This is a genomic window from Kitasatospora sp. NPDC056184, from assembly GCF_042268405.1.
Classification (GTDB): domain Bacteria; phylum Actinomycetota; class Actinomycetes; order Streptomycetales; family Streptomycetaceae; genus Kitasatospora.
This window is the reverse complement of sequence record NZ_JBHJUI010000015.1, coordinates 15170-70079: the sequence shown is the minus strand read 5'-3', so window position 1 is coordinate 70079 and position 54910 is coordinate 15170. Positions and strand designations below refer to the sequence as shown.

The following is a 54910-nucleotide window of genomic DNA, read 5'->3' as shown; positions in this document are numbered from 1 at the left end:
CGCTCCCCTGCGGGCCGTACTCCGCGCGAAGTTGGTGCGTCATGCCTCCCATCGTCGCCCCGGAGGCACCCGAACGCTACTCGCCGCCCTCCCGGCCGGCCCGGGACCCGGTCCGCACCGGGGCGGCGACCACGGAGCCGATCCGGTTGCGGCGCCCGGCCGAGCTCTCGGCGGTCAGCCGGATCGCGGTCAGGCCGCCCGGGATCTCCTCCGGCACCGGGATCTCGCAGGACGAGCCGGGGATCGGCACCCGGCCCAGGTGCTTGGCCAGCAGGCCGCCGACCGTCTCGACGTCCTCGTCCTCCAGCTCGATCCCGAACAGCTCGCCGAGGTCCTCGACCAGCAGCCGGGCGGTGATCCGGTAGGAACCGTCCCCGAGGTCCTCCACCGGGGGGATCTCCCGGTCGTACTCGTCGGTGATCTCGCCGACGATCTCCTCCAGGATGTCCTCGATGGTGACCAGGCCGGCCGTGCCGCCGTACTCGTCGATCACGATCGCGACGTGGGAGCGCATCTGCTGCATCTCGCGCAGCAGGTCGGCGGCCGGCTTGGAGTCCGGGACGAACACCGCCGGGCGCAGCACGGCGCCGACCTCGTCGGACTCCGAGTCCCGGTTGATGTGGGTGCGGCGCACCAGGTCCTTGAGGTAGACGATGCCGACCACGTCGTCCTCGTTGTCGCCGACCACCGGGATCCGCGAGAAGCCCGAGCGCAGCGCCAGGGTCAGCGCCTGCCGCACGGTCTTGTGCCGCTCGATCATCACCAGGTCGGTGCGCGGCACCATCACCTCGCGGACGATGGTGTCGCCCAGCTCGAAGACCGAGTGCACCATCCGGCGCTCCTCGTCCTCGATGACGTCGTTCTTCTCCGCCAGGTCGACCAGGGCCCGCAGCTCCGCCTCGGAGGCGAACGGGCCCTCCTTGTAGCCCTTGCCGGGCGTCAGGGCGTTGCCGAGCAGGATCAGCAGCCGCGGGATCGGGCCGAGGATCCGGGCCAGCGGCAGCAGCACGAAGGAGGCCGCGGTCGCGGTGGTCAGCGGGTGCTGGCGGCCGATCGTGCGCGGCGAGACGCCCACCGCCACGAAGGACACCAGCACCATCACGCCGAACGCCAGCAGCACGGCCTGCCAGGTCGTGTCGATGGTGCGCACGCACACCACGGTGACCAGGACCGCCGCCGCCATCTCGCTGGCGACCCGGATCAGGGTGGCCAGGTTGAGGTACCGGATCGGGTCGGTGGCCAGCGCCAGCAGCCGGGCCGAGCCCTTGCGCCCGGAGCGCACGGCCTCCTCCGCCCGGAACCGGGAGACCCGGGAGATGCCCGCCTCGGCGCACGCGGCCAGCCAGCCGAGCACGACCAGCAGTACGGCACCGAGGATGAAACTCGTACTCTCACCACTCACAGGGGTTCGGGCTCCGCGCTCAGTGGGTGGTGGGGGCCGGCGAGATGCCGCCGAGGCCCCGCTCGGCCCGCCAGCCGTCGAGGATCGCCTTCTGGAGGCCGAACATCTCGGCCTCCTCGTCCGGCTCCTCGTGGTCGTAGCCGAGCACGTGCAGCACGCCGTGCACGGTGAGCAGCTGCAGCTCCTCGTCCATCGAGTGCTTCGACGGGGCCGCCTTGCCCTGCTGCTCGGCGACCTCGGGGCAGAGCACGATGTCGCCGAGCAGGCCCTGCGGGAGCTCCTCGCCCTCCTTGCCGGGGCGCAGCTCGTCCATCGGGAAGGACATCACGTCCGTCGGGCCCGGGAGGTCCATCCACTGGATGTGCAGCTCCTCCATCGCCGCTCCGTCCACCAGGATCACGGACAGTTCGGACTGCGGGTGGATCCGCATCTTGTCCAGTGCGTAGCGGGCGACGTCGAGGATGGACTCCTCGTCGGCGTCCCAACCGGACTCGTTGGCGATGTCGATCGACATGAGGGGCTGGTTACTCAGCTTTCGGTGCGATGGGACTGTCGGGGTGCGCGCGAGCCGCGCCGCTGGGCGGGCTTGACCGGGAGCCGGCGCTCCTCGGTCTCCTGGGCCTCCTGGCGGGCGTCCCAGCGCTCGTACGCGTCCACGATCCGGCCGACCAGCTTGTGGCGGACCACGTCGGTGCTGGTGAGGACGGAGAAGTGGATGTCGGGCACGTCGACCAGGATCTCCTGGACGACCTTGAGGCCGCTGCGGGTGCCGCCCGGGAGGTCGATCTGGCTGGTGTCGCCGGTGACCACCACCCGGGAGTTGAACCCGAGGCGGGTGAGGAACATCTTCATCTGCTCGGGCGAGGTGTTCTGGGCCTCGTCGAGGATGATGAAGGCGTCGTTGAGGGTGCGGCCGCGCATGTAGGCGAGCGGCGCGACCTCGATGGTCCCGGCGGCCATCAGGCGCGGGATGGAGTCCGGGTCCATCATGTCGTGCAGGGCGTCGTACAGCGGGCGCAGGTACGGGTCGATCTTCTCGTAGAGGGTGCCGGGCAGGAAGCCCAGCCGCTCCCCCGCCTCGACGGCCGGGCGGGTCAGGATGATCCGGTTGACCTCCTTGGCCTGCAGGGCCTGGACGGCCTTGGCCATCGCCAGGTAGGTCTTGCCGGTGCCGGCCGGGCCGAGGCCGAAGACGATCGTGTGCTTGTCGATCGCGTCGACGTAGCGCTGCTGGTTGAGGGTCTTGGGGCGGATGGTCCGGCCCCGGTTGGACAGGATGTTCGCGGTGAACACCTGCGACGGCGCCGGGCTGTCGGGGTCCTCCGCGGCACCGCGGAGCATGGCGATGGAGCGCTCCACGGCGTCCTCCGTCAGGGGTTGGCCGGTGCGCAGCACCAGCATCATCTCGCTGAACAGCTGCTTGACGAGGGCCACCTCGGCGCGCGCGCCGGTCGCGGTCACCTCGTTGCCGCGGACGTGGATGTCGGCGGCGGGGAAGCCCTCCTCGATCACCCGCAGCAGCGAGTCGGCGGTGCCGAGCAGGGTGACCATCGGATGCTTCTCGGGGATGACGATCCGGGCGCTGACGCGGCCGTCGTCGGCCGGTTCGGGGCGCGGCTGTCCGTTGGTACGGGTCTGCGATGTGTCACTCATAGGTCGGCGCTGGGGCCTGCCTCATCCCATCCGTGTCTCGTGGTGCCGCTGGTCTCTCCGGGGCACCAGGGTACGCCGCGCACGTGATCGACGCGGCGGGCGGCGGGGCCGCACCCGACGATGCTGCGGCAGATCGCCCGGGTGGCGCGAACGGTTTTCCGCGCCGTGCGCGCACCGGCCCGCGCGGGTGCGGGCCGGGTCACGCGCGCCGGGGCGGTACTGGTACCCGGGCGAGGTCCTCGGCAAGCACGATCGGGCCGTCGAAGTGCTTGCGGGCGTCCGCGAGGTGCTGGCCGAGGTCCGGGTAGCGCTGCGAGAAGTGGGTCAGCACCAGGCTGCGGGCGCCCGCCTCGGCGGCGACCTTGCCGGCCTGCCCGGCGGTGAGGTGGCCGTGGTCCTCGGCGAGCCGGGCGTCGGCGTCGGTGAAGGTGGCCTCGACGACCAGCAGGTCGGCGCGCTCGGCGAGCTCGTGCACGCCCTCGCAGAGCCGGGTGTCCATGACGAAGGCGAACCGCTGGCCGGGCCTCGGCTCGCTCACCTCGTCCAGGGTGACCCGCCGGCCGGCCGCCTCGATCGCGCCGTGCCGCTGGAGCCGGCCGACGTCCGGGCCGCGGATGCCCAGGGAGGCCAGCCGTTCGGGCACCAGCCGGCGGCCGTCCGGCTCGCTCAGCCGGTAGCCGAAGGACTCGACGGGGTGCGAGAGCCGGACGGCCTCCAGCGCGAAGCGGGCGCCGGGCGCCGGCAGCGGGCCGGGCTCCTCGATCGGACGGGGCCGCAGCACGGCCGTCTCGTGGTAGGCGGAGGCGTGGCGCAGCCGCTCGAAGTACACCTCGCCGGAGGCCGGGAAGTAGACGTCCACCGGGTGCGGGACCCGGTCGAGGTTGATCCGCTGGATCACCCCGGCGAGGCCCAGGCTGTGGTCGCCGTGGAAGTGCGTGACGGCGATCCGGGTGAGCTGGGTGGCCGAGACCCCGGCGCGCAGCATCTGCCGCTGGGTGCCCTCGCCGGGGTCGAACAGCAGGCCCTCGCCGTCCCAGCGGAGCAGGTAGCCGTTGTGGTTGCGGTGCCGGGTCGGGACCTGGCTGGCGGTGCCGAGGACGACGAGTTCGCGCTGCGACACCCGGCTAGACCATGCGCTCGGTCATCGGCTTGCCGCCGAGCACGTGGACGTGGGCGTGGAAGACCGTCTGCCCGGCGCCGGCGCCGGTGTTGAAGATCAGCCGGTAGTCGGCGAGGCCCTCGTCGGCGGCGACCCGGCCGGCCTCGGCGAGCAGCTCGCCGGCGGTCTCCGGCTCCTCGGCGGCCAGCGCGGCGGCGTTCGGGTAGTGGGCGTGCGGGATCACCAGGACGTGCACCGGGGCCTTCGGGGCGATGTCGCGGAAGGCGAGCACCCGCTCGGTCTTGCGCACCACGGTGGCCGGGATCTCGCCCGCCACGATCTTGCAGAACAGGCAGTCGGGCTGCGGCTCGCCGGCCATCGGGTTCTCCTCGCGGGTGCTGGTGCTGAGCGGGTCGGTGCGTACGGCGGCATGCTAGGCCCTCTCTTTCGGGTCACGCCAGGCGGGCGTGACCCGAAGGAGAGAACCTGCCCGGGCGCCGCCGGGGCCGGCCCGCCCTAGCGGCGCCCGGGCAGCGGCGGCGGGGTCTTCGCCGGCCGCTCGGCGAGCGCCGCCAGCGCCAGCCGGACCCCCTCGGCGAGCTGCGGGTCCTCCCCCGCCCCCCACGCGTGCGGCGGGAACGGCACCTCGACGTCCGGGTCCACGCCGTGGTTCTCCAGGCCCCAGCCGACCCGCTCCGACCAGAACGCGTACTTCGGCTGGGTCACCAGGGTGCCGTCGACCAGCGAGTACCGGCTGTCGATGCCGATCACCCCGCCCCAGGTGCGGGTGCCGACCACCGGGCCGATGCCGAGCGCCTGGATGGCGGCGTTGACGATGTCGCCGTCCGAGCCGGAGTACTCGTCGGCCAGGGCGACGACCGGCCCGCGCGGCGCGTCCTCGGGGTACGGCGCCGGACTGGCGATGTCCCGGGCGACGCCCCAGCCGACGATCCGCCGGGACAGCTTCTCGATCACCAGCTGCGAGGTGTGCCCGCCCCGGTTGCCCCGGATGTCGACGATCACGCCCTCCCGGGCCATCTCCGAGCGCAGGTCGCGGTGGATCTGCGCCCAGCCGGTGGTCTGCATGTCCGGGATGTGCAGGTAGCCGAGCCGGCCCTCGGACAGCTCGCGCACGGCGGCGCGCCGGCCGGCCACCCAGTCGTGGTAGCGCAGCGCCTCGTCGTCGGCGAGCGGGACGACCACCGGGTGGCGCCGGTCGGTGCCGTCCTTGCCGGCCACGGTCAGCTCCACCGGCTGCCCGGCGGTGCCCGCGAGCAGCGGCGCCGGGCCGGTCACCGGGTCCACCGGGCGGCCGTTGACCGCCAGGACGGCGTCCCCCGGGCGGATCGCCGCGCCCGGGGCGGCCAGCGGCGAGTGCGCCCGCGGGTCCGAGGACTCGCCGGGCAGGATCCGGGCGATCCGCCACACCTCGCCGTCCCGGACCAGGTCGGCGCCGAGCAGGCCCTGCCGGCGGGCCGGCTCGGTGTGCCGGCCGTGCGGCACCACGTAGGCGTGCGAGGTGCCCAGCTCGCCGTGCACCTCCCAGAGCAGGTCCACCAGGTCGTCGTGCGAGCCGAGCCGCTCCACCAGCGGGCGGTAGCGGGCCAGCACCCCGGCCCAGTCCACCCCGGAGAGCTCCGGGTGCCAGAAGTTGTCCCGCATCAGGCGGCCGTTCTCGTCGTACATCTGCCGCCACTCGGCCGCCGGGTCGACGGTCACCCGCAGCCGGTCCAGGTCGACGTCGACCTCCTCGTCGTCGCCGGACGCCTTGTGGTCGGCGGGCAGGATCCGCAGCTCCCCCTCGTCCAGCACGGCCAGCCGGGTGCCGTCGCCGCTCACCGCGAACCCGTCCAGGCCGTCGACCAGCTGCTCGGCCCGGCGCTTGCGGAAGTCGAAGCGCTCCAGGGCGGGCCGCGGGCGCTCGTCCTCCAGCGAGGCCGCCTCGTCGCCCAGCTCGCCGACCAGCGGGACGCGCGTCCACAGCACGCCGTCCTTGGCGGCCCGCAGGGCGCCGAACCGGCCGCCCTCCACCGGGAACGGCACGATCCGGTCGGCGATGCCGTCCAGGTCGACCCTGGTCACCGGCGGCGCGTCGGCCCCGCCCTCCTCGCCGTCCGCCCGCTTGCCCCTGGGCTCGTCGTCCTCGCCGCCGGCCGGCCGCCCGGCCCGGCTCGGCCCGAACGGGTTCGGCGTGTCGGCGGCCAGCGTGATCAGGTACGGGCGGCAGCCGTTGGGGAACGACAGGTCGAAGACGTGCGAGTCGTACACCGGGTCGAAGTTGCGCACCGAGAGGAACGCCAGGTGCCGGCCGTCCGCGGTGAACGCCGGCGAGGTGTCGATGAACCGCTGCGGGGTCGCCTCGGAGACCGTCCTGGTGGCCAGGTTGGCCAGCACGATCTGGCGCAGCGACCACGGCCCGAGGGCCGGCTGCGACCAGGCCAGCCACGCCGAGTCCGGGCTGAACGCCAGCCCGCTGACCTCGCCGTCGGTGCTGTGCGCCAACTCGTGCACGGCCCCGTCGGCCAGCGCGACCAGCAGCACCCGGCCGTCGTGCGAGCCGACCGCCAGCTGCTTGCCGTCCGGCGACACCAGCAGGGCGCGGACCCGCCCCAGCCGCCCGGCGGCCAGCCGGCGGCGCTCGGTGCCGAGCACGGCGGGCGCGTACTCGATCGCGTCGTCGCCCTCGGCGTCGGTCACCCAGACCACGCCCTGCGCGCCGTCCTCGCCCGCCGGGCCCGGCACCACCCGGGCGAGGCGGCCGCGCACGCCCGGCGTCTCGTCCAGCACCCGGGCCGGGCCCTCCCGGTGGGTGAGCCAGTGCACGGTGCCGCGCACCACCACCGCGCCGGCCCGGCCGGTGCGGTCCGGGGCGGCGCCCTCCAGCCAGTACGCGGCGGACACCGGGCGGGGGCGGCGGCCGGTGCGCGGACCGGCCGGCCGGACGTCGAGGCGGCGCGGGCCGGCGCCGGCCAGGTCCTCCAGCAGCCACAGGTCGCCGGCGCTGTGCCAGACCGTCCGGGTGCCGTCGGTGGTGGCGTCGCGGGCGTAGAAGCCCTCCGGGGAGGTGCCGTGGCGGCGCAGGTCGGAGCCGTCCGGGAGGCTGGAGTACAGCGCGCCGACGCCCTCGTGGTCGGAGAGGAACGCGATCCGCTCCCCCACCCACAGCGGCGACTCGATGTTGCCGTCCAGCTCCTCGTGGACGCGCTCGAAGCGCTCGGCGCCGATCCACAGCTTGCCGGCCCGCCCGCCCCGGTACCGCTTCCACCAGGCCGGCTCGACGCCGAACGCCGAGACCAGCAGCGCCCGGTCGCCGCCCGGTTCGAAGGCCAGCCCGCCGACCGGCCCGTAGGGCAGCCGCACCGGCTCGCCGCCGTCCAGCGGCACGGCGTGCGCCCAGGTGCGGCGCAGCGAGGCCTGCCCGGCGGCGGTGGTGGCGATCGGCCGGCCGTCCGCCGTCCAGCCGCGCAGCTGGGTCTGGGCGTCGCCCCAGTGGGTGAGCCGGCGGGACGGGCCGCCGTCCACCGGTGCGAGGTGCACCTCGGGGGCGCCGTCCCGGGTGGAGGTGAACGCGACGTACCGGCCGTCCGGGGAGAACCAGGGGCGGCGGACCGGGACGTGGTCGGCCGTCAGCCGCCAGGCCCGGCCGCCGTCCAGCGGGGCGAGCCACACGTCGTTCTCGGCCACGAAGGTGACCAGGTCGCCGTGCAGGTGCGGGTGGCGCAGATAGGCGCCCACGGGAGTGCTCTCGGGTTCGCTCACACCCGTCACCCTAGGCAGCGGTCCGGGCCGCGCGCCCGGACTTCGCCGACCGCGAACCCCCGAGGGGGACGCCCTCCCGCGCTACGACCAGCGGCCGGTGCGGCCCAGCAGCAGCGCGCCCGCCGCCACCCCGGCGGTCGAGGTGCGCAGCACGGACGGGCCGAGCCGGTACGGCTTCGCGCCGGCCTCGGCGAAGGCGGCCAGCTCCTCCGGGGAGACCCCGCCCTCGGGGCCGACCACCAGCACCAGGTCCCCGCCGTCCGGCAGCGCCGCCCCGGCCAGCGGCGCGGCGCCCTCCTCGTGCAGCACGGCCGCGAAGGCGGCGCCGGCCAGCACCGGGGCCAGCTGCCGGGTCGTCACCAGGTCGCGGACCTCGGGGAAGCGCAGCCGGCGGGACTGCTTGCCGGCCTCCCGCGCGGTGGCCCGCCACTTGGCGAGCGCCTTGGCGCCGCGCTCGCCCTTCCACTGGGTGATGCAGCGCGAGGCCGCCCAGGGGATCACCACGTCCACGCCGACCTCGGTCATGGTCTCCACGGCCAGTTCGCCCCGGTCGCCCTTGGGCAGCGCCTGGACGACGACGATCCGCGGCGCCGGCTGCGGCTCGCGGCGCACCGCCGCCACCGTCACCTCGACCGCGTCCTTGCCGTGCACCGCCGCGACGGTGCCGTCCACGCCGAGGCCGAGACCGTCCGCCAGGGTGACCGCCTCGCCCGGCTCCAGCCGCTTCACGGCGGCCGCGTGCCGGCCCTCCGGCCCGTCCAGCCGCACCAGCGCGCCGGGCGCGGCGGCGGCGATCCGCTCGGTGTCGACGACGAACACGGGCGCGGTCATGCGGGGAACCTCCGGAGTGGGAACGGGAACGGGAACGCGAAAGGGGTGCCGAGGAAGCCTCGGCACCCCCGCGCGGGACGGCTACCGGCCGTTGAAGGCGTCCTTCAGCCGGGAGAACAGCCCCTGCTGCCCGGGCGCGAACTGGCCGGACGGCCGCTCCTCGCCGCGCAGCACCGCCAGGCGGCGCAGCAGGTCCTCCTGCTCGGCGTCGAGCTTGGTGGGCGTCTGCACCTCGACATGCACTATCAGGTCGCCCCGGCCGCCGCCGCGCAGGTGGGTGATGCCCCGGCCGTGCAGCGGGATGGACTGGCCGGACTGGGTGCCGGGCCGGATGTCGACCTCCTCCACCCCGTCCAGGGTCTGCAGCGGCACCTGGGTGCCGAGCGAGGCCGCCGTCATCGGGATGGTGACGGTGCAGTGCAGGTCGTCGCCGCGCCGCTGGAACACCGCGTGGGTGGTCTCGGCGATCTCGACGTACAGGTCGCCGGCCGGGCCGCCGCCGGGGCCGACCTCGCCCTCGCCGGCCAGCTGGATCCGGGTGCCGTTGTCGACACCGGCGGGGATCTTGACGGTCAGGGTGCGGCGGGCGCGGACCCGGCCGTCGCCGGCGCACTCCGGGCACGGGGTCGGCACGACGGTGCCGAAGCCCTGGCACTGCGGGCAGGGGCGGGAGGTCATGACCTGGCCCAGGAAGGACCGGGTGACCTGGGAGACCTCGCCCTTGCCGCGGCACATGTCACAGGTCTGCGCGGAGGTGCCGGGCGCGGCCCCCTCGCCGCTGCAGGTGGTGCAGGTGACGGCGGTGTCGACCTGGAGTTCCTTGGTGGTGCCGAACGCGGCCTCCTCCAGGGTGATCTCCAGGCGGATCATGGCGTCCTGGCCGCGCCGGGTCCGCGAGCGCGGGCCGCGCTGGCCGGAGGCGGCGCCGAAGAAGGCGTCCATGATGTCGGAGAAGCCGAAGCCGGCCGCGCCCGCGCCGAAGCCTCCCGCCCCGCCGCCGCCGTTGGGCGAGAGCGGGTCGCCGCCGAGGTCGTAGACCTGGCGCTTCTGCGGGTCGGAGAGCACCTCGTACGCGGCGTTGATCTCCTTGAACCGCTCCTGCGTCTTCGGGTCCGGGTTGACGTCCGGGTGCAGTTCGCGCGCCAGGCGCCGGAACGCCTTCTTGATCTCGTCCTGCCCCGCATCCCGTCGGACGCCGAGTACCGCGTAGTAGTCCGTGGCCACCAAATGCTCCGCTTGTTCCGCCTGTAAGAGTGCTTGCGACTTCGGGCACCCTCGGATCTGAGGGTGCTCGTTCCTACGACTCGGCCAGGATCTGGCCCACGTACCGTGCCACCGCTCGCACCGCCCCCATTGTGCCCGGATAGTCCATCCGGGTCGGACCGATCACACCCAGTTTGGCCACGCTTTCGTCGCCCGAACCGTAACCGACCGAGACGACCGACGTGGAATTCAGCCCCTCGTAGGCGTTCTCGCGGCCGATCCGGACCGTCATCCCGGCGTCCGCGGTCTCACCCAGGAGGCGGAGCAGGACGACCTGCTCCTCCAGCGCTTCGAGCACCGGCTGGATGGTCAGCGGGAAGTCGTGGCCGAAACGGGTCAGGTTGGCCGTGCCGGCCAGCATGATCCGCTCCTCGCTCTGCTCGGCGAGCGTCTCGAAGAGCGTCGCCAGCACGGTCGTCACGGTCGGCCGGTCGGCCGCCTCGAACAGCGAGGGCAGCTCGTCCAGCAGCCCGGGGACGTCCGGGAGCCGCTGGCCGGCGGCCCGGGCGTTGACCCGGGCCCGCAGGTCCGCCAGCAGGGTCTCGCCGACCGTGCCGGGGCAGTCCACCAGCCGCTGCTCGACCCGGCCGGTGTTGGTGATCAGCACCAGCATCACCTTCGCCGGGGCCAGCGCGACCAGCTCGATGTGCCGCACCGTGGAGCGGCTCAGCGAGGGGTACTGCACCACCGCGACCTGGCGGGTCAGCTGGGCCAGCAGCCGCACCGTGCGGGCGACCACGTCGTCGAGGTCCACCGCGCCGTCCAGGAAGTGCCGGATCGCCCGCCGCTCGGGCGCGCTCATCGGCTTGACCTCGGCCAGCTTGTCGACGAACAGCCGGTAGCCCTTGTCGGTGGGGATGCGCCCGGCGCTGGTGTGCGGCTGGTGGATGTAGCCCTCCTCCTCCAGCGCCGCCATGTCGTTGCGGACGGTCGCCGGGGAGACCCCGAGGTTGTGCCGGTCCACCAGGGCCTTGGAGCCGACCGGCTCCTCCGTCCCCACGTAGTCCTGGACGATCGCGCGAAGCACCGCGAGCTTGCGGTCGTCGAGCTGGCGGACCTCACCGGCCATGGGGCACGCACCTCCGTCTTCACGCGTTGTCCGTTGTGACACGCCGTTGTGGCATGTGTCCGCATTTCGAGCCCGTCGGGCCGGCCCCGAGGGGCCCGGCCTTGGCACTCTGAACGCCGGAGTGCCAGAACCGTACCTGCCAGTGTAAGGCCCGGGTCCGACGGCAGGAACGGCCCGGCCGGGGTGATCCTGCCCGCAGTTCGCGGCGCGCGGATGATGCCGGGGGCCCGCCCGGGTGGCAGCATCGAAAGCGGACGGCGAACGGAGGAGCAGCGATGTCGACCTCGGGCCCGCACACCCGTTTCGCCCCCGACCGCGGCCTGACCGGCCGGATGGTGGGGACGATGTTCCTGATCGGACTGCTGTACGTCGGATTCACCGGGCTGCTGATCGCCCTGCTGCGCGGCGCCTGGCCGATCATCGTCCTGATCTCCGGCGGCCTGTTCGTCGCCCAGTTCTGGTTCAGCGACAAGATCACCGAGCGGGCCATGGGCGCCCACCCGGTCACCCCGGAGCAGTACCCGCAGCTGCACGGCGCCGTCGACCGGCTCTGCGCACTCGCCGACATGCCCAAGCCCCGGGTCGCCGTCGCCCGCAACGACATGCCGAACGCCTTCGCCACCGGCCGCAACCCGCAGAAGGCCGTGGTCTGCGTCACCACCGGCCTGCTGCGCCGGCTGGAGCCGGAGGAGCTGGAGGGCGTGCTCGCCCACGAGCTGTCGCACGTCGCCCACCGGGACGTCGCCGTGATGACGGTGGCCGGCTTCCTCGGCGTGCTGGCCGGCGCGATGACCAGGATCGCCGTGTACGGCGGCTTCATGGGCGGCGGGCGCAACAGCAACGACCCCAACGCGGCGATCGTCGCGCTGGTCGTCCCGCTGGTGTCGATCGCCGTCTACGCGATCAGCTTCCTGCTGACCCGGCTGCTCTCCCGCTACCGGGAGCTGGCCGCCGACCGGGCCGCCGCCCAGCTCACCGGCCGGCCCAGCGCGCTGGCCTCGGCGCTCACCAAGGTGACCGGCCAGATCGCCGCCATCCCGACCAAGGACCTGCGCCAGGCCCAGGCCTACAACGCCTTCTACTTCGCCCCCGCGCTGAGCGCCCGCGAGGCCGCCACCCAGCTGTTCTCCACCCACCCGACGCTGGAGCAGCGGCTGGCCCAGCTCGCGAAGATCTCCGCGCGGCTCGGCCGGTGACCCGTTGACCCTCCTCCCGGAAGGACCGCCGTGGGAATCCTGGACGCGCTGTTCGGCCGCAGCAGGCCCGTCAAGCCCGACCTCGACCAGCTGTTCGGGGTGCCGTCCGCCGCGCTGACGCTGGAGGCCGGGGCGGGCTTCCGGCCCACCGGGCTCGGCTCGGTCTGCTTCGCCTCGGTCGAGGGCGGGGCCTTCGACGAGGTCGAGCGGCAGGTCCGGGCGCTGCTCGACGCCGACACCGGGAGCGGCGGCGTCCCCGTCGAGGCGTCCAAGGACGACTACGGCTACTCCTGGCTGCTCGCCCGGCACGCCCCCGAGGAGCTGCCGGAGCTCGTCAACGACCTGCACGCGGTCAACAGCGAGCTGGAGGCGAACGGCTTCGGGCCGCAGCTGCTCTGCTCGCTGGTCGGCTTCCGCGACGCCGCGGGGCGGCGGCCGCTGGCCCTGGTCTACCTCTACAAGCGCGGCACCTTCTACCCGTTCGCGCCGCTGCCGGGCGGCGGGGAGAAGCGCGACAGCCCGCTGGAGCTGGAGGTCAACGCCATGCTCGGCAACGACCTGCGGCTGGAGAAGGACCTCACCCGCTGGTTCCCGGTCTGGGGCGCCCCGGGGCTGTGAGCCGCCCTCCCGGCGCCCGGAAATCCGGTGGCCGCCGCTCCCCCGCGCGCCTAGGGTCCGACCATGATCGACTGGACCTCCCTCGAAACCGCCGACCCGACCCCCGAGACCCTCGCCGCCGTGAGCGCCGCCCTGCGCTCCCCCGACCCGCACGTGCGCGACAGCCTCGCCTACGAGCAGCTGTGCCGCTGGGTGCCCCTGCTCACGCCGGAGCAGCGCCTGGCCCTCGGCGACGAGATGGCCGAGCGGCTGTCCGACCCCGAGATCCAGGCCCGCACCTTCGCCCCGCTGATCCTCGCCGACCTCGCCGACCTCGGCGCCCACCGCCCCGCCTGGCTGGACGCCTTCGCCCGCTGGTACCTCGCCGAGAGCGACCTGCGCGGCTTCGATCCCGGACTCGGCTGGCTGCACGCCGTCGCGCACGGCGCCGACTACCTGGCCGCCCTCGGACGCGGACCGCTGCTCGCCGACCCCGCGCCGCTGCTGGAGCTGGTCGCCGCCCGGCTGCTCGCCCCCACCGACCACGTCCTGGACGCGCTGGAGGACGACCGGCTCGGCCGCGCCCTCGCCCAGATCCTCACCCGCCCCGAGCTGACCGAGCGGCAGGCGCTCGGCTGGCTCGACGTGATCGCCGCCCAGCCGCCGCGCCGCCCCTCGGCGACCACCGGCGCCGTGCCCGCGGTCGTCTCCAACACCCTGCGCACGCTGCGGATGCTGTACGTGCTCGCCGACCGGGGCGTGCGGATGGAGCGCGGCGGCGACCCGGTGCCGCTGCCGCACTCGGCCGCGCTGCGCGAACGGATCGCCGGGATCCTGGTGGTGAACTCGCCGTTCACCGGCTGACGCCTCGTAGACTCCGGGGAATGCGCAGCCGCCAGTACGGACCCGACCTGACCCCGCCGTGGAAGAAGACGTCGCCCGCCCCGGAGGTGCCCGCCGAGCGGGACCTGGTGGTCGAGGAGGCGGCGAGCGGCTTCTGCGGGGCGGTGGTGCGCTGCGAGAAGACCGCGGAGGGCTTCACCGTCACCCTGGAGGACCGGTTCGGCAAGCACCGGGTCTTCCCGATGGTCCCGCGCGGCTTCCTGCTGGAGGGCCGGGTGGTCACCCTGGTCCGGCCCGCCGGCCCGGCCCCCTCGCGCGCCCCCGGCCGCACCGCCTCCGGCTCGGTCGCCGTCCCCGGCGCCCGCGCCCGGGTGGCCCGGGAGTCGCGGATCTACGTCGAGGGCCGGCACGACGCCGAGCTGGTGGAGCGGGTCTGGGGCGACGACCTGCGGATCGAGGGCGTGGTCGTCGAGTACCTGGAGGGCGTCGACGACCTGCCCGCGATCGTCGCCGACTTCGCCCCCGGCCCGGGCCGGCGCCTCGGCGTCCTGGTCGACCACCTGCTGCCCGGCACCAAGGAGCACCGCATCGCCGCCCGGGTCACCGGCCCGCACGTGCTCGTCGTCGGCCACCCCTACATCGACGTCTGGCAGGCCGTGAAGCCCTCCTCCGTCGGCATCCCCGCCTGGCCCGCCGTCCCCCGCGGCGAGGACTTCAAGCTCGGCACCTGCCGCCGCCTGCGCTGGCCCGAGGACACCCCCGCCGCGTGGAAGCGGATCCTCGCCACGGTGAACTCCTACAGGGACCTGGAGCCCGAACTGCTGGGCCGCGTCGAGGAGCTGATCGACTTCGTCACCCTCCCGGATCAGGAGTAGGTCCGGAAGTCCGACGTGTCGAGGACGACCCCGACCAGGTCGACCGGCACGGGCTCGCCGAACTTGGTGGTCCGCTCGACCGCGTAGTCCGGCAGCCCCGAGGCCGCCGCCGGGTTCGGCTCGGTCAGCAGCACGCAGACACCCTTGATCGGATCGACGATCAGGTAGGCGGGAACGGCGCCCTCCGCGTAGAGCTCCCGCTTGGTCCGGTAGTCACGCAGCACGCTGGTCTTCGACACCACCTCGACCACCAGCGTCACGGCCGGCGCGGAGAGCAGCCGTCCGGGGCCCTCGGCGGCTCCGCGCTCGATCACCACCAGATCCGGCTGGGGCTCGCTGCCGTCCGCGGGGAACGCCACGTCCTGGGTCTGGAGCCGGTGCCAGCGGGTGCGGGGGATCTGGTCGACGATCGACTCGACGATGAGGTTGTGGGCCAGGTCCGGCCCCGCCATCATCACGATTTCCCCCCTGATGAGTTCGGCCTTGCAGCCTTCCGGGACCTCCAGGGCTTCGAAGATCCCCGTCATCCGGTCATCGATGGCGGTCATGGCGCGCTCCCTCCGACGGCTGACACCACGGTAACGACACTCAGTCCACCAGGTCACGCACCACCGCGTCGGCCAGCAGGCGGCCCTGGAGGGTGAGGGCGGCGCGGCCCTGCTCGTAGGGGGCGGGGGCGAGGAGGCCGTCGGCGAGGGCGCGGGCGGCGGCCGCGCGGCCGGTGTCGGCGAGGAGGCCGAGCGGGATCCCCTCGGCGAGGCGCAGTTCGAGCAGGATGCGCTCGACGCGGCGGTCCTCGGCGGTGAGGCGCTCGCGGCCCTGGGCGGGGGTGCGCCCCTCGGCGAGGGCCCGGGCGTAGGCGGCGGGGTGCTTGGCGTTCCACCAGCGCACGCCGCCGACGTGGCTGTGCGCGCCGGGGCCGGCGCCCCACCAGTCGCCGCCGGTCCAGTACAGCTCGTTGTGGCGGCAGCGGCCCTCGGGGGTGGTGGACCAGTTGGAGACCTCGTACCAGGAGTAGCCGGCGGCGGCCAGCGCCTCCTCGGCGATCAGGTAGCGGTCGGCGTGCACGTCGTCGTCGATCATCGGCAGCTCGCCGCGCCCGACCCGGGCGGCCAGCCGGGTGCCCTCCTCGACGATCAGCGAGTAGGCGGAGACGTGGTCGGGGCCGGCGCCGATCGCGGCGGCCAGGGAGGCCCGCCAGTCGTCGTCGGACTCGCCGGGGGTGCCGTAGATGAGGTCGAGGTTGACGTGCTCGAAGCCGGCCGCGCGGGCCTCGGCGACGCAGGCCTCGGGGCGGCCGGGGGTGTGGTGGCGGTCGAGCAGCTTCAGCACGTGCGGGCGGGCCGACTGCATGCCGAAGGAGATCCGGTTGTAGCCGCCCTCGCGCAGTTCCGCCAGGTACGCCGGGTCCACCGACTCCGGGTTGGCCTCGGTGGTGACCTCGGCGCCGTCGGCGATCCCGAACTCGTCGCGGATCGCGGCGAGCATCCGCACCAGGTCGCGGGCCGGCAGCAGGGTCGGGGTGCCGCCGCCCAGGAAGACGGTGCTCACCGGCGGCGCGTCCGCGCCGAGGACCCGCCGGGCGAGGCGGATCTCGGCGACCACGTTGTCCGCGTAGGTCTCCTGGGAGGCGACGGTGCCCGAGGAGCGCAGCTCGGTGGCGGTGTAGGTGTTGAAGTCGCAGTAGCCGCAGCGGCTCGCGCAGTAGGGCACGTGCAGGTAGAAGCCGAACGGCCGCGAGCCCAGCCCGTCGAGGGCGTGCGCGGGCAGGGAACCGTCGGACGGCACCGGTTCGCCGTCGGGAAGTGCGGAGGGCATGACCCCATTGTCCCGTACGGCCGGGGCCATCCGTCCCGTACAGCCCTCCGGGCCGTACGGGACGGGCGGGTCAGGCCTCGTTGGCGCCCGTGTACATCGCGGTGACCGCCTCGGCGTAGGTCCGCTCCACCACCGGGCGCTTGATCTTCAGGCTCGGGGTGAGCTCGCCGTGCTCGACGTCCAGGTCGCGCGGCAGCAGGTGGAACTTCTTGATCGTCTGCCAGCGCTGCAGCCGGCCGTTGAGCCGCTGCACGAAGCCGTCGATCAGCTCGTGGGTCCGCGGGTCGGCGACCACCTCGGCGTAGGACGCGCCGGCCAGGCCGTGCTCGGCGGCCCACGGCATGATCACCGCCTCGTCCAGGCCGATCAGCGCGGTGCAGTAGTTGCGGCCGTTGCCGATCACCAGGATGTTGCTGACGAACGGGCAGACCGCCTTGAACTTGCCCTCCACCTCGCTCGGCGCGACGTACTTGCCGCCGGAGGTCTTGAACAGGTCCTTCTTGCGGTCGGTGATCCGCAGGAAGCCGTCCGGGGACAGCTCGCCGATGTCCTCGGTGTGGAACCAGCCGTCCGCCTCCAGCACCTCGGCGGTCTTCTCCGGCAGGTTGTGGTAGCCGCGCATGACGCCGGGGCCGCGCAGCAGGATCTCGCCGTCCTCGGCGATCCGCACCTCGGTGCCCGGCAGCGGACGGCCCACCGTGCCCACCCGGATGTCCTCGGCCCGGTTGACGCAGGAGCCGGCGCTGGTCTCGGAGAGCCCGTAACCCTCCAGGATCGGCACCCCGGCGCCGACGAAGAAGTAGCCGATCTCCGGGGCCAGCGCGGCGCTGCCGGACACCGCCCCGCGCAGCCGGCCGCCGAACGCGGTCCGGATCTTCGCGTACACCAGCCTGTCGGCGAGCGCGTGCTTCATCCGCAGCACCGCCGGGGCGCTGCCCGCGCCGGTCGCCACCCGGGTCTCCTGGACCGCGCGGGCGTAGTCGCGGGCGGTGCGCGCCGCCCACAGGAAGATCTTGTACTTGGCGCCGCCCTCGGCGCGGGCCTTGCCGGCGATGCCGTTGTAGACCTTCTCGAAGATCCGCGGCGCCGAGGCCATGATGGTCGGCCGGATCACCGGGAGGTTGTGGATGATCCGGTCCACCCGGCCGTCCAGCGCCATCACGTGCCCGGTCGCGATCTGCCCCGAGATCAGCGTCTTGCCGAACACGTGCGACAGCGGCAGCCACATGAACTGCACGTCGTCGGCGGCCAGCAGCCCGCTCGCCTCCTGCGCCCGCCCCTCGTAGGCCCAGCAGTCGTGCACCAGCCGCACGCCCTTGGGGCGGCCGGTGGTGCCGGAGGTGTAGATGAGGGTGGCCAGCTGCTCCTTGTCGAGCGCGGCGACCGCCTTCTCGACCGCGTCCGGGTGCGCGGCCAGGTGCTCGGCGCCGAGCCGCTCCAGCTCGGCGAGGGTGATCACGCGCAGCCGGCCGGCCTGCGGGGGCCCGTCCGGCGCGTCGAACAGGATCACCGTCTCCAGCCCGGGCAGCCGGTCCAGCTCGGCGACCACCTTGTCCAGCTGGGCGGCGTTCTCGGCGAACAGGGCCCGGGAGCCGGAGTCGGAGAGGATGAACGCCGTCTCGTCGGCGTTGGTGCTCGGGTAGACGGCCGTGGTGGCCGCGCCCGCGCACATGTTGCCGAGGTCGGCGAGGATCCACTCCAGCCGGGTGGAGGAGGCCAGCGCCACCCGGTCCTCCGCCTCGATGCCCAGCGACAGCAGGCCGGCCGCCACCGCGTGCACCCGGGCCGCGGTCTGCGCCCAGGTCATCGACCGCCACTGCTCGGCGCCGGGGGTGCTGTCCGCCGCGTGCTCGTCCACCGGGACGGGGAAGCGGTAGGCCTCGCCGCCCGGGGTCAGCGCGACCCGTTCCTGGAACAGGTGGGCGACGGAAGCGGGACGCCCGGCGACGATGTCGGGACGGCCGGAGTCGATCAGGGACTGCGCGGAACTCAACGAGGACCTCCGGGGGCGGGTGGCCGTCTGGAAGAGGTGGCGTCCGTGGGGGCGGCCGCCGGCCCCCGGACAACCGGAACCAATACCGGCGAGTAACAAGAGGGCTGTCAGCAGCCTAGGGGGAAACCGGTCATTCCGTAAGGGGGCGGGCCGAGCCGGCATCCTCCCGGACCGCCGGTGCACGGCACCACCGGACCGCGCGGAACGTTCGGCAAAGGGCTGGACAAAGATCCGGCTCGCTTGCCCGGAATCTCCTGTACCGGCCTCCCGAACAACGAGAATTGGGATGCCAATGCCGCCGCCGACGACAAGAGTGAGCCAGTGCTGATCAGACTGCTCAGGGCGTACCTGCGCCCTTACACCCGACCGATCATCCTGCTGGTGCTCCTCCAGCTGGTCTCCACCCTCGGGCTGCTCTACCTGCCCACACTCAACGCCGACATCATCGACAGCGGAGTGATCAAGGGGGACACCGGCTACATCCTGCGCGTGGGCGCGGTGATGATCGGCGTCACCCTCCTGCAGACCCTCTGCTCCATCTGCGCCGTCTACTACGGCGCGCGCACCGCCATGGCGGTGGGCCGCGACATCCGGGCCGCCGTCTTCGACCGGGTCCAGGGCTTCTCCGCCCGCGAGGTCGGCCAGTTCGGCGCCCCCTCCCTCATCACCCGCACCACCAACGACGTCCAGCAGGTCCAGATGCTGGTCCTGATGTCGTTCACCCTGATGGTCGCCGCACCGATCATGTGCGTCGGCGGCATCATCATGGCCCTCAACCAGGACGTGCCGCTCTCCGCACTGCTGCTGGCCGTCGTCCCCGTGCTCGGCCTCGTCGTCGCCCTCCTGGTCCGCCAGCTGCGCCCGCGCTTCCGCAGCATGCAGGAGAAGATCGACACCGTGAACCGGATCCTGCGCGAGCAGATCACCGGCATCCGGGTCATCCGCGCCTTCGTCAAGGACGACCACGAGCAGAACCGGTTCGCCGGCGCCAACGGCGACCTCACCGGCGTCTCGCTGCAGGTCGGCAAGCTGATGGCCTACCTGTTCCCGAGCGTCATGCTCGTCGTCAACGTCTCCAGCGTCGCCGTCCTGTGGTTCGGCGCCCACCGGATCGACAGCGGCGACATGGAGATCGGCGCCCTGACCGCGTTCCTCTCCTACCTGCTGCAGATCCTCATGAGCGTCATGATGGCCACCTTCATGTTCATGATGGTGCCGCGCGCCGAGGTCTGCGCCGAACGCATCCAGGAGGTGCTCGACACCTCCTCCAGCGTCGTGCCGCCCGCCGCCCCGATCACCGAGGTGCTGCGCCGCGGCCACCTCGAACTGCGCGACGTCGACTTCCGCTACCCCGGCGCCGAGGCCTCCGTGCTGCGCGGCATCGGCATCACCGCCCGCCCCGGCGAGACCACCGCCGTCATCGGCTCCACCGGCAGCGGCAAGTCCACCCTGCTCGGGCTCGTCCCCCGGCTCTTCGACACCACCTCCGGCCAGGTGCTGCTCGGCGGCGTCGACGTCCGCGAACTCGACCCCGCCGCGCTGTCCGACAGCGTCGGCCTCGTCCCGCAGAAGCCCTACCTGTTCACCGGCACCGTCGCCAGCAACCTGCGCTACGGCCGGCCCGACGCCACCGACGAGGAACTCTGGCACGCCCTGGAGATCGCCCAGGCCAAGGACTTCGTCGAACAGCTCCCCGAAGGCCTCGACGCGCCCATCTCCCAGGGCGGCGCCAACGTCTCCGGCGGCCAGCGCCAGCGCCTGGCCATCGCCCGCACCCTGGTGCGCCGGCCCGACGTCTACCTCTTCGACGACTCCTTCTCGGCGCTCGACTACGCCACCGACGCCAAGCTGCGCAAGGCGCTCGCCCGCGAGACCTCCGAGGCCACCGTGGTGATCGTCGCCCAGCGCGTCTCCACCATCCGCGACGCCGACCGGATCATCGTCCTGGACGAGGGCGCCGTCGTCGGCAGCGGCACCCACGGCGAGCTCATGGCCGGCAATCCGACGTACCGGGAGATCGTGCTCTCCCAGCTCACCGAGCAGGAGGCGGCGTGACCAGCCCCGACAAGTCCGCGCCCGGCCTCGACAAGGCGCCCGGCGGACGTCCGGGAGGCCCGGGAGGCCCCGGCGGACCCGGCGGACCCGGAGGCGAAGGCCGGCCGGGCGGACCCGGAGGCCCCGGAGGACCCGCCCCGGCCGGCGACTCCCAGGCCGCCGCCGCCCGCCGCGGACCCGCCGGCCCCGGCCGCTTCATGGGCGGCCAGGGCGCCGAGAAGTCCATGGACTTCAAGGCCTCCGGCAAGCGGCTGCTCAAACTGCTCCGCCCCGAGCGCGCCCTCATCGCCGGCGTCCTCGCCCTCGGCGTCCTCAGCATCGGCGCCGCCATCGTCGGCCCCAAGATCCTCGGCCACGCCACCGACCTGATCTTCGCCGGCGTCGTCAGCAACCGCTTCCCCGCCGACGCCTCCAAGCAGCAGATCATCGACGGCCTGCGCGCCCGCGGCGACGGCGACCTCGCCAACCTGCTCTCCGCCGTCGACTTCACCCCCGGCCAGGGCATGGACTTCGGCGCCATCGGCACCGTCCTGCTCTGGGTCCTGGCCATCTACGTCGCCTCCGCCGTCTTCGGCATCGTCCAGGGCCGCCTCGCCGCCCGCGCCATCCAGCGCGCCGGCTACCGGCTGCGCCAGGACGCCGAGGCCAAGCTCGCCCGGCTGCCGCTCAGCTACTTCGACAAGCAGCCCCGCGGCGAAGTCCTCAGCCGGGTCACCAACGACATCGACAACATCAGCCAGACCATGCAGCAGACCATGGGCCAGGTGGTCAACTCGCTGCTCACCGTCGTCGGCGTGCTCGCCATGATGTTCTGGATCTCCTGGCTGCTCGCCCTCATCGCGCTGATCGCCGTCCCGCTGTCCGTCGTCGTCGCCACCCGCGTCGGCAAGCGCGCCCAGCCCCAGTTCGTCCAGCAGTGGAAGTCCACCGGGCAGCTCAACGCGCACATCGAGGAGATGTACACCGGCCACGCCCTGGTCAAGGTCTTCGGCCGGCAGAAGGAGTCCGCCGAGACCTTCCGCGAGCACAACGAGGCCCTCTACGCCTCCAGCTTCAAGGCCCAGTTCATCTCCGGCATCATCCAGCCCGCGATGATGCTCATCGGCAACCTCCAGTACGTGCTGATCGCCGTCGTCGGCGGCCTGCGGGTGGCCAGTGGCGCGCTGTCCATCGGTGACGTCCAGGCGTTCATCCAGTACTCCCGCCAGTTCAGCCAGCCGCTCACCCAGGTCGCCAGCATGGCCAACCTGGTGCAGTCCGGCGTCGCCTCCGCCGAGCGCGTCTTCGAACTCCTCGACGCCCCCGAGCAGACCCCCGAACCGGCCATGCCCGAACGGCCCGACACCCTGCGCGGCCGGGTCGTCTTCCAGGACGTCGCCTTCCGCTACGACCCCGACAAGCCGCTCATCGAGGACCTCTCGCTCAAGGTCGAACCCGGCCAGACCGTCGCCATCGTCGGCCCCACCGGCGCCGGCAAGACCACCATGGTCAACCTGCTGATGCGGTTCTACGAGGTCAGCTCCGGACGGATCACCCTCGACGGCGTCGACATCGCCGCGATGTCCCGCGAGGAACTGCGCTCCGGGATCGGCATGGTCCTCCAGGACACCTGGCTGTTCGGCGGCACCATCGCCGACAACATCGCCTACGGCGCGGAAGGAGGCGTGGAGCTCGGCGACTCGGCCGAGGGCGGTGGCGGGCGACGGGCGGGCACCACCCGCGAGCAGGTCGTCGAGGCCGCCCGGGCCGCCCACGTCGACCGCTTCGTGCGCACCCTCCCCGAGGGCTACGACACCGTCATCGACGACGAGGGCGCCGGCGTCAGCGCCGGCGAGAAGCAGCTCATCACCATCGCCCGCGCCTTCCTCGCCCAGCCCTCGATCCTCGTCCTCGACGAGGCCACCAGCTCCGTCGACACCCGCACCGAGGTGCTCATCCAGCGGGCCATGGCCCGGCTGCGCAGCGGCCGCACCAGCTTCGTCATCGCCCACCGGCTCTCCACCATCCGGGACGCCGACGTGATCCTCGTCATGGAGAACGGCTCCATCGTCGAGCAGGGCGGCCACGACGAGCTGATCGCCGCCGGCGGCGCCTACGCCCGGCTCTACCAGGCGCAGTTCGCCGAGGCGGTCGCCGAGGTCGAGTAGCCCCCGCGGCCACCGGGAGCCCGGGGCGGACGGTCCTCGCGACCGCCCCGGGCTCCCGTGCGTCCGGGGCCCCGCCGCCCTCGGCCGCCGCGGGGGCGGGCGCTACCGTGAGGGGTGTGAGTGACGAACCGTCGACGAACGCCGCCGAGCCCGCGGCCCGGCCCGCCTCCACCGCTGCCCGTGCCGCCGCTGCCCGTGCCACCGCCGGCAGCACACCCGCCGGCGCGGGCACCGGCACCGCCGGCACCGGCACGGGCACCGGCCCGGACGCCTTCGAGGTCCACCGGCGCTACCTCGGCTCCGTCGCCTACCGGATGCTCGGCTCCTTCACCGACGCCGAGGACGTCCTCCAGGAGGCCTGGCTGCGCTGGCGCGCCGCCGACCGCACCGCCGTCGCCGACCCCCGCGCCTACCTCACCACCGTCGTCACCCGCCTCTGCTACGACCAGCTCGGCTCCGCCCGGGCCCGCCGCGAGTCCTACTTCGGCGAATGGCTGCCCGAGCCCTCCCTCTCCTACCAGGACGCCCCCGCCTCCCCCGCCGACCTCGCCGAACGCGGCGAATCCGTCTCGCTCGCACTGCTCGCCGTCCTCGAACAGCTCACCCCCGCCGAACGCGCCGCCTTCGTCCTGCACGACGTCTTCGCGGTCGGCTTCGACGAGATCGCCGCCTCCCTCGACCGCAGCCCCGACGCCACCCGCCAGCTCGCCTCCCGCGCCCGCCGCCGGGTCAAGGACGGCGGACGCCGGGCCACCGCCGACCCGGCCGAGCACCGGCAGGCCGTCGAGGCGTTCGCCGCCGCCAGCGCCCGCGGCGACATCGAGGGCCTGCTCGCCGTCCTCGACCCCGAGATCGTCTGGCACTCCGACGGCGGCGGCATCGTCAGCGCCGGCGCCCGCCCGGTACTCGGCGCCGTCAAGGTGTCCCGGCTCGTCCTCGGCCTCGTCACCAAGTGGGTCACCGCCGAGGCCGCCGTGGAGTTCGCCCTGGTCAACGGCGAGCCCGGCCTGGTCTGGTACGCCCGGCCCGGCGTGGTCGGCGGCGTGCTGGCCTTCGCCGTCGCCGACGGCCGGATCACCGAGGCGTACGCCGTGGTCAACCCGGAGAAGCTCACCCACCTCGACGGCCTCACCACCCCTCCGGAGGCGTGACGCAGGTCACCGTCACACTCCCGCGGGCGCCGTCGTCCCCCTTCCGAACACGCGGAGAAGCGCTCCCCGGCCACCCCGGGGAGGCCGCGAGAGGACGCCGACGCCGGCGCCACGAAGGAGCGGGACGACATGACCGAGAAGCAGATCGTCGTACTGGGGGCCGGCTACGCGGGCCTCGCCGCCGCGACCCGGGCCGGAAAGCGCGGCCGGGTCACCCTGGTCGCCCCCGAGAGCCGCATCCTGCACCGCATCCGCCAGCACGAGACCACCGCCGGCCTCCCCGTGCCCCGGCCCGCCGTCGCCGAGGTGCTGCGCGGCCGGGGCGTGCGGCACGTCCGGGCCCGCGCCACCGAACTCGACCTCGCCGGCCGCAAGGTCCGCCTCGACAACGGCGGGACCCTCGCCTACGACACCCTCGTCTACGCCCTCGGCAGCCGCACCGCCTGGCACGGCGTCCCCGGCGCCGCCGAGCACGCCCACCCCGTCGAACACGCCGCCGAGGTCGCCGAACGGCTGCGCACCGCCGCGCGCCCCGGCACCGTCGCGGTCGTCGGCGGCGGCGCCACCGGCATCGAGCTCGCCGCCGAACTCGCCGAGGCCCACCCCCGCTGGACCGTGCGGATCGTCGCCGCCGACCGGGTCGGCGGCTGGTTCTCGGCCAAGGGCCACGACCACGTCCACCGCGTGCTGCGCGGACTCGGCGTCGGGATCCACGAGCACAGCGCCGTCACCGCCGTCGACGCCGGGGGCCTCACCACCACCGCCGGCCGGATCGACGCCGACCTCGTCGTCTGGGCCGCCTCGATGGAGCCGCACCCGCTGGCGGGCGAGGCCGGCCTCGCCGTCACCCCCGCCGGACAGGCGGTGGTCGACGACCACCTGCGGTCGGTCTCGCACCCCGAGGTGTACGTGATCGGCGACGCCGCCGAGGTCACCGTCCCCGGCACCGGCACCCTGCGGATGGGCTGCGCCACCGCCCTGCCGCAGGGCCAGTACCTCGGCAAGGTGCTCACCGGGCGCACCGACAAGCCGTTCGCCTTCCGGTACGCCGTGCAGTGCCTGAGCCTCGGCCGGCGCGACGGGCTGCTGCAGTTCATCCACGGCGACGACTCGATGCGGCCGGCCGTGCTCACCGGGCGGGCCGGGCGGCTGGCCAAGGCGGCGATCCTCAAGAGCGTCGTGCTGTCGCTGCGCTGAGCGGCGGGCACCACGCGGAGGGGCCCGGGACGCGGTGTGCGTCCCGGGCCCCTCGCGGCGGCGCCGTCGTTACTTCTTCTCGCCCTTGGGGGCCTCGGCGTCGGTGGACAGCGCGGCAATGAAGGCCTCCTGCGGGACCTCCACGCGGCCGACCATCTTCATCCGCTTCTTGCCCTCCTTCTGCTTCTCCAGCAGCTTCCGCTTGCGGGAGATGTCACCGCCGTAGCACTTGGCGAGGACGTCCTTGCGGATCGCGCGGACCGTCTCGCGGGCGATCACGCGCGAGCCGATCGCGGCCTGGATCGGCACCTCGAACTGCTGGCGCGGGATCAGCTTCTGCAGCTTGCCGGCCATCATCACGCCGTAGCCGTAGGCCTTGTCCTTGTGCACGATCGCGGAGAACGCGTCCACCGCGTCGCCGTGCAGCAGGATGTCGACCTTCACCAGGTTCGCGGTCTGCTCGCCGATGGGCTCGTAGTCCAGCGAGGCGTAGCCGCGGGTCTTGGACTTCAGCTGGTCGAAGAAGTCGAAGACGATCTCGGCGAGCGGCAGGGTGTAGCGCAGCTCGACCCGGTCCTCCGACAGGTAGTCCATGCCCTGGAGGTTGCCGCGACGGGACTGGCAGAGCTCCATGATCGCGCCGACGAACTCGTTGGGCGCCAGGATGGTGCCGCGCACGACCGGCTCGTACACCTCGGCGATCTTGCCGGTGGGGAACTCGCTCGGGTTGGTGACGGTGTGCTCGGTGCCGTCCTCCATGATCACCCGGTAGACCACGTTCGGGGCGGTGGAGATGAGGTCGAGGTTGAACTCGCGCTCCAGGCGCTCCCGGATGATCTCCAGGTGCAGCAGGCCGAGGAAGCCGCAGCGGTAGCCGAAGCCGAGCGCCACGGACGTCTCCGGCTCGTACACCAGGGCCGCGTCGTTCAGCCGCAGCTTGTCCAGGGCGTCGCGCAGCAGCGGGTAGTCCGAGCCGTCCAGCGGGTACAGGCCGGAGAACACCATCGGGCGCGGGTCCTTGTAGCCGCCCAGGGCCTCGGTGGCGCCCTTGTGCTGCGAGGTGATCGTGTCACCGACCTTGGACTGCCGGACGTCCTTCACACCGGTGATGATGTAGCCCACCTCGCCGACGCCCAGGCCGTCCGCGACCTTCGGCTCCGGCGAGATGACGCCGATCTCCAGCAGCTCGTGGGTCGCGCCGGTGGACATCATGGCGATGCGCTCGCGCTTGGTCAGCTGGCCGTCGACCACCCGGACGTAGGTGACCACGCCGCGGTAGGAGTCGTACACCGAGTCGAAGATCATCGCGCGGGCCGGGGCGTCGGCGACGCCGACCGGGGCCGGGACGGTGTTGACGATGTGGTCCAGCAGGTCCTCGACGCCCAGACCGGTCTTGGCGCTGACCTTCAGCACGTCGGCCGGGTCGCAGCCGATGATGTGCGCGATCTCGTCGGCGTACTTCTCCGGCTGGGCGGCCGGCAGGTCGATCTTGTTCAGCACCGGGACGATGGTGAGGTCGTTCTCCAGCGCCAGGTACAGGTTGGCGAGGGTCTGCGCCTCGATGCCCTGGGCCGCGTCGACGACCAGGACGGTGCCCTCGCAGGCCGCGAGGGAGCGGGACACCTCGTACGTGAAGTCCACGTGGCCCGGGGTGTCGATCATGTTGAGGATGTGCGTGGTACCGGCGCCGGGGCCGGTCTTCGGCGCCCAGGGGAGACGGACGGCCTGCGACTTGATGGTGATGCCGCGCTCGCGCTCGATGTCCATGCGGTCGAGGTACTGGGCGCGCATCTGCCGCGGGTCGACCACACCGGTGATCTGCAGCATCCGGTCGGCGAGCGTCGACTTGCCGTGGTCGATGTGGGCGATGATGCAGAAGTTGCGGATCAGCGCCGGGTCGGTACGGCTGGGCTCTGGCACATTGCTGGGGGTCGCGGGCACCTTGGTCCGATTCTCCGTTGGTCCGGGGGCCGGGGGTGTCCGGATCATCGCTGACCGGCTTCCCGGGCGACCGGACGGTCGTCCGATCGAGATAGTTCCTCCCATCTTCCCACCTCCTACGAGCGGGCCGCGCGCCGCCGTCCGGTTCGGGCCGCCGGACAGGGCCTCGGGGGCCCTCGCCGCGGGGGCCGGGAGGCCTCGGCGGGGGCTCGCCGGGAGTCCTCGGCGGGGGCTCCGCCGCGGGTTCGGGCCGGGCACGGCAGGATGGCGGGCCATGATCCTGGAAAGCGCCCTGCTCGACGTCCTGCCCGGCCGGGAGGAGGAGTTCCTCGCCGCGTTCGCCGAGGCCCGTCCGCTGATCTCCGGCCGGCCCGGCTTCCGCTCCCTGGAGCTGCGCCGCTGCCTGGACGAGGGGCGCGGCTCCCGGTTCCTGCTCCAGGTGGAGTGGGAGACCCTGGCCGACCACACCGAGGGCTTCCGCCGCTCCCCCGAGTACCGGCGGTGGCGCGAACTGCTGCACCACTTCTACCGGCCGTTCCCCGAGGTCGAGCACTACGGGGAGCCGGTCCTGCGGGCCTGAGCCGGGTCCGCCCGGTTTTGGCCGGGCCCGGCACCCCTGGTAGCGTGGGGCGCTGCACCTGGCCTCGGCATGCCCTCTCAGCTGGTCCGACGGCCGCGCGGTGCAGCCCTCTCCCAGCCTCCGGCCGGGAGGGACCTCCAGACCGATGACACAGACTGAGGCACTTTCGTGGCGAACATCAAGTCCCAGATCAAGCGCAACAAGACCAACGAGAAGGCGCGCCTGCGCAACAAGGCCGTCAAGTCCTCGCTGAAGACCGCCCTGCGCAAGGCCCGCGAGGCCGCTGCCGCCGGCGAGACCGAGAAGGCCACCGTGCTGGCCCGCGCCGCCTCCAAGGCGCTGGACAAGGCCGTGAGCAAGGGCGTCATCCACGCCAACCAGGCCGCCAACAAGAAGTCGGCCATCACCAAGCGCGTCAACGCCGCCGCTCAGGCCTGACGCCCCCGGGGCCGCATCGACGGCCCCACCCCCTCGGGACGACCCGGCCCTCTACCCGGAAACCCGAGGTGCGACACACTTCGCACCGCACGCGGCCTGCGTTCGCCACGCGGGTGCGGTGCACAGGGATTGACCGGAAGTGGCAGCTCATAGGCCCTTTCACTGCTGCCCGTCCGGTACACACCGGGCGGGCAGTACGCATTTTGTACACATGGATCCGGACGGGCAGCTACGCGGCGAGCGCAGTCCGGGCCGCCAGTGCGGACGCGCGGCCCGCGTCGAGGGCGTTCGCCACCTCGTCGAGGCGGTCCGGGAACAGGTGCCCGTACACGTCGAGCGTCATCGCCGCCGACTTGTGGCCGAGCATCTGCTGCACCACCTTGACGTCCGCGCCGGCCGCGATCGCCAGCGAAGCGGCGGTGTGCCGGAGCTTGTGCGGAGTGAGGCCGAGGCCGTCGAGCCCGGCCGCCTTCACCGCCGGGTCGAAGATCGCCGAGCGGAACTCCCAGTAGCCCATCGGCTCCCCGTCGCGTCCCGTGAACAGCAGCGCGTCCCGCCCCTTGCCCTTGAGCGCGTCCCGCAGGTCGGCCACCAGCGAGCCGAGCAGCGGCACGGACCGCTTCTCGTGGTTCTTCACATCCTTGAGCAGCAGCCCGCCGCCGCGCTTGCGGGTGTACGCCTGCACGATCCGCAGCCGCCTCGTCGAGGCCTGCACCCGGCCGGCCTTGAGCGCCGACACCTCGCCCCACCGGATCCCGCAGTAGGCCAGCACCAGCATCAGCAGCGCATACTCACCCGCGGCGGCGGCCAGCGCCTCGACCTGGTCGTGCGTGAGGTAGACGTGATCATCGTCGTCCTCATCCTGCGGAAGCTCGTGGTCCACCGCCGGGCTGGTCGCGATCTTCCCCGTGCGCACGGCGTACTTCAGCACCATGCCGAAGACCAGGTGGATCTTCGCGATCCGGGCCGGGGAGAGCGGCTTGCCCCGCTTGCCGGGGGCGTTGCACAGCTCGGTCAGCCACTCCGAGACGTTCTCCCACCTGATCGACGCGACCGGCCACGTCCCCCACTTCGGCAGGACGTACAGATCCAGCAGCTCGCGGTAGTCGTCCTTCGTGCGCTCCCCGGGCCGACGGAGCGCCCCGAACCACCCGGCAGCCACCTCGGAGAACAGGGTCTTGCCCTGCTTCGGGTCGCGGTAGGTGCCCTTGTCGAGCCGGTCGAGCGTGTCCTGCTGGTGCTTCTCGGCGGCCGGCACCGTGCCGAACGTCTTCGCCTTCGGGGCGCCGTTCGGGTCGTACCACCGCACCCGCCACCGCCCGGGCGCGGCCCGCTTGCTGCCGGCCTTCTTCGCCGCCCGCCACTTCTCCATGGCAGCTATGTAGTCCTTCTGCGTCGACCGGTCCTCAATCCAGACGCGAGCCATCAACCAGCCCTCCCCTTCCTCGCGGGCGGCAGGAACCCCCTCCGGCGAGCTTCCTGAATCCACCGCCGAACCGTCGCAACCGGAACTCCGGCCTCTTCGGCCAAGACGGGCGCGATGGCCGATGTAGTACGCAGCACGTCCATGTAGGCCTGCGCCACGTCCCGATAGAACAGATCAGGGTGGTGACCATCAGGGCGTTGCAGCGGCGCACGAGGCGCAGCCGACCCCATGAAGTCCTGCGCCGGCTTGGCTGTCATCTCTGCGATAACAGCCCACAGCTCGGTAAGCACCGACCCCAACCTGTCGTCGGTGGCCGCGTCTGTCTGCCGCCCGATGGCGTCTGCGTTCGCGTTGACCATGCCCTCGATCCAGCCGATAGGCAGGCTCTTCAGCGCGGCCGAATCGATCCGATCCATCGACCTGACGACCAGCTCAGTAATGACTCGACGCCCCTCCCGCTCTTCGGTCTTCACGAGGGCGCGATATGAGCGGTCCGGCCATGCGATTCGGACCCATCCACTGCCACCAAACAGCAGCACTTCCGGCTCTTCCATGCGGCCCATCATGGCGCCCTGAGGTTAACCGCGCAAGTCTCGCAACCTCTCCGATTAACACGGATCGTCTTGACCGGGTGGTCGAACCGTGCCAACCTCTGATCAAGCGGAGCGACTGAACCGCGCAAGCAGCGGAGGTTAATCATGTCCGGGGCAGACGAATGGCTGACGCCCAGTGAGGTGGCAGCGATGACGCGACTCACCGTGCAGACCCTGTCCAACCACCGATGGCAGGGGCGTGGCCCCGCCTTCACCAAGCTGACGCCGGGTCGCGGTGGGCGCGTCCGGTACCGGCGCAGCGACGTCGAACGGTGGCTCGCTGGCGAGCCCACCGCAGCCTGAAGACGCGAACGGCCCCTACCAGGACGGCAATCCCAGCAAGGGCCTAACGCACTCCCACACGACGAAGCCCCCGGGTCCGCTGCCAGGCGAAGAACCCCGAGGGCGACGACCTCACGAAGGAGAACGCTGTGAAGCACCGTACCGTCCGGCGTGACGTGATCGCCAGCAACACCGCCCCCGAGAGTGGCGCCCTGGTCGCCCCGTTCGGCACCGACCACCTCTGGCACGATGCCGACCGGCGCACCAGGTACCCCCACCTCGACCAGGTCGCCGCCGTCAGCCTCGCCCTGCCGGCCGCCCCCGCCAGGCAGTACACCGGCCTGCAGCTCGACGGCGCCGAGTGCGCCGTCCACGACGTCGACCCCGGCCCGGAGGTGCCGCTCCGCCCGTGGGCCGTCACCCCCGACGGGCACGTGCTCCACGCCTGCGGCACCATCCAGTGCCCGCCCGCCGCCGAAGCCCTGCCCCCGGGCGTCCGCCGCGCCGAGGACGCCATCCGCGCCGCGCTCACCGCCGCCGACAACCCCCGCAACATCGCGCGCCGCCTGCTCATCGCGGTCGCCGAACTCGTCGAGGACATCAACCCGTTCTGCGACCAGAGCGACTGGACCAACCGCGACCGCGCCTCCAACCCGCTGTACCTCGCAGCGAACACCCTGATCGCCGAGACCGTCCGCCGGCACGTCGAGGGCGGAGCGGCCGACGGGCTCACCCCGGCCGAGGCCGCGTCCGACACTAAGCGCGGACTGCACTCCTCCGTCGCCATGGCCGTCGCCGAGTACACCCACCCGGAGCTGTTCAGCACCCCGGGCGAGGGCAGGTGAACCGCCGCACCACCACGGGTGCCCCGGCCGCTTCAGCGGCCGGGGCCTCCCCCCGGACCTTCCCCGGGCTGACCCGCCGAGAGACCCGTGCCGAGGTCCGGCGACTCGCGGCCGCCGGCTGGCAGCTGTGGGAGCTGCACCGGCTGTTCGGCCACCCCCGCCGCTGGGGGCGGCCGTGGACATGAACCCCACCCTCGTCGACGCGTTCGTCCGCCACCTCGAACACCACCTGTTCCAGCGCTGGACCGACGCCATGGACGCCGCCGAAGCCGCCTCGTGGGAGCCGATCCGCGCCCGCCTCCGCGCCTCCGCCGGCCTGCCGACCGTCGCCGAGCAGAACGAGCAGCGCCGCTTCCCTCCGCCCCGACAGCTCCGCGCCACCCCCGGCTGGCCGCCGATCGCCATCCCCGGCCGCCCCGGGCAGTACCTCACCCCCCTGGAGATCGCCGCGTGACCGACTACGAGCAGGACATCTGGGAGAGGTACGGCCCGCCGACCGACAACGACAGTCCGGCGCCCGGCGAGTCGACCCGCCGCCTGGTGCTGACCCCGGCCTCCGCCATCGAACCCGAGCCCGTCATCTGGGCATGGGAGCCCGAGCAGGGCGAGGGCCGTATCCCCGCCGGAGCGCTCACCCTGGCCGCCGGCCGAGAGGGCACCGGCAAGTCCTCGTTCGGCATCTGGCTCGCCGCCCAACTCTCCCTCGGCAAGCTGCCCGGCTCGTTCTTCGGCAGCCCCCGCGCCGTGTTCTACGCCGCGGTCGAGGACTCGTGGTCCCGCACGCTGGTCCCGCGACTGATGGCCGCGGGCGCCGACCTGAACCACGTCTACCGGGTCGAGGCGCAGGACATCCTGCGCGGCGAGACGATGATCTCGCTGCCCCTCGACGTGGAGCTCATCGAGCAGGCCATCGCCGAGTACGGGGCCGCCGCCCTGATCGTGGACCCGCTCATGTCCACCCTCGGCAGCGGCACCGACGCCCACCGCACGCAGGACGTCCGCCAGGCGCTCGAACCCCTGGTGCGCATGGCCGAGCGCACGAAGGCGCTGACGCTGGGCATCGCCCACTTCAACAAGGCATCCGGATCCGACGCCTCCCAGCTCATCTCAGGGTCGGGCGCGTTCAAGGATCTTGCCCGCGCCATCATCGCGTTCGCCCGCGACCCCGAGGGCGAGCAGCAGGTCATGACGCAGACGAAGAACAGCCTCGGCCGACTGCTCGACCTGCCCTCGCTCGGCTACCGCATCGAGGGCACCGACATCCACACGCCGAAGGGCGTGGCCAACGTCGGCCGGCTGGAGTGGACCGGCATCGCCGAGCGCAGCGTCGAGGACACCCTCGCCGCCTCTGGCGACCGGGACGACGCCGGAGAACGGGATGAGGCAGTCGAATGGCTGCGCGACTACCTCACCGACAACGGCGGTGAGGCGTCGGCGGGAGACGTGATCAAGGCCGCGGACAAGGACGGCATTGCCAAGCGCACCCTGCAACGGGCCCGTGCCAAGGCCGGCGTCACGTCCGAGAAGTCCGGATTCGGCAAAGGCTGGGTGTGGGTACTCAGCGTCACTGACCCCAGCGAAGGTGACACGAAGGCGCCGAAGGTGCCAGGGCCCCGGGGGTTGGCACCTTCGGCGCCTTCGCTGGCACCTTCGCCCAGCACGTCACCGAGCGTGAGCGGGAACGCCGCGCCCTGCACCGTCTGCCGGTTCCCCCTCGACCCGGTCCACGCCGCGATCGGAGAGACCACCCACCCCACGTGTGAGACCGAGGAGACACCCCTATGCCCGCCGACGATCGCGTGACCGACCTCATCGCCGAAGCCGCCCGCCGACGCGAGGCTCAACGCCAGCGCCGCACCCGCCTCGACACCGCCCGCCGGCACGGCCTCGCCGCACGCCACCGTCTCAAGCTCGCCCGCCTCGACCAGCCCGACCAGCCCACGACTCCCAAGGCCGGACCCGAGCCGCCCGAGGCAGCCTGAACCCCCCAGCCACAACCCCTGCCAGCAATGGCGACACCACCACACCTCACCAGTCATCTCCGTCTGAGCAACGACAGGCCGGGGCCCCACCCCCTCCCCCCGGCCAACCAACCCATCGAGGCGACCGCGCCCCGCCTCGCCAGCAACCTGACGCACCGAAAGCCGATGGCCATGCCACATGCAAGGCACCCCCCACCCCCCTCCCCCGCCCGGCGCGCGCACACCACCACACCCCTCGACACCATCCAACTCGACAGACCAGAACCCCCCACCAGGGGTGTCGGAATCACGGACATCCCCCGCCGGGGGCCCGCCGCGGTGAATCCCGGACACACCGACGAGGACAGAACCGATTTTGGAGAAAGGGCACACCATGACCGCTCAGCGTGACCGAGCCACGATTCCGAAGGGGCTCAAGGTGCTGGCGCCGCCTGCTCGCGCGCTGGCCGTCGCGCGCGATGCCGAACTCGGCGGCCTGGGGCTCAACTTCGCCGACGTTCCGGAACAGCTCGACGCGACGGGCCGGGCAAAGTGGCAGCACCTGGCGAAGGAGTACGAGCAGAACCCGACCCGGTTCCGGGAGGGCGACCGCATGGCGGTGACGGCGTACTGCATGTGGTCGTCGCTGTACTTGGCCGCGGCCGCGGACATCAAGCAGCGGGGCGCGGTGGTCGAGGGCCGGTCGGCCGAGGACCGCGGGCGGACCGTTCGCAACCCGTACGTCCAGTTCGCCCGGGAGGCGTCGCAGCAGCTCCGCTACTGGTGCCGCGAGCTTGGCCTCACCCCGGATTCCCGGGGCCGTCTGGGGCTGGCGGACGGCGAGACGCCGGAAGACACCGACAACCCGTTCGCGTAGGAGGCGGTATGGCGGAGCACGACGAGGACCAGGCCGAGTGCGAGCCGGCCCGGCCCGCGATCCGGCGGGTGGTCCTGAAGGACGACCGGGATCCGCTCGGTCGGCCGCGCACCACCGAGATGGCCGCCGACGTGGCGGACCACTGGGACGAGACGATTTGGAGGCAGACATGACTGACCGTGTGGTGAGGCTGTTGGACGGGACTGAGGCGCAGGGCGTGGGCGTCGTCTTGGCGGTGCTGCGGCACGCCGAGACGGAGCCGCCCCGCCCGTGGACGGTGGCCTGCTCTGAGGGGCGGCTGCTGGACGGCGACGGCGCTGTGTGGACGATCGAGGACGGCCAGGCCGTCCGCCTGCTGGCCCTCCCCTGCCGGTGCGGCTGCACGGAGTTGACGACGTACAAGGATGGCGCCGAGATCTCCCGCTTTGTGGGGGTTCGGTAGTACTCTGATGGCAGGTTGATCGACGGCCAGCGCTAGCGGCCGGGCGTGAGACCGTCCGTGAGTAGGACCGGCACGGGGTGCGTGCGGCGGCCAGCGGTGAGAGTCCGCCCGCCAAGTCGCCCGCCCCGTTGCTGGCCCCCGGCCGGCCCGCCCCGCCTCTTTCGTCCGCCCAGTTCGGCGCCGCCCGGTACGACTGTCGAGGCCAGCCCCCGCCGCCGCTCTGCGGTCGCGTAGCGCGGTCCGTCTCCAGAGGCCGGGAAGCATCCACCGACTTCCCAAGGGGACGAACATGCCCAAGCACACGCCGCTCGTCGACGAGCTGAAGGTCACGCTCACCGCTGCCAAGGCCATCGCGGCCAAGGCCGAGGAGGAGAACCGCGACTTCACCAAGGCGGAGGCAACCGAGATCGAACAGCTCATGGCGAAGGCCCGCGGCCTGCGGGACCAGGTCGAGGCGATCAAGGCCGAGGAGAAGAGCGAGAAGGACGCCCACGAGACGATCATCGCTCTCGGCGACGCGATCGCCGGCCCTCGCGGCGGCTCGAAGGGCCAGCACCTCGACCCGCGGGTGAAGGCGGCCGGCGGCTCCACCTGGGGTGACACGGTCATCAAGCGGACCAGCGACCAGTTCGGCCAGTTCAAGGGCCTGCTGGCCGGCGGCACGGTGCCGGTGACGGTGCCGCTCGACCCGGAACCGATTCGCGCGGACGTGCCGGTCCTGTCGCTGCGGCAGCTGATCCCGCCGGCCCAGAACACCGGCCCGCGGTTCTCGTACCTGCGGCAGACCGTGCGGACGAACAACGCGGCCGTCGTCGCGCCCGGCGCGAAGAAGCCGACCAGCACCTACACCCTGGTCCGGGTCGACGACCGGGTCCGGACGATCGCCCACCTCTCGGAGCCGATCAACAAGTTCGACCTGGAGGACGCCCCGACGCTGCGGCAGTTCCTCGACCAGGAGATGCGCCTGGGGCTGGAACTCGCGTTGGAAGGCGAGATCGTGAACGGCGACGGTACCGGGGAGCACATGACCGGCATCGCGAACGTCTCCGGTTCCCAGGCCCAGCCGTTCGACACGGACATCCTGGTGACCGCCCGCAAGGCCGTGACGAAGCTGGAGAAGGTCGGCCACCTGGTCGGCGCCGGCTGGCTGATGCACCCGGACGACTGGGAGGCGTTCGAGCTGATGCAGGACAACGAGGCGCGGTTCTACTACGGCGGTCCGGGCAACGCGGTGAATCCGGTGTCCCGCCGCCTGTGGGGCGCCCCCGTGGTCACCTCGCTGTCGGCGACGGTCGGCACCACGCACCTGGTGGACTGGCAGGCGGCGACCCGTCTGCACGTCCTGGAGGACGGCGTCCTCGACTGGTCGGAGAACATGTACGACAAGGACGCCCTCGGTGCTGGCGTCGGCGCCTCCGACTTCGAGCGGAACATGATCCGCTTCCGGTTCGAGGGCCGGTTCGGTCTGGAGATCCTGCGGCCGTCGGCGATCGTCGAGGTCGATCTGACCGCCTGATCCACCCCGATGCGCCCGACCGCCACCACGGCGGTCGGGCGCATCGCCGTGTCCGGGCTCTCAGCAGAGCGCCCGGCCAGCCTCAATCACCGCGCTGATGTCCACCTTCAGCCCGTACCCCAGGTTCGGGTCATCGGCCCAGATCGGGAGCGGCTTCGGGTACTTGCTCTGAGCCAGCCCGTTCACGCCGTACTCGACACCCCCAGCCTCGAACGTCACCTGCTGGCCGGGCCGACAGCGAAGCAGGCCCGACTCGACAGTGAACGGCCACGGCGTGAGCGAGGTTCGCGACACCGTACGGCTGTGCGCGGAGCCCGCTGCCGCAGCCGGCGGCACCGGAACCGGAGCGCCGGCCGTCGCGCCTGCCGAAGACGTGGCCGGCCGATACCGTGTGGCCGTCTCAGCGGCAGCCGGCACGGAAGCGTACTCGTCGTCCGGGGAGGCGACGGTCGCCACCCAGATCAGCCCTGCGGCCAGCGCAACCCCTCCGAGGACGTACAGGCTGCGCTTCCCCTCCCGCCGTGCCTGCTCCTGCTCTTGCTCCTTCCGGAGCCTCTGGCGCTCACTCAACTCCCACCGCACCTGCGGCGTCATGTCGTCCACGGTCCCTCCCCAATCGGGCGACAGCGTAGAGCGGTTGAGAACTGAACTGCCAGCCGATATTTCCGCACACCTGCGTGGTCATGAGAGCAACGCAGATCTGCGAAGCCGCGCACGTCCACCCGCTCGACGGCCACCACGACGGTCGGGCCTTCACCGTGTCCGCGCCATCGCCTCCGCCACCCGGGCCAGCGTCGGGACCGTCGCTGCCGAGTTGTCGAGGTGTTCAGATCTGAACACCTCGGCGGTACAGGGCGTGGATGGCAAGTCGTACACCGCCACCCGCCCGGCCCTGGCGCCGGACCCGTTCGACGGTTCGGACTGGCCGGAGCCCAGCTGAAGCCGCACTCAGATCTAGCAAGTTTGAGCAAGTTCGTTGTGCCAGAACTGCCTTCCGAGAAAGCATGGGCACACCGCTAGTCCAGCACACGCCAGGAGGTCACCATGGCACTGCACAGGCTTGGCAAGGACCCAGAGTCTCCCAACGGCGGTAGCCCGACGCTCTACTACGACGACGTGGCCGACACCTACCTAGTGCAGGGCTGGCGAGTCGCGGATGCTGGCCGCCTGGCGCAGATGGACATCCCCACGCACGAGACGGTCGTTGAGATCCCCAAGCGTATGATCCAGTTCTTCCCGGAGGTGACTCGCAGTGCTGACGTTTGAGCAGTTGTTCGCAGCTGCCCAGCGCTCTGCCGTCCATCTGGAGATGCGCGACGGGTACATGCGGGACGACCCCGTCTTCGTGGCTTGGCAGGCCGGCCGAGTCGAGCTCGGCGACGCTGAGGCCAGCTGGCGAGCACTCGTCGCGCAAGCCGTCGCGCGCGGCGTCGACGTGAGGCGGGCACGGATTGTCTCCGAGCCGCTGAGCGACTACGTCCGCTTTGAGTACGACATCACCGAGCGGCACAACATCGCGGCCGGGGAACAGGTCAGATGGCTCCCACGGCGACAGGCAACCCCGCTGGCTCTGCCCGGGAACGACTTCTGGCTGTTCGACGACAGCACTCTGCTCGTCAACCACTTCTCGGGTAACGGCGATTGGACTGCCTCTGAGCCCGTCACCGACTCCGAGGCCGTCAAGCTTTGCTCCACCGCCTTCGAAGCCGTGTGGAGTCGGGCAGTGCCCCACTCGGAGTACCGACCGGCCTGAGCGCTCGATGACTTCGTCTCCCCATTCCAGCACGCAGGAAGCGCGCCAAGCGCTCGGCCGACGTCTGTCCGAAGTCCGCAAGGACGCCGGGCTGACAGCACGGGCACTGGCTGCGCTGGCCGGGTGGCACGAGTCGAAGGTCAGCAAGATCGAGCACGGACGCCAACCGCCTTCGGATCTGGACATTCGGGCATGGACGCTCCACTGCGGCGCTGCCGACCAGGCCCCCGATCTCATCGCTGTTGCGCGCGGCATCGAGGGGGCTTACGTCGAGTGGCGCCGCATGGAGCGCTTCGGTCTGCGGCATGCTCAGGAATCCGTGCTCCCGTTGTGGGAGCGCACTCGCCGCTTCCGAATCTACTCGCCGTGGCTGATCCCCGGGCCGGTGCAGACCGCCGCCTACATTCGTGCGGTGCTCACCGCGATCCGCGACCGCCGCGGCTTGGCCGACGATCTAGAGGACGCCGTCCGGGTTCGGCTCGACAAGCAAGAGCGGGCGCTGCACGGACTTGGTGCCAGGCGCTTCGCGGTGCTCTTGGAGGAGAGCACCCTGCGATACCAGATCGGCGACACTGCGACGATGGCCGGCCAGCTCGGCCATCTGCTCGCAGTGGCTTCGCTGGCGTCGGTCAGCCTCGGAATCATCCCTGAGCGCACGGATCGCAGTTCCCTCTGGCCTGCCGAAGGGTTCTTCCTGTTCGATGACGACGTGGTCAACGTCGAGTTGATCTCAGCCCACCTGACGATCAAACAGCCACACGAGATCGGAATGTATGCCGAGGTGTTCGCGGACCTCGCCGATCTTGCTGTGTATGGGGCGGACGCACGGTCGCTGATCACGTCGGCGATTGCTGCTCTCGGGTGACCCCGAGCAAGTTCTCGCACACTCGTTGAGGCCCACTTAGGCCTCTCCCTACCGTGCTGGTTGCGGCAGACCCAATCGATCCCCTGCGGTCTGCCTGCCCATACCCCAGTACGGCCGAGGAGGACGCGTGGGCTTGACCGCAGACGAGGACTGGACGGTCAGCGTCGAGGGGTACCTCGACCCGACACCGCTGGCGCCGGTGGCGGCTCTGACCGCCGTCTGGCAGGCCGTCCGGGGGCTGGAACTTGGGTCTCAGCAGCGCGCTGCCCTCCGCTGTCTCTTCGGCACTGGGGACACCGCACGGATCGAGGCGGCCCTCGACGGCGGTCAGTTGGACTTCCCGGTCGTTCTCCCGGCCAGCCGGATCCTCATCCGGGTCCGCCGCGGCGACGGCCGGACCGCCAGGCAGCGGCACGCCGAGCGGTACCGGGTGGTGCAGGAACCCCGCCAGGGGAAGCACCCCGGGCTGTGGGTGGTGGAGGACACCGCGACGGGTGAACCGGTGCGCGAGCGCGGCTGCGTCCTGCGATGGGGTATCGCTTCGAGCGCGCAGTCCTGGATCAGCAGGGAGCTGGCCCGAGGCGACTACCAGGGGAAGGCCGGCCATGCTGCAGCCTCCTGACTCCACCACCGAGGCCGGCGTGCTGCTCAGGCCGAAGCCCCGGTGCGCGACGTGCCGGCACCTTGCCGCGCAGCACGCCGCCGCCGAGCGGGCCCGCGACGCCAGCGCCTCGACGGACGCGTGCGTCCTCATGCGGCGCCACCACGCGGCCGCTCACCAGTGATCGACGACCCCCAGGCCGACTACCGCTCGGCGCACCACCGCCGGCAGCACAACCAGCCCGACCCGGCTGCACTCACCCGGGCCTACGCCGTGTCGATCGCCGCCCTGGTGGTGGTCGCCACCTTGCTGATCATCTCGGCATTCCGCGCCTGACGCGGTGGCCTCGACGGCGTCGAGGGTATCCGTACTGCAGATACCCCTTTCCGCCCGCCGACCGGACGGAATCGCGGTGCCGCTGGCCCCGAGCGACCCCACCCCCAGGAGCACGCGTTGAGCGAGTACCCCGGGGTTGGGGTCCCGGTTCCGTCGCGCTTCCCGACGGAACCCGCGGCCGCCTTCGCGCCGCCCCGAAGATCACCGCGCGGGCTGCCGGTACCGGCGACACCTGGGCCGGCCGCAAGGGTGTGCGTACCGCGCACACCCTTCTCGGCACCGCCGCCACAGTGGTCCCGGCTTGTAAGGTCCCGGAGGGACCCAACAGACTCGGGTCCTTCCGGGACCTCTGTGAGGGACATGCTGTCCCCACAACCGTCTCCGTCTGGGCAACGGTTCTTCCCGGAGTCGGGAAAAAGGCAGGTCAGACCACTGACTCACCCCCTCCGTGGTGCTCCGGACCACTCAGCCCCGAGGCGGCCAGGAGGTGGTTCCGGTCACCACGACAGCGGAAGCATCATCTCCACGCCTCCGGCATCGCCTTTTCCGGCGTTCGCCGAAGAAGCCTGCTCGGCCTCGAAGCGCCGGTAGTAGCGGGACGCGGTCGACTGACTCACCCCGCACCGGGCCGCCGCAGAGCGCGTGCTCATCCCCCGCTCCCGCGCCGTGCGGAGCGCACCCACCACACCCGGCTGCACCGGCCGTTGGGTCTGACTCGGCAGTGACTCGGCCAGCTCCGGGCCGCCCTGGGGCGGCATCACGGTCCGCCAGACGAACGGGCCGGCCAGCGCCACACCGATGAGGTCAGCCACGCTGACACCACCCCCGCCGGCCCGCCTCACAGGGCGCCGTCCGCGCTGCGGAGCTCGGCCGCGAGATCGCGCAGCCGCCCGGCGTGCACGACCAGCTGAGCGGCCAGCATCCGGAGCTCATCGGGGTCGAGGCGGTGCCAGCCGTCCAGACCGAGCAGGACCCCGACCTTCACCCCGCGGTCGTCGGGGTCGGTGCTGTACGGGTACTGGCACAGGCCGGCGTCGAGCAGCTGCACGGAGCCGAGCGGCACGTCCACGGTGAGCGCCGTCTCGGGCCCCTCGTGGGCGAGGTCGACCAGGTCGAGCCCGTCCTCGTGGACACCGAGGCACCAGGACGGGCACGGCACCGTGACCGGCCCCTGGTCGAGGGTGCGCACGGTCACGGTGCGGGGGCGGCCGTTCATCGGGCACCGCCCCGCGGGTCGCTCGCCCGGTCGATCGCAGCGTCGAGGCGCACGCTGTACGGGCCGACGTCGAGCCGGCTCCAGACGCTGGTGCCGAACAGGTCGTCGCCCTCGACGTCCCACGGCGAGACGCGCCGCTCCAGCCGGGCGGCGAGCCGGTACGCGGCGGCGAGCAGGACGTCCCGCGGGTCGGTGTCGTCGAGCCCGGCGGACCTCATCATGAGGTGCCATGGGCTCGCGGCGAGGTAGTCCGGCAAGCGCTTCCGGCGGCCGGGCAGGGCGGGGGTAGGGTCGTGTGTCAAGGCGGACTCCTCGTCGATAGGAGCCCGGCTCAGGCGCCGTCTGGTGGTCGCACACCGGGCGGCGCCGTCTCGTCTCGCAGTACACATTCAGTACACATGAGCGCGAGATGAGCCGGGAGAACGAGGGATAACGCGGGATGCGTTTCCCCTGGTCAACCGGCCTATAGGGGCTGTTTCCACTGGTCAGCAAAGTGCCTCTAACACACGCGGCCTGCGTTCGCCACGCGGGTGCGGTGCACAGAGATTGACCGAAAGTGGCAGCTCATAGGCCCTTTCACTACTGCCCGTCCGGTACACACCGGGCGGGCAGTACCCATGTCCGGGGCCGGTCGGCGCTCCGGCGGCGCGCTCACCGCGGGCGGACCGGACCGGACCGACGGACCGGGTCCCGGCCTCCGGTGCGACCGGGTAGGGTCCCGGGTGTTCGGCAGCCACGTCGAGGGCCCGAGGGGGGCACACATTGGGGACACCGCCGCCACCGCCACCGCCACCGCAGGGCGGACCCGGCTTCGCCGGCTTCCCGCAGCAGCCACAGCCGCAGCCGCCGGCGCCGCACGGCCCGCCCGGCTTCGGGCCGCCGCCGGGCCTGCCCAGCGCGCCCGGCGCCTCCGGCGCCCCGACGGCCCCGACCGCCCCGGACGGCAGGCGGGGCGGCGGGCTGCGGCGCAACGCGGTCTGGGCGTTCGTCGGCGCGATCATCGCCTCCGCGGTCTGGACCGGCGCCGTCGTCGCGGTGCCCGGCATCGTCGGCGGCACGTCGGCCGCGAAGAGCGTCCGCGGCTACCGCACCGTCGACAAGATCTGCGAGGCGGGCAAGCTCACCGCGTTCCGCGGCAAGTACAAGATGGTGGACAACTACCCGCTGGAGCACGCCGGCCGCAGCGAGTCCATGGACGTCATGCGCTGCTACGCGCTGATGAAGCGCACGCCCGGCGACAGCGAGACCACCGACTACGCCACCCTCGACATCCGCGCCGAACTGCACAAGGCCGTCGACTCCGTTCCCGAGTTCGCCGCCGTACGGCACTACTTCGAGCAGCAGAAGTACGAGATCACCGACGTGCCCGGCCTCGGCGAGGAGGCCTACCTCGCGTACGGCGACGAGCCGACCAGCGCGGACAAGACCTTCCACGACATCAACTACTACCTGCAGATCCGCGACGGCGCCATGACGTACTCGCTGTTCTGGACGGACAACTACCAGATCGGCAAGAACCACACGCTGGACCGCGAGACCGTGCGCAAGGCCATGCTCGACGACACCCGGGACATGCTCAAGGCGATCGGCGGCGCGTAGCGGCGGCGGGGCCGGGGCGGCCGCGCCGGATCAGTACGACGGCGCCCGGGATCCGGACCGGGCGGCCCTCGCCACCGTCACCACGGCGCGCTCCAGGGCGAAGGCCGGGTCGTCGGACCCCCCCTTGACGGCGGCGTCCGCCTGCGCGATCGCGGTCAGGGCGGTGGCCACGGCGTCGCCGGTCCAGCCGCGCATCTGCTGGCGGACGCGCTCCACCTTCCACGGCGGCATGCCCAGCTCGCGCGCCAGGTCCGCCGGGCGCATGTTCCGCCCGGTGGTCGCCAGCCGGCCGATGCTGCGCACACCGGAGGCCAGCGCGTAGGTGATGCCGGTCGGCGGCTGGCCGACGGCCAGCGCCCAGCGCAGCCGCTCCAGCGCCTCGGCGGCCCGGCCGGTGACCGCCAGGTCCGCCACCTCGAAGCCGGTCGCCTCGGCCCGGCCGCTGTAGTAGCGGGCCACCACGGTCTCGTCGATCGCGCCCTCAACGTCGGAGGTGAGCTGGCTGCACGCGGCCGCCAGCTCGCGCAGGTCGCTGCCGAGCGCGTCCAGCAGGGCCTGGCAGGCCTCGGGGGTCGCCGAGCGGCCGAGGGTGCGGAACTCGCCGCGGACGAAGGCCAGCCGCTCGCTCGCCTTGGCGAGCTTGGCGCAGGCCACCTCGCGGCCGCCGGCCTTCCGGCCCGCGTCCAGCAGGCCCTTGCCCTTGGCGCCGCCCGCGTGCACCAGGACCATGATCACTTCTTCGACGGGGGCCTCGATGTACGCCTTGACCTCCTTGACGGAGTCGGCGGAGAGGTCCTGGGCGGCCCTGACCACGATGACCTTGCGCTCGGCGAAGAGCGAGGGCGTGGTCAGCTCGGCCAGGCTGCCCGGCTGCAGGCCGCCCGGCGGGAGGTCCCGCACATCGGTGTCCGGGTCGGCCGCCTTCGCCGCGGCCACCACCTGGGCGACAGCACGGTCCAGCAGCAGCTCCTCCTGGCCGACCGCGAGGGTCAGCGGGGCGAGCAGGTCGTCGGGTGCACTCTTCCTGGCCATCGCCTACCAGCATCCCACGGGGGACGGACAGCTCCGTCCCTGGAGAATGGGCGGGTGACCGAAGACCCCACCACCGACCTGCCGGACGACTTCGCCCCGCACACCCCGCACGCCCGGCAGCTGCTCGTCCTGCCCGACCGCGACGCCGCCGAGGAGGCGGCGGAGGAGCTCAGCGCGGACCACCCCGACCTCGGCGAACTCGACATCGTCCGCGACGCCCTCGCCGGGGAGGACGACGCCGAGGACGCCCAGTGGCTGGTGGTCGTGGAACCCCCGGAGGACGGTTGGCCCCCCGCCCTCCTGCGCGCCCTCGACACCGTCGCCGCCTCCCACGAAGGCTGGCGCGAGGAAAGCTGACCCCCGGGCCGCTCCGGAGTGGGAAGTCGGCCGGGCCGACTTCCCACTCCATGGCGCTGGGAGCCCGTGCCGCCTGTTTCCGCGAACTCCGGGAGGGGCGGTGCTGCGGCCGCCTCGCTCCGGGGTTGGTCCGGCGCAGGAAGTCGGCCGGGCCGACTTCCTGCGCCGGACGGCGGGTGCGCACGTATCGCCCGATCCCCTCCCGCGCAGTTCCTTCACGCCGCGCTCCGGGCCCCGCCCGGAGCGCGGCGTTGTTCCCTTCCCTCCCCACCCGAGCGAGCGCGCTGCGGGTACGCGACCGAGACACTGTGGCGCTCGCCCGGCCCGAGCGGGGCGCTCGGGCCGGGCGAGAAAGGACGTTTCTCCCCAGTCCTCCTCCCCAGCCCCTGTCCCCCGACCCCAACACCCCACACACCCCGGCCTGCACCGCCCATCCCGCAACCCGGGCGGCCTCGCCCGGCGGATCGTTCACCGCGGTCCCCTGCACCACCCCGACCCGCCGACCACGCAGCACGCCCGGCAGCGGTGCGTCTGTCACGCGAGAATGGCGTCCCGGGCTGCGCGGGCCAGGACTCCTTGTGCCGTGTACGGGATGCCGAGCCGGTTCCAGTGGAAGATCACGTGGTAGGCGAGGACACGGCGGAGGCCGCGGTCGAGCGTGCCTGCTCGGGCGGCGGCTCCGAGTGCGGTCCCGGCCTGGCGGAATGCGTCCGCCCAGGGTGCGGCGAACGCAGCGGGACCCTGGTGGTGGAACACGGGTCCGGACGGTTCGGTGTCAGCGACAAGCAACTGCCTGATCCGGTCCGCCATTCGGGGCAGCCGGTCCAGCGGCACGTGGTCCGGTAGTGGGGGTTCGTGGCTGACGTGTTGCCAGACGTCGCCCATCTCGTACCACTCCAGTCCGGCAGCGTGGAACATCGTGGTGCACAGCAGCACGGACAGTTCACGGCGGCCGAGCGGCCAGGGTTCGCGTACAGCGTGGTGGAGGATGGCGCGGCTGTCGGCGTGGAACAGGCGGTGTGCGGTGGTCATCGCGTGGTTGCCCCCGAACGCGAAGGCTTCCGGTTCGTACAGGCCCGTCCACCAGCGGGGCGCTCCGCTGGTGGTGAGGGCGTCCAGGGCGGCGGCAACAGTGGCGGGCGCGTCGCCGTGGCGGGGGTCGTGGTGGATGCGCAGTCGCCAGCAGGGGTACTTGCGGATGAACCACCAGGTGGCGCCTACGGATTCGGCGTCGTGGAGTGCGGGCGCGAGGTGCTGGGCGGCGATGGCTTCGGCGCTTGGCCAGTCGGTGAACTGGATGTACGCCTGCCAGCAGGTGACGGCGGTCTGCTGGTGGAGGGCGTACCGGCCGGCCTGCTGGTAGACCTCGGCGGCGGCGGTCAGCTGCTGCGGGTCGAGCCCGGCGAGGGTGGCCGCGTCGGGGACGGATGTCCCGGCGAGGACGCGCCAGATGGCGGCCTCGACGGGATCGGTCGGCTGCGTGAGGGGGTGTTCGGGGAGGGTGGTCAGTCGATCAGCAGGCATGCGTCCCATCCGGTGGCGGGTGGCTGGTTCGTGGTGCGGGTGGCCAGGGCTAGCGCGGTTCCCGCGCGGCCGCTCAGGAAGCCGTCGCTGTGGCCGGTGTCGGCGGCCTGGTGCAGCTGCTCGCCCAGGGCGGGCAGCACCTGGTGCAGGGCGGGGGTGGTGGCGTCCCCAGCCGCGCGCCAGATGGTCTGGTAGAGCCCGGCCCAGCCGTGGCAAAGGCCCGGGTCGGTGATCTGCTGGAGCTGGGCGGGGTCTGTCGCGCAGTCGGCGAGGGCTTGTTCGTAGTCGCGTTGCTGGTGCTCGTCACCGAGCGCGAGGGCGGCGAGTTGTCCGGCGCGGGCGATGCCGGGGGTGCCGTAGCACCAGCTCGGCCGGCCGGGACGCGACCGGGCGGGTCGCCCGGTGGTGATCTCCGCCATGGTGACGGTCTCCGGCCACCACACCCCTGCCCGGCCGTGTTGCCGCCACAGGTCCAGCCAGGCGCAGATGGTCCGAATGGCGTCGAGCTGTCCGGGCACGGTCAGCCCTTGGCGGGCGGCCTTCGAGAGCAGCAGCAGCAGGCCGGTGATGCCGTGGGCCGCACTGAGGTTGAGGTGCGGGGGCCCGTGATAGGCGCCGTCGTGCCAGCGCGGGCCGTGGCCGACCCACCAGCCGGGCAGCCGCTGCCCCTGGTAGTTCAGGGGTCGGGTAAGCGCGACCAGGTAGGTCAGGACGTGTTCGAGGGCTGTGCTGCCCGGCTGGGTGCACAGCAGCAGCGCGCCGATCCCGGTGAGCCCGTACAGCAGGTCGTATTCGTGGAAGCACGGGGGCTGTCCGGAGGTGATGCGGGCGAGGCCGGCATGGGCGCGCTGGTGGGAGATGTCGCGCACGTGCCCGTCCATGGCCTGGCGGGCGCGCTGGTAGCGCTCGGGCGGGTCGGCGGCGGCGTGCAGGACGAACGCGACGGCTGGTGCGCCGAGGAACAGTCCCGCGCTCGCGCTGCCGTTCACCTGGTGGGCGGTGGCGCGGGTGATCCAGGCGTGCGCCTGCTTCCAGTCGCCGTGGCCGGTGCGGGCGCGCTCGATGTGCAGCAGCGCTGTCCCGGCCGCCCCGCCGTCGAGGCTCTGCGCGGCCCAGGCTTGCTCGTCTGCGGCGGCGCTGGTGGCCGTCACGCTGGCCTCCGGGCGATCCCGGCCAGCGCGCAGGCCCGCGCCAGGCGCTCGGTGATGCGCTCGCGGGTGCGGTCGGCTGCGACCGCGCGCAGGTGGTGCTCGTGCAGCAGGGAACGCAGCACCGGGGCGGGGTCTCGCTCCTGCTGGTCGAGGTGGGCCCGGTAGCCGGCGAGGGCGGCGGCGCGGTGCCGCCAGGTGTCGGCGATCAGGTCACCGCCCGGCAGGTCACGAATGGCGGGTGACGGCCCACCCGGGCCGGCCAGATGTTCGGCGGCCTCGCGTAGCTCCGCGTCGAGGGGGCCGGTTCGACGGGGTAGCACCTCGCACAGCATCCGCAAGCCATCGGCTGGGGCGAGTGCGGTGGCGATATCGGCCATGCTGGCGGCGGCGAGGGCCTGCGCGGGGGTACCGGTCGCCTGGGCGGTGCGGATCTGGGTGAGGGCTGCGGCGCTGTCGGCAGTGAAGACGGCCTGCACGGCCTCCAGCGCCGGGCCGTGCCCGTATCGACCGGCCGGAGGCGGGTATCCCGTCAGGACCAGCTGCGCGAGGAGCCGCAGGTCACGAAGCCGTGCCGCCCATCCGCCGATCCGCTCCAGCGCGTCACGGTGTCGTGGATGCGGCAGGCGGAGGAACAGGCCGAGGTGCTGGTCAGCGTCGGGGCGGGCGGTGTCGTTGTGCCGCTGGAACCACCACTCGGCATCGGAGCCCAGGGCTTCCAGCAGGGCGGGCAGGTGCTGGCTCAGGATCTCATCGAAGCGGTCCGGGTGCCCCAGCAGTCGGGCGTGCAGAACGCCGCCGTCCGTGGGGAGTTGGAGCGGGCTCGTGGTGGCCATGGGCCGTACCGGGGTCGGCTTCGTCTCCGCCGGGGTGGTGGGTTGGTGGTGGAGCGCGAGCAGGACTTCGTGAGGCCGACCGAGCCAGCCGGACGCCTTCGGGTCGGGGGCGCGCCGCAGCTCGACCGGTTCGGTGGTGCGGGCGAGCCGTGAGCGAAGGAGTTGCCGGTCCACGGGCTGGGTGAGGTCGAGTGGAAGACGCTGCTCGCCTTCCACGACCGCGATCCGGTCCGGCATCCGCCAGCGTGCCTGCCACGCGGCAAGGTCCTCGTCCCATGCTGCGGACGGGGCGGAGGCTGCGGGCATCGCGGTGGGCGGCAGGAGCCATCGGGGCTGGGCGAGGAGCGTGCGCCGGTAGCGGACGCCGGGCAGGAACGGCATCCTCGTGGCGGTGCCGAAGTCGAACGCGATGTAGACCTGGCAGCGGGCAGTGGTCAGCTCGGCGAGGAACCGGGCAAGCGGAGGGGTGTGCCGGTCGGACTCCAGCGCGTGAAGGACCCGCGGCTCGAGTTCGCGGCCGGTGGACAGCTCCACCAGGTGGAACCGGTGGGCGTCGATGATCACGCCCAGGTCCGCGGCCTGGATTACGCCGGGGCCGTGCGGGTGGTGGTCTCCGAGGGGGATGACCTGGGGCAGCAGCTGGGGGCAGCGCACGAGCATGTCGTCGCGGCGTCGGCGCGGGGCGAAGGACAGCTGAACCGCGGTGGCTTCGGTGCCCGTGGTGAAGCTGTCCGCCCACCGCTGCCGCTCGCATTGGTCAAGAAGGTGGGTGAACCGGCCGGCCATGCTGCTGGCGGGGCGGGGAGCGCCGGTGACGGCAAGCTCGAATCGTCCCCGGTCCAGGTCCGCGGGGGTTGGCGCGTGGACCTCGAAGCACAGCTCGATGCGGCCCGGCGGTACGGGTTCGTCCTGCCAGTCGGCCAGGTCGCTGATCAAGGAGTCCGTCAGCACAATCTCGTCACACTCGTCCACCATGGCCTGCTGGATCAGCGTCAGCATCGTCTTGTCGCGGTCGGTGGCCGGGCGCGGCGCGGTGCGCCGGGAGGAGCCGAGGAAGTCGGCCGGCAGGCCGAGTCCGCTGTCGGCGATCAGGTCCATCACCGGAACGACCGCGCCGACGCCGTACCGGTCGCGGAACCGGAAGAAGTAGTCCCGCCAGCGTGCAGGGCCATAGGGGTGCGCGGAAGTGCGTACCAGGGCGGCGGCAGCGCTCTCGGCTTCGCGGACCACCACGGCGGGAAGCCGCACCCGCGCGTCGAGGCGGACGTCCACCATCACGGGCACGGTGTCGCTCTGGTGCACCGCCCGCATCCGCTCCGCCAGGACAGCGGGTGCGGTGCCGGGCTCGGTGAGCGCGGCCTTGGCGTGCTTCAGCTCGGCGGTCAGGCCGGCGACTTCGGGAAGGTCGCCGGCGTGGGCGGCGTCCAGGACCTGGCACACGTGGCCGAGCGCGTCCGCGCTGGTCATCGGCGGCCACAGGGCCGTCACCAAGTACTGCTGCTCGACCAGCCCCGTCAGCAGCGCGTCCAGTCGTTCCCGACGCACCGCCGGGTAGCGGTCGGCCAGCGCGTCCCGCACCGACCGGTAGGACACGGGGACGCCTGCGGCGAGTTCCAGGGCGAGCCGCACGGGCGCGGTGGCGCGCACGGACACATCGACGGGCGGCATCAGCAGGGCGTCGCTGCCTGCGGGGACACCGGGCATGACGATGCGGTCCCCACGCGTGGTGGCGGTGTTGTTCGCCAGGACCGGCAGCCGTTCCAGCAGGTGGGGCGCGCTCTCCAGCCGGGCGATGATCCCGGCGAGCCAGCCTGCGTCCGTGCGCACCATGCGCTGGTGGTGCTGCCCCCACACGGCGGCGGCCGGGCCGCCGATCTCGACGCCGGTGACGCCCGCGAAGGCGCCGAACGGTGTCGCCCGGCGCTGCCAGCGTGCCAGGTAGGTGGCGAGTGACAGCAGGAGGCGGTTCACGCGCCGTGGACTGCCCGCGCCCCGCATCGCGCGCTCGATCTGCGGGCCGAGCACGGGGCTGGCAAGCATCACGCTTGTCCGGACCTCGGGGTGGGACCACACCGTCGTGAGCCATTGCCTGGCCTGCTCAGTGGCGTTACTCGCGGCCAGATCGACGGCGGCCGGTAGTTCCAGGCCGGCCGGGTAGGTGCTGGCGCGCAACATGGCCGCGCCGCTTGCCCGGTAGACCGGCATTGCCTCGCTCATGGGTTCCCCTCCTGCTCTGCGGGTGGCGGCTGTTGCCCGGGGTGGCGCGGGTGGGCCGAAGGCTTCGGCCCACCCGCGCGCGCTCCTCGTCTCAGATCGCCGAGGGGCAGGCGCTGGCGCCCGTGGAGCAGGTGGTGCCGCAGCCGTCGCCGGTGGAGCACATGAGCTTCCCGCTCGGGTGCGCGGCGACCACGACCTTCACGTCCAGGTCGAACAGCTCGTCCTCGACCTCGACGGTCGGGGCCTCAGCCAGCAGTGCAGTCGTCATGGTGTTCACACTCCTTGATCGTTGGGGTGGTGCGGAACGCCTGCCCCTGTGGCGCTCAGGCCTCGGGCCAGGAGATCGTGATCCGGCTGCTGCGCTTGTTCACGACCCGCTCGCCGGACAGCTGGTCGTCGGGGGTGCCGGCCGGGTGGACGGCGAATCGGGGTCCGCTGCCACCGCGCTGCTCGAGGTCCCACGAGCGGACGTGGTCGGCGAGCTGTTCGGCCAGCTCCGGGGCCTGCGGGCCAAGCGTGTGGACGCCGAGCTCCACGCCGCCGTCGTCGCCTTCGATGCGCCGCCAGGTGACGTAGCCGAAGGAGTTGCCCGCGACGGCGGCCATGGCGAACCACTTGTTCGCAGGGGTGACGATGCCGGTGTCCAGGTCGTCGCGGACGACCATGGTGCAGAAGCCGTCCAGCTTCGTCGCGAGCCACAGCTGCAAGGTGTCGAACGGCTGCTGCCGGCCGATGGTCACCCCGGTCCACGTCTCGGACCTGGGCGCCTTCACGGCGTTGTCGAGGTCACTGGGGTCGCCCATCACCTCGTCGTCGAACTTGAGGGCGATCTCCTCGGTGCCGGTCACCAGCAGCACTTGGGTGTGGTGCTCGTCCGCGCCCTGCATGGGCACGAAGCCGCACACCCGCACCGACTCGCTCACAAGCCGGTCGCCGTGGCGGGCGAAGGCGATCGAGCGGGTCAGTCCGCGCACCCGCAGGGGCACCACGAGCCGGCCGCCTTCGGCGAGCTGATCGCGCCAGACGGGGGCGATGTCCCACGCCCCGGCCGTCACGAGGATCGCATCGAACGGCGCACGATCGGCGACGCCCACCGCGGCGTCCCCGGTCACGACCCGGACCGTGTCGTAGCCGTGCTGCTTGAGGAGCCGTTCGGCCCGCTCGGTGACGTCCGGGTCGATGTCCATCGTGGTGACCTGGCCGTCCTCGCCGACGAGGTCCGCGATGAGCGCGGCGTTGTAGCCGCCCGAGCCGATCTCCAGCACCCTCATGCCGGGGCCGACGCCGGCCTGTTCCAGCATGAACGCCTGAACCTGCGGGGCGGACACCGAACTCATCGCCGTGCCCTGTTCATTGACCTTCGTCACCACAGCGTCGAACGCGGCGTAGGCCTTCTCCAGCGGCGCTTCAGGGGTGAACTCGTGCCGGGGCACCTTGCGCATCGCGGTCTCCACCTCTGGCGAGGTGAGGTCCCCGGAGCGCTTCAGCTCGCTGATCATCTGCTCGCGCAGCTGCTCGGGAGTGGCTTCGGGACTGATGGCCGCCTCCACGGTGTTCGTCATGCGGGCTCCCCTCTCATGTGATGATCTTTCAACTGGCCTGTGACAATGATCGGTTGGGGCGGATCAGCCTACGGAATGCCACCGGAAGCGACACTCCGGGCGGCCGGAGTGGTTGGTGGTGCCGCCCGCTGGGGGACACCAGTCCTGGCGGGCGGCACCGGTTGTCCGCCCGGCCGTTGCGCCGGGGAAGGCATCAGCCGGCCGGGCGGAGATTGCGAGGTCAGGCGGCACTCTCCACGGCCTGACGGATGGGTGCAGGCATGCCGGGCTGCCGAGTCGGCGCGACCGGGCCGCGCTCAGCGGTGGCGGTGCCGGACTTCCTGGGGCGGGTCTTGGAGTGCGGCAGGGCGATCGTCGCGCTGACGACCTTGCCCTTCCCCTCGGGCTTCCAGCGCCAAGTGATGGCCTCGGCGGCGACCACCGCCAGCCCGTAGCCGCTGGTGCCGTCGTTGTACGGGCCGCGCGGGGTGGGCGGGGTGGGCGAGCTGTCCGTCACCGCGACAATCAGGTTCCCCTTGCGAGTCGGACACAGGCTGACGGTGATCGGCCCGGCGGTCCCGGCGTGGCGGACGGCGTTGGTGACCAGCTCGGAGATCACGCGGCGGATCGTGTCCGCATAGTCGTCGGGAAGCGGCTCCGGACACCAGACGCGGGCGGCGGCGACCGCACGGCGGCGGGCCTCTGCGACGCTCGCCGCCTCGGGTTCGACCTCCCAGCAGTCCTCGGGGATGTGCTGCGGGTCGGCGGGGATAGTGGTCTGGCCGGTCATCGCGGCCCCCGTTCGCGGCGCCTGCGGCGGGCTTCCTGGAGTTGCCGCAGTACGTGGGCGCGGCGACGGGCGCGGGCGTCGTTCTCCATGACTTCCTCGCGGCCGCTCCCGTCGGGCATCCAGGGGCCCCACTGCTCGGCCTCCGGCCGACCGGTGTCGGCCGGGCGCTGGGCGATCGCGGTGGCGTCCATCAGGCGGCCCCGCTGGCGCCCGCGCGGATCGCGAGGTCACACGGCCACGGCGTGCCGCACCGGACGCAGGTCCCGGCTTCGGCGCGGTGCTGGTCCAGGACCATCCGCGCAGCGGACGACAGCGGCTTGGGCGGGCGCTTCGCAGCGGGCTGGTCCGGCCGACTGGAGGCGGCACGCGCCAGGTCGCCGCGGTGGGTCGGCCGGCCCGGCGGGCGCAGGGAACGGGGACGGTCGGACACGGAATGCTCCCAGAGGTGGTGTGGTGCTTCGGGGGTGCACGCTGGCCATGCCCGCCCCGATGGAAGGCGAGGCCGGCACAGCTTCGCCCCTCCGCCGCCCGGGACGGCTTCCAGGATCAGCGCGTGACCATATGGTCGCTGCGAGTGGCGGGGGAACCATTGCATCGCCCCCGGCCCCGGCGGTCGAGGACGCGAAGCGGCCACTCAGAGGACATTCAGTGGCCGCGAGAGGCGGCAACGGATGGTCTTCCGGCCAGAACAGGCGCACACGCGCAGTGAGGGCCTACGTTGGCCCGTGTGACAAGCCACCAGGGGGACGGATGACGCCACGGACACCCGGGAACGAGCGGCTGTTCGCCGCCAGGCTGGCCAAGGGCTGGTTCTCCCAGGAGCGGGCCGCCGACGGTGTGAGCGATGCCGGGCGGCAGGCGTTACGCGACGCGAACTTCCAGGTCAGCGTTCGGACTTACCGCAGGTGGGAGTCAGTCGATCCACCGTGGCCGCATCCTGACTACGCGACAGCGCTACGCGAGGCGTTCGGCCGCGGGCCCGAGCACCTGGGCTTCACTCCTCCTGGCGGGTTCACGGCTGACGAGGTTGACACCGGTGATACGGATGAGGCGATCATCACGCCCGTGAACCGCCGCGCTTTCACCGCCGGGGCCGCCATGCTCGGCCTACCCTGGCTGTCCCCTCTCACCCCCACGTCCGCTCACTCCGGTGACCTGCGGATCAGCCACGACGAGATCGACATGCTGCGGGAAACCGCCTTCGATCTCGACGCGATCGACCAGCGATTCGGCGGCGACCGCCTGTGGCGCTCAGCCCGATCGCATCTGATGTGGGTCCATCACCTGATAAACCGCGGCACCTACCCCGACGAGGTAGGGCAGGAACTCCACCAGATCGCCGGTCAGCTCACCACGTCGCTGGGCTGGTTCTGCTACGACGCGGACCGGCAGCCCGAGGCCCGCGTGTACTTCTCCGAGGCGCTGAACACCGCGATGCTCGCCGGGGACGGGCCGCTGGCGACCCGCACCCTGTCCAACATGGCCCGCCAGTCCGTGGACCTGGGCAAGCCGCGCGAGACGGTGCAGTTCGCACGCCTGGCCAGGGAGAAGGCCACCGAGTGGCAGGCGCCGCCGCGGGTGGCCTCGCTGCTGGCGATCCGCGAGGCCCAGGGGTACGCGAAGGCCGGCAACGAGGTGCAGGCGTCCGGGGCGATCAAGCGCGCGTGGCGGTCGTTCAGCCAGGGCACCACCGACCGCGACCCGGGGTGGGTGGCCTTCCTGAACGAGGCGGAGCTGACATGCCTGGAGGGGATGTGCCGCAGTGATCTCGGGCAGCACCGGCTGGCCGTGCGGCTGCTGGAGCGCTCCGCGACGCTGCAGGACATCGAGCACTCCCGCAACCGGGGCATGTGCCTGGCTCGGCTGTCCTACGCGGCGATCCAGGAGCGGGACGTGGACCGGACCGTGGCCGCCGCCACCGAGTCGCTGCGGCTGATCGAGGGCGGCATGACCTCCACCCGGAACCTGCGGCAGCTCCTCCTGGTCCGCGACAGCCTCCAGCCCTACCAGCACAGCGGGCAGGCGCGGGACGCCGTGGAGCGGCTGACCGCGTACATCGCCTGATCCATCCGCGAGAAGAGGGACGCCAACCTTGATCGACATTGAGTTTGCCCACTACCGGGGCACCGCCGCGAAGGAAGTCCTTGAAGAACTGGTGGCCGCATACGCACAGGTGTACGCGGTTCCGCCGTACGCGGGTGATCCGTTCTTCGCCGCCGAGACGTTCGCTGAGCGCCTTCTCGGCGCGCTGGAGATGCGCGGCTTCGAGACCGTGACCGCCCGCCACGACGGTGAACTGGTCGGCTACGTCCACGGCGTGACACTGCCTGCGGATCGGGCCTGGTGGCTGTCCCTGGGCGACGCCCGGCCGACCGAGGTCCAGGAGGCGGCCGAGGCCGGCCGGGTGTTCTGGCTGCGGGAGCTGATGGTCCGCCCCGCGTTCACCAACCAAGGGATCGGCCGCCGGCTCCACGACGAGACGGTGACCCGGCGGGCAGAGCCATGGACCACGTTGACATGCATCTGGGACAATCAACCCGCCCGAGACGCCTACCCTCGCTGGGGCTACCAAGTGATCGGCGGACGCATCAAACACGCCCCCGAGTCGCCGGAGTACGACGCCATGGTGCTGCCACCCCGCTGAACGCATGCAGCAGGGCCGTCCCGCAACCGGTTCGGGTGCGGGACGGCCCGTCATTGTCGGCGGTCACACCGGTGCAGGCTCCTCGGCGAGTTCCGCGATGGTCCGCTCGACCTTCTCCCACACCGAGTCGGACAGGTGGTTCAGGGCTTGGGGGTCATCGGCGGGGTTCGCAAAGACCGCGTAGAGGACGGCCACGAGACCGGCTTCGCGTTCGGGTGTCGGACGGGAGCGTCCGGCCGGCCGGGCTGGCGGGCGAAGAGGCCCTCTCATCGCGCTCCGGCCACGGCCGGAGCGCGATGTGGTCGTTCGCTTCCTCACGCGGATCCGCCCTCCGCCGCTCACACCCGAGCCCACCCGGTGTTCGCCCGGCCCGAGCGGGGCGCTCGGGCCGGGCGGGAAGAATCGTTTCTTCCGGGCCCCAGCCCACCCCTCCTCTCCTTCCCGACCACTTGCCCCCAACCCCAAGCCCCATCCACCCAAGTGGTCGGGAAGGAGAGGTGGGGTCACCAGGGCGGCGCGGGGGGGGGGGCGGGCGGCGGGCCGGCGCGCCCCCCGACCCCGCCCCCCCCCCGCCGCGGCGGCGCGCCCGCGACGGGCCGAGC

58 protein-coding genes (1 of these 58 only partly in view) are annotated in these 54910 nt (G+C 72.4%); 29 read left to right on the top strand and 29 right to left on the bottom strand.

Annotated features, from left to right (window positions below; genetic code table 11):
- The 10 genes from ACFC0B_RS27110 to hrcA all read right to left on the bottom strand — a co-directional run.
- Positions 1-43 carry the 5' portion of a hypothetical protein gene (locus ACFC0B_RS27110; RefSeq protein WP_376091000.1) on the bottom strand. 194 nt of this gene lie to the left of the window's left edge, so the window shows 43 of its 237 coding nt (coding positions 1-43); the start codon lies at positions 41-43; its stop codon lies off the left edge, out of view.
- A gap of 33 nt (positions 44-76) precedes the next feature.
- Positions 77-1402 carry a hemolysin family protein gene (locus ACFC0B_RS27105; RefSeq protein ID WP_376090997.1) on the bottom strand — a complete coding sequence of 442 codons (1326 nt, stop codon included), beginning with the start codon at positions 1400-1402 and terminating at the stop codon, positions 77-79.
- A 19-nt stretch (positions 1403-1421) separates the two neighbouring features.
- Positions 1422-1916: an rRNA maturation RNase YbeY gene (gene ybeY, locus ACFC0B_RS27100; protein WP_355375134.1), complete on the bottom strand. Its 495-nt coding sequence runs from the start codon at positions 1914-1916 to the stop codon at positions 1422-1424.
- 14 nt (positions 1917-1930) lie between these two features.
- A complete protein-coding gene (locus ACFC0B_RS27095; protein WP_376090993.1) occupies positions 1931-3055 on the bottom strand; it encodes a PhoH family protein in 1125 nt (374 codons plus the stop codon).
- A gap of 199 nt (positions 3056-3254) precedes the next feature.
- Complete coding sequence (locus tag ACFC0B_RS27090; protein WP_376090990.1) at positions 3255-4175, bottom strand: ribonuclease Z; 921 nt, start codon at positions 4173-4175, stop codon at positions 3255-3257.
- A 4-nt stretch (positions 4176-4179) separates the two neighbouring features.
- Positions 4180-4533, bottom strand: coding sequence for a histidine triad nucleotide-binding protein (locus ACFC0B_RS27085; RefSeq protein WP_376090987.1), 354 nt, complete (start codon positions 4531-4533; stop codon positions 4180-4182).
- Between the two features lie 137 nt (positions 4534-4670).
- Positions 4671-7913: a S41 family peptidase gene (locus ACFC0B_RS27080; protein ID WP_376090984.1), complete on the bottom strand. Its 3243-nt coding sequence runs from the start codon at positions 7911-7913 to the stop codon at positions 4671-4673.
- 81 nt (positions 7914-7994) lie between these two features.
- Positions 7995-8744, bottom strand: a complete 750-nt coding sequence (locus ACFC0B_RS27075; RefSeq protein ID WP_376090981.1) for a 16S rRNA (uracil(1498)-N(3))-methyltransferase — start codon at positions 8742-8744, stop codon at positions 7995-7997.
- 81 nt (positions 8745-8825) lie between these two features.
- Positions 8826-9968, bottom strand: coding sequence for a molecular chaperone DnaJ (gene dnaJ / locus ACFC0B_RS27070; RefSeq protein WP_355375149.1), 1143 nt, complete (start codon positions 9966-9968; stop codon positions 8826-8828).
- Positions 9969-10041: 73 nt separating this feature from the next.
- Positions 10042-11076, bottom strand: a complete 1035-nt coding sequence (hrcA, locus tag ACFC0B_RS27065; RefSeq protein ID WP_376090977.1) for a heat-inducible transcriptional repressor HrcA — start codon at positions 11074-11076, stop codon at positions 10042-10044.
- A 275-nt stretch (positions 11077-11351) separates the two neighbouring features.
- Between hrcA and htpX the strand changes: the two genes are divergently transcribed.
- From htpX to ACFC0B_RS27045, 4 genes are all read left to right on the top strand, one after another.
- Positions 11352-12272: a zinc metalloprotease HtpX gene (gene htpX, locus ACFC0B_RS27060; RefSeq protein ID WP_376090974.1), complete on the top strand. Its 921-nt coding sequence runs from the start codon at positions 11352-11354 to the stop codon at positions 12270-12272.
- 30 nt (positions 12273-12302) lie between these two features.
- The gene (locus ACFC0B_RS27055; protein WP_376090971.1) at positions 12303-12890 is read left to right on the top strand and encodes a hypothetical protein; all 588 of its coding nucleotides are present in this window, start codon (positions 12303-12305) and stop codon (positions 12888-12890) included.
- A 63-nt stretch (positions 12891-12953) separates the two neighbouring features.
- Positions 12954-13733 carry a DUF2785 domain-containing protein gene (locus tag ACFC0B_RS27050; protein WP_376090969.1) on the top strand — a complete coding sequence of 260 codons (780 nt, stop codon included), beginning with the start codon at positions 12954-12956 and terminating at the stop codon, positions 13731-13733.
- Between the two features lie 20 nt (positions 13734-13753).
- The gene (locus ACFC0B_RS27045) at positions 13754-14587 is read left to right on the top strand and encodes a DUF3097 domain-containing protein (protein WP_376090966.1); all 834 of its coding nucleotides are present in this window, start codon (positions 13754-13756) and stop codon (positions 14585-14587) included.
- On the opposite strand, the gene ACFC0B_RS27040 is transcribed toward ACFC0B_RS27045, so the two are convergent.
- From ACFC0B_RS27040 to ACFC0B_RS27030, 3 genes are all read right to left on the bottom strand, one after another.
- Positions 14578-15135 (bottom strand): Uma2 family endonuclease, encoded by a 558-nt coding sequence (locus ACFC0B_RS27040; RefSeq protein ID WP_376090963.1) that lies wholly within the window; start codon positions 15133-15135, stop codon positions 14578-14580. The genes ACFC0B_RS27045 and ACFC0B_RS27040 overlap by 10 nt on opposite strands.
- 40 nt (positions 15136-15175) lie before the next feature.
- Positions 15176-16405 carry a radical SAM family heme chaperone HemW gene (gene hemW / locus ACFC0B_RS27035; protein ID WP_376090960.1) on the bottom strand — a complete coding sequence of 410 codons (1230 nt, stop codon included), beginning with the start codon at positions 16403-16405 and terminating at the stop codon, positions 15176-15178.
- 70 nt (positions 16406-16475) lie between these two features.
- Positions 16476-18398, bottom strand: coding sequence for an AMP-dependent synthetase/ligase (locus tag ACFC0B_RS27030; RefSeq protein WP_376090957.1), 1923 nt, complete (start codon positions 18396-18398; stop codon positions 16476-16478).
- Between the two features lie 321 nt (positions 18399-18719).
- Here ACFC0B_RS27030 and ACFC0B_RS27025 point away from each other — a divergent pair, with 321 nt between their 5' ends.
- The 4 genes from ACFC0B_RS27025 (at position 18720) to ACFC0B_RS27010 (ending at position 24948) form a co-directional block, all read left to right on the top strand.
- On the top strand, positions 18720-20453 hold the full coding sequence (locus ACFC0B_RS27025) for an ABC transporter ATP-binding protein (protein ID WP_376090954.1): 1734 nt from the start codon (positions 18720-18722) through the stop codon (positions 20451-20453).
- A 197-nt stretch (positions 20454-20650) separates the two neighbouring features.
- Positions 20651-22600 carry an ABC transporter ATP-binding protein gene (locus ACFC0B_RS27020; protein ID WP_376091290.1) on the top strand — a complete coding sequence of 650 codons (1950 nt, stop codon included), beginning with the start codon at positions 20651-20653 and terminating at the stop codon, positions 22598-22600.
- Positions 22601-22716: 116 nt separating this feature from the next.
- A complete protein-coding gene (sigJ, locus tag ACFC0B_RS27015) occupies positions 22717-23751 on the top strand; it encodes an RNA polymerase sigma factor SigJ (RefSeq protein WP_376090951.1) in 1035 nt (344 codons plus the stop codon).
- Positions 23752-23880: 129 nt separating this feature from the next.
- Entirely contained in the window at positions 23881-24948 is a 1068-nt protein-coding gene (locus ACFC0B_RS27010; protein ID WP_376090948.1) for an NAD(P)/FAD-dependent oxidoreductase, read from the top strand.
- Positions 24949-25017: 69 nt separating this feature from the next.
- Here ACFC0B_RS27010 and lepA read toward each other — a convergent pair whose 3' ends face one another.
- Positions 25018-26889: a translation elongation factor 4 gene (gene lepA, locus ACFC0B_RS27005; protein ID WP_376090945.1), complete on the bottom strand. Its 1872-nt coding sequence runs from the start codon at positions 26887-26889 to the stop codon at positions 25018-25020.
- A 274-nt stretch (positions 26890-27163) separates the two neighbouring features.
- Here lepA and ACFC0B_RS27000 point away from each other — a divergent pair, with 274 nt between their 5' ends.
- Both ACFC0B_RS27000 and rpsT read left to right on the top strand, forming a co-directional pair.
- A complete protein-coding gene (locus ACFC0B_RS27000; RefSeq protein ID WP_376090942.1) occupies positions 27164-27469 on the top strand; it encodes an antibiotic biosynthesis monooxygenase family protein in 306 nt (101 codons plus the stop codon).
- 168 nt (positions 27470-27637) lie between these two features.
- Positions 27638-27907 carry a 30S ribosomal protein S20 gene (gene rpsT, locus ACFC0B_RS26995; RefSeq protein ID WP_270147017.1) on the top strand — a complete coding sequence of 90 codons (270 nt, stop codon included), beginning with the start codon at positions 27638-27640 and terminating at the stop codon, positions 27905-27907.
- A gap of 229 nt (positions 27908-28136) precedes the next feature.
- Here rpsT and ACFC0B_RS26990 read toward each other — a convergent pair whose 3' ends face one another.
- Together ACFC0B_RS26990 and ACFC0B_RS26985 are read right to left on the bottom strand one after the other, a co-directional pair.
- Positions 28137-29333: a tyrosine-type recombinase/integrase gene (locus tag ACFC0B_RS26990; RefSeq protein WP_376090939.1), complete on the bottom strand. Its 1197-nt coding sequence runs from the start codon at positions 29331-29333 to the stop codon at positions 28137-28139.
- A complete protein-coding gene (locus ACFC0B_RS26985; RefSeq protein ID WP_376090936.1) occupies positions 29333-29887 on the bottom strand; it encodes a hypothetical protein in 555 nt (184 codons plus the stop codon). Before ACFC0B_RS26985 ends, ACFC0B_RS26990 begins: the two co-directional genes overlap by 1 nt.
- A 144-nt stretch (positions 29888-30031) precedes the next feature.
- Between ACFC0B_RS26985 and ACFC0B_RS26980 the strand changes: the two genes are divergently transcribed.
- From ACFC0B_RS26980 to ACFC0B_RS26940, 9 genes are all read left to right on the top strand, one after another.
- Entirely contained in the window at positions 30032-30229 is a 198-nt protein-coding gene (locus ACFC0B_RS26980) for a helix-turn-helix transcriptional regulator (RefSeq protein ID WP_376090933.1), read from the top strand.
- Between the two features lie 128 nt (positions 30230-30357).
- A complete protein-coding gene (locus ACFC0B_RS26975; protein ID WP_376090930.1) occupies positions 30358-31053 on the top strand; it encodes a hypothetical protein in 696 nt (231 codons plus the stop codon).
- A gap of 181 nt (positions 31054-31234) precedes the next feature.
- Positions 31235-31507 (top strand): hypothetical protein, encoded by a 273-nt coding sequence (locus ACFC0B_RS26970; RefSeq protein WP_376090927.1) that lies wholly within the window; start codon positions 31235-31237, stop codon positions 31505-31507.
- Complete coding sequence (locus ACFC0B_RS26965) at positions 31504-32856, top strand: AAA family ATPase (protein ID WP_376090924.1); 1353 nt, start codon at positions 31504-31506, stop codon at positions 32854-32856. Before ACFC0B_RS26970 ends, ACFC0B_RS26965 begins: the two co-directional genes overlap by 4 nt.
- On the top strand, positions 32835-33035 hold the full coding sequence (locus tag ACFC0B_RS26960) for a hypothetical protein (protein ID WP_376090921.1): 201 nt from the start codon (positions 32835-32837) through the stop codon (positions 33033-33035). The genes ACFC0B_RS26965 and ACFC0B_RS26960 overlap by 22 nt, the downstream gene beginning before the upstream one ends.
- A gap of 373 nt (positions 33036-33408) precedes the next feature.
- Entirely contained in the window at positions 33409-33891 is a 483-nt protein-coding gene (locus ACFC0B_RS26955) for a phage terminase small subunit P27 family (protein ID WP_376090918.1), read from the top strand.
- Between the two features lie 8 nt (positions 33892-33899).
- Positions 33900-34064, top strand: a complete 165-nt coding sequence (locus tag ACFC0B_RS26950; protein ID WP_376090915.1) for a hypothetical protein — start codon at positions 33900-33902, stop codon at positions 34062-34064.
- 20 nt (positions 34065-34084) lie between these two features.
- Positions 34085-34333: a hypothetical protein gene (locus tag ACFC0B_RS26945; protein WP_376090912.1), complete on the top strand. Its 249-nt coding sequence runs from the start codon at positions 34085-34087 to the stop codon at positions 34331-34333.
- Between the two features lie 289 nt (positions 34334-34622).
- Positions 34623-35849 (top strand): phage major capsid protein, encoded by a 1227-nt coding sequence (locus ACFC0B_RS26940; protein WP_376090909.1) that lies wholly within the window; start codon positions 34623-34625, stop codon positions 35847-35849.
- 60 nt (positions 35850-35909) lie between these two features.
- Here ACFC0B_RS26940 and ACFC0B_RS26935 read toward each other — a convergent pair whose 3' ends face one another.
- On the bottom strand, positions 35910-36443 hold the full coding sequence (locus tag ACFC0B_RS26935; protein ID WP_376091287.1) for a DUF2511 domain-containing protein: 534 nt from the start codon (positions 36441-36443) through the stop codon (positions 35910-35912).
- A gap of 450 nt (positions 36444-36893) precedes the next feature.
- Here ACFC0B_RS26935 and ACFC0B_RS26930 point away from each other — a divergent pair, with 450 nt between their 5' ends.
- The 6 genes from ACFC0B_RS26930 to ACFC0B_RS26905 all read left to right on the top strand — a co-directional run bounded on the left by ACFC0B_RS26930 (position 36894) and on the right by ACFC0B_RS26905 (position 39404).
- Positions 36894-37115, top strand: a complete 222-nt coding sequence (locus ACFC0B_RS26930; protein ID WP_376090906.1) for a hypothetical protein — start codon at positions 36894-36896, stop codon at positions 37113-37115.
- 43 nt (positions 37116-37158) lie between these two features.
- Positions 37159-37602, top strand: coding sequence for a DUF6879 family protein (locus ACFC0B_RS26925; protein WP_376091284.1), 444 nt, complete (start codon positions 37159-37161; stop codon positions 37600-37602).
- A 7-nt stretch (positions 37603-37609) separates the two neighbouring features.
- Complete coding sequence (locus tag ACFC0B_RS26920; protein WP_376090904.1) at positions 37610-38467, top strand: DUF5753 domain-containing protein; 858 nt, start codon at positions 37610-37612, stop codon at positions 38465-38467.
- Positions 38468-38594: 127 nt separating this feature from the next.
- On the top strand, positions 38595-39089 hold the full coding sequence (locus ACFC0B_RS26915) for a hypothetical protein (RefSeq protein WP_376090901.1): 495 nt from the start codon (positions 38595-38597) through the stop codon (positions 39087-39089).
- On the top strand, positions 39073-39252 hold the full coding sequence (locus ACFC0B_RS26910) for a hypothetical protein (RefSeq protein WP_376090898.1): 180 nt from the start codon (positions 39073-39075) through the stop codon (positions 39250-39252). The genes ACFC0B_RS26915 and ACFC0B_RS26910 overlap by 17 nt, the downstream gene beginning before the upstream one ends.
- Entirely contained in the window at positions 39249-39404 is a 156-nt protein-coding gene (locus tag ACFC0B_RS26905; protein WP_376090895.1) for a hypothetical protein, read from the top strand. Before ACFC0B_RS26910 ends, ACFC0B_RS26905 begins: the two co-directional genes overlap by 4 nt.
- Before the next feature lie 497 nt (positions 39405-39901).
- Here ACFC0B_RS26905 and ACFC0B_RS26900 read toward each other — a convergent pair whose 3' ends face one another.
- Genes ACFC0B_RS26900 through ACFC0B_RS26890 form a run of 3 tightly spaced genes read right to left on the bottom strand, consistent with a single transcriptional unit; the run spans position 39902 to position 40922 of the window.
- Positions 39902-40216, bottom strand: a complete 315-nt coding sequence (locus ACFC0B_RS26900) for a helix-turn-helix domain-containing protein (RefSeq protein ID WP_376090892.1) — start codon at positions 40214-40216, stop codon at positions 39902-39904.
- Positions 40217-40242: 26 nt separating this feature from the next.
- The gene (locus ACFC0B_RS26895) at positions 40243-40620 is read right to left on the bottom strand and encodes a DUF6907 domain-containing protein (RefSeq protein WP_376090889.1); all 378 of its coding nucleotides are present in this window, start codon (positions 40618-40620) and stop codon (positions 40243-40245) included.
- Complete coding sequence (locus tag ACFC0B_RS26890; protein WP_376090886.1) at positions 40617-40922, bottom strand: hypothetical protein; 306 nt, start codon at positions 40920-40922, stop codon at positions 40617-40619. The genes ACFC0B_RS26895 and ACFC0B_RS26890 overlap by 4 nt, the downstream gene beginning before the upstream one ends.
- 460 nt (positions 40923-41382) lie before the next feature.
- Here ACFC0B_RS26890 and ACFC0B_RS26885 point away from each other — a divergent pair, with 460 nt between their 5' ends.
- Positions 41383-42219, top strand: a complete 837-nt coding sequence (locus ACFC0B_RS26885) for a hypothetical protein (protein ID WP_376090883.1) — start codon at positions 41383-41385, stop codon at positions 42217-42219.
- Between the two features lie 30 nt (positions 42220-42249).
- Here ACFC0B_RS26885 and holA read toward each other — a convergent pair whose 3' ends face one another.
- On the bottom strand, positions 42250-43251 hold the full coding sequence (gene holA, locus ACFC0B_RS26880) for a DNA polymerase III subunit delta (RefSeq protein ID WP_376090880.1): 1002 nt from the start codon (positions 43249-43251) through the stop codon (positions 42250-42252).
- Between the two features lie 54 nt (positions 43252-43305).
- On the opposite strand from holA, the gene ACFC0B_RS26875 reads away from it, so the two are divergent.
- Positions 43306-43608, top strand: a complete 303-nt coding sequence (locus tag ACFC0B_RS26875; RefSeq protein ID WP_376090877.1) for a hypothetical protein — start codon at positions 43306-43308, stop codon at positions 43606-43608.
- A 534-nt stretch (positions 43609-44142) separates the two neighbouring features.
- On the opposite strand, the gene ACFC0B_RS26870 is transcribed toward ACFC0B_RS26875, so the two are convergent.
- The 7 genes from ACFC0B_RS26870 to ACFC0B_RS26840 form a co-directional block, all read right to left on the bottom strand.
- On the bottom strand, positions 44143-45132 hold the full coding sequence (locus ACFC0B_RS26870; RefSeq protein ID WP_376090874.1) for a thiopeptide-type bacteriocin biosynthesis protein: 990 nt from the start codon (positions 45130-45132) through the stop codon (positions 44143-44145).
- Complete coding sequence (locus tag ACFC0B_RS26865) at positions 45114-46283, bottom strand: lanthionine synthetase C family protein (protein ID WP_376090871.1); 1170 nt, start codon at positions 46281-46283, stop codon at positions 45114-45116. Before ACFC0B_RS26865 ends, ACFC0B_RS26870 begins: the two co-directional genes overlap by 19 nt.
- Positions 46280-49333, bottom strand: coding sequence for a lantibiotic dehydratase (locus tag ACFC0B_RS26860; RefSeq protein WP_376090868.1), 3054 nt, complete (start codon positions 49331-49333; stop codon positions 46280-46282). The genes ACFC0B_RS26865 and ACFC0B_RS26860 overlap by 4 nt, the downstream gene beginning before the upstream one ends.
- A 91-nt stretch (positions 49334-49424) precedes the next feature.
- Positions 49425-49601 (bottom strand): FxLD family lanthipeptide, encoded by a 177-nt coding sequence (locus tag ACFC0B_RS26855; RefSeq protein ID WP_376090865.1) that lies wholly within the window; start codon positions 49599-49601, stop codon positions 49425-49427.
- 55 nt (positions 49602-49656) lie between these two features.
- Positions 49657-50895: a methyltransferase, FxLD system gene (fxlM, locus tag ACFC0B_RS26850; protein ID WP_376090862.1), complete on the bottom strand. Its 1239-nt coding sequence runs from the start codon at positions 50893-50895 to the stop codon at positions 49657-49659.
- A gap of 220 nt (positions 50896-51115) precedes the next feature.
- Positions 51116-51664, bottom strand: a complete 549-nt coding sequence (locus tag ACFC0B_RS26845; protein WP_376090859.1) for an ATP-binding protein — start codon at positions 51662-51664, stop codon at positions 51116-51118.
- On the bottom strand, positions 51661-51855 hold the full coding sequence (locus ACFC0B_RS26840; protein WP_376090856.1) for a hypothetical protein: 195 nt from the start codon (positions 51853-51855) through the stop codon (positions 51661-51663). Before ACFC0B_RS26840 ends, ACFC0B_RS26845 begins: the two co-directional genes overlap by 4 nt.
- Before the next feature lie 874 nt (positions 51856-52729).
- On the opposite strand from ACFC0B_RS26840, the gene ACFC0B_RS26835 reads away from it, so the two are divergent.
- Together ACFC0B_RS26835 and ACFC0B_RS26830 are read left to right on the top strand one after the other, a co-directional pair.
- The gene (locus ACFC0B_RS26835; RefSeq protein ID WP_376090853.1) at positions 52730-53728 is read left to right on the top strand and encodes a hypothetical protein; all 999 of its coding nucleotides are present in this window, start codon (positions 52730-52732) and stop codon (positions 53726-53728) included.
- Between the two features lie 28 nt (positions 53729-53756).
- Positions 53757-54308: a GNAT family N-acetyltransferase gene (locus ACFC0B_RS26830; RefSeq protein WP_376090850.1), complete on the top strand. Its 552-nt coding sequence runs from the start codon at positions 53757-53759 to the stop codon at positions 54306-54308.
- 63 nt (positions 54309-54371) lie between these two features.
- Here ACFC0B_RS26830 and ACFC0B_RS26825 read toward each other — a convergent pair whose 3' ends face one another.
- Positions 54372-54503: a hypothetical protein gene (locus tag ACFC0B_RS26825; RefSeq protein ID WP_376090847.1), complete on the bottom strand. Its 132-nt coding sequence runs from the start codon at positions 54501-54503 to the stop codon at positions 54372-54374.
- Between the last annotated feature and the right edge of the window lie 407 nt (positions 54504-54910).

Excerpts from the sequence above, each read along its gene's own strand:
- ACFC0B_RS26870 (WP_376090874.1), bottom strand. The coding sequence starts at position 45,132 with ATGCCTGCTGATCGACTGACCACCCTCCCCGAACACCCCCTCACGCAG.
- ACFC0B_RS26935 (WP_376091287.1), bottom strand. The coding sequence starts at position 36,443 with ATGACGCCGCAGGTGCGGTGGGAGTTGAGTGAGCGCCAGAGGCTCCGG.
- ACFC0B_RS27050 (WP_376090969.1), top strand. The coding sequence starts at position 12,954 with ATGATCGACTGGACCTCCCTCGAAACCGCCGACCCGACCCCCGAGACC.
- holA (WP_376090880.1), bottom strand. The coding sequence starts at position 43,251 with ATGGCCAGGAAGAGTGCACCCGACGACCTGCTCGCCCCGCTGACCCTC.
- ACFC0B_RS26930 (WP_376090906.1), top strand. The coding sequence starts at position 36,894 with ATGGCACTGCACAGGCTTGGCAAGGACCCAGAGTCTCCCAACGGCGGT.
- ybeY (WP_355375134.1), bottom strand. The coding sequence starts at position 1,916 with ATGTCGATCGACATCGCCAACGAGTCCGGTTGGGACGCCGACGAGGAG.
- ACFC0B_RS26955 (WP_376090918.1), top strand. The coding sequence starts at position 33,409 with ATGACCGCTCAGCGTGACCGAGCCACGATTCCGAAGGGGCTCAAGGTG.
- ACFC0B_RS27085 (WP_376090987.1), bottom strand. The coding sequence starts at position 4,533 with ATGGCCGGCGAGCCGCAGCCCGACTGCCTGTTCTGCAAGATCGTGGCG.
- ACFC0B_RS26910 (WP_376090898.1), top strand. The coding sequence starts at position 39,073 with ATGCTGCAGCCTCCTGACTCCACCACCGAGGCCGGCGTGCTGCTCAGG.
- ACFC0B_RS26960 (WP_376090921.1), top strand. The coding sequence starts at position 32,835 with ATGCCCGCCGACGATCGCGTGACCGACCTCATCGCCGAAGCCGCCCGC.
- ACFC0B_RS26920 (WP_376090904.1), top strand. The coding sequence starts at position 37,610 with ATGACTTCGTCTCCCCATTCCAGCACGCAGGAAGCGCGCCAAGCGCTC.
- htpX (WP_376090974.1), top strand. The coding sequence starts at position 11,352 with ATGTCGACCTCGGGCCCGCACACCCGTTTCGCCCCCGACCGCGGCCTG.
- ACFC0B_RS26860 (WP_376090868.1), bottom strand. The coding sequence starts at position 49,333 with ATGAGCGAGGCAATGCCGGTCTACCGGGCAAGCGGCGCGGCCATGTTG.
- ACFC0B_RS27045 (WP_376090966.1), top strand. The coding sequence starts at position 13,754 with ATGCGCAGCCGCCAGTACGGACCCGACCTGACCCCGCCGTGGAAGAAG.
- hrcA (WP_376090977.1), bottom strand. The coding sequence starts at position 11,076 with ATGGCCGGTGAGGTCCGCCAGCTCGACGACCGCAAGCTCGCGGTGCTT.
- ACFC0B_RS27000 (WP_376090942.1), top strand. The coding sequence starts at position 27,164 with ATGATCCTGGAAAGCGCCCTGCTCGACGTCCTGCCCGGCCGGGAGGAG.
- hemW (WP_376090960.1), bottom strand. The coding sequence starts at position 16,405 with ATGCCCTCCGCACTTCCCGACGGCGAACCGGTGCCGTCCGACGGTTCC.
- ACFC0B_RS26895 (WP_376090889.1), bottom strand. The coding sequence starts at position 40,620 with ATGAACGGCCGCCCCCGCACCGTGACCGTGCGCACCCTCGACCAGGGG.
- ACFC0B_RS27020 (WP_376091290.1), top strand. The coding sequence starts at position 20,651 with ATGGGCGGCCAGGGCGCCGAGAAGTCCATGGACTTCAAGGCCTCCGGC.
- ACFC0B_RS27040 (WP_376090963.1), bottom strand. The coding sequence starts at position 15,135 with ATGACCGCCATCGATGACCGGATGACGGGGATCTTCGAAGCCCTGGAG.
- ACFC0B_RS26980 (WP_376090933.1), top strand. The coding sequence starts at position 30,032 with ATGTCCGGGGCAGACGAATGGCTGACGCCCAGTGAGGTGGCAGCGATG.
- ACFC0B_RS26985 (WP_376090936.1), bottom strand. The coding sequence starts at position 29,887 with ATGGAAGAGCCGGAAGTGCTGCTGTTTGGTGGCAGTGGATGGGTCCGA.
- ACFC0B_RS26845 (WP_376090859.1), bottom strand. The coding sequence starts at position 51,664 with ATGACCGGCCAGACCACTATCCCCGCCGACCCGCAGCACATCCCCGAG.
- ACFC0B_RS26855 (WP_376090865.1), bottom strand. The coding sequence starts at position 49,601 with ATGACGACTGCACTGCTGGCTGAGGCCCCGACCGTCGAGGTCGAGGAC.
- ACFC0B_RS26970 (WP_376090927.1), top strand. The coding sequence starts at position 31,235 with ATGAACCCCACCCTCGTCGACGCGTTCGTCCGCCACCTCGAACACCAC.
- ACFC0B_RS27075 (WP_376090981.1), bottom strand. The coding sequence starts at position 8,744 with ATGACCGCGCCCGTGTTCGTCGTCGACACCGAGCGGATCGCCGCCGCC.
- ACFC0B_RS27010 (WP_376090948.1), top strand. The coding sequence starts at position 23,881 with ATGACCGAGAAGCAGATCGTCGTACTGGGGGCCGGCTACGCGGGCCTC.
- ACFC0B_RS27095 (WP_376090993.1), bottom strand. The coding sequence starts at position 3,055 with ATGAGTGACACATCGCAGACCCGTACCAACGGACAGCCGCGCCCCGAA.
- ACFC0B_RS26840 (WP_376090856.1), bottom strand. The coding sequence starts at position 51,855 with ATGGACGCCACCGCGATCGCCCAGCGCCCGGCCGACACCGGTCGGCCG.
- ACFC0B_RS26925 (WP_376091284.1), top strand. The coding sequence starts at position 37,159 with ATGCGCGACGGGTACATGCGGGACGACCCCGTCTTCGTGGCTTGGCAG.
- ACFC0B_RS26950 (WP_376090915.1), top strand. The coding sequence starts at position 33,900 with ATGGCGGAGCACGACGAGGACCAGGCCGAGTGCGAGCCGGCCCGGCCC.
- ACFC0B_RS26990 (WP_376090939.1), bottom strand. The coding sequence starts at position 29,333 with ATGGCTCGCGTCTGGATTGAGGACCGGTCGACGCAGAAGGACTACATA.
- fxlM (WP_376090862.1), bottom strand. The coding sequence starts at position 50,895 with ATGACGAACACCGTGGAGGCGGCCATCAGTCCCGAAGCCACTCCCGAG.
- ACFC0B_RS26940 (WP_376090909.1), top strand. The coding sequence starts at position 34,623 with ATGCCCAAGCACACGCCGCTCGTCGACGAGCTGAAGGTCACGCTCACC.